Origin of the sequence: Bradyrhizobium sp. CCGE-LA001 (assembly GCF_000296215.2) — a bacterium.
Lineage (GTDB): Bacteria > Pseudomonadota > Alphaproteobacteria > Rhizobiales > Xanthobacteraceae > Bradyrhizobium.
This window is the reverse complement of sequence record NZ_CP013949.1, coordinates 2,783,034-2,839,296: the sequence shown is the minus strand read 5'-3', so window position 1 is coordinate 2,839,296 and position 56,263 is coordinate 2,783,034. Positions and strand designations below refer to the sequence as shown.

General features: G+C 64.6%; 52 protein-coding genes (2 of these 52 only partly in view). 22 read left to right on the top strand and 30 right to left on the bottom strand.

Annotated elements, in window-relative coordinates; genetic code table 11:
- On the top strand, positions 1–1,354 hold the 3' portion of the coding sequence (locus BCCGELA001_RS13265) for a fatty acid--CoA ligase (protein WP_060735491.1). Its footprint begins 224 nt before the window's first position; 1,354 of the gene's 1,578 nt are visible here — the last part of the coding sequence; its start codon lies off the left edge, out of view; it ends in the stop codon at positions 1,352–1,354.
- A 121-nt stretch (positions 1,355–1,475) separates the two neighbouring features.
- Here BCCGELA001_RS13265 and BCCGELA001_RS13260 read toward each other — a convergent pair whose 3' ends face one another.
- Positions 1,476–2,750 (bottom strand): acyl-CoA dehydrogenase family protein, encoded by a 1,275-nt coding sequence (locus BCCGELA001_RS13260; RefSeq protein WP_008550067.1) that lies wholly within the window; start codon positions 2,748–2,750, stop codon positions 1,476–1,478.
- Between the two features lie 210 nt (positions 2,751–2,960).
- On the opposite strand from BCCGELA001_RS13260, the gene BCCGELA001_RS13255 reads away from it, so the two are divergent.
- A complete protein-coding gene (locus tag BCCGELA001_RS13255; RefSeq protein WP_008550069.1) occupies positions 2,961–3,740 on the top strand; it encodes an enoyl-CoA hydratase-related protein in 780 nt (259 codons plus the stop codon).
- Between the two features lie 167 nt (positions 3,741–3,907).
- Here BCCGELA001_RS13255 and BCCGELA001_RS13250 read toward each other — a convergent pair whose 3' ends face one another.
- Genes BCCGELA001_RS13250 through BCCGELA001_RS37025 form a run of 4 tightly spaced genes read right to left on the bottom strand, consistent with a single transcriptional unit; the run spans position 3,908 to position 6,276 of the window.
- Complete coding sequence (locus tag BCCGELA001_RS13250; protein WP_060735490.1) at positions 3,908–4,285, bottom strand: DUF6285 domain-containing protein; 378 nt, start codon at positions 4,283–4,285, stop codon at positions 3,908–3,910.
- A 2-nt stretch (positions 4,286–4,287) separates the two neighbouring features.
- The gene (locus BCCGELA001_RS13245; protein WP_060735489.1) at positions 4,288–5,274 is read right to left on the bottom strand and encodes a phosphotransferase family protein; all 987 of its coding nucleotides are present in this window, start codon (positions 5,272–5,274) and stop codon (positions 4,288–4,290) included.
- On the bottom strand, positions 5,271–6,059 hold the full coding sequence (locus tag BCCGELA001_RS13240; protein ID WP_060735488.1) for an enoyl-CoA hydratase/isomerase: 789 nt from the start codon (positions 6,057–6,059) through the stop codon (positions 5,271–5,273). Before BCCGELA001_RS13240 ends, BCCGELA001_RS13245 begins: the two co-directional genes overlap by 4 nt.
- A 10-nt stretch (positions 6,060–6,069) precedes the next feature.
- Complete coding sequence (locus BCCGELA001_RS37025) at positions 6,070–6,276, bottom strand: hypothetical protein (protein ID WP_144441287.1); 207 nt, start codon at positions 6,274–6,276, stop codon at positions 6,070–6,072.
- Between BCCGELA001_RS37025 and BCCGELA001_RS13235 the strand changes: the two genes are divergently transcribed.
- The 4 genes from BCCGELA001_RS13235 (at position 6,275) to BCCGELA001_RS13220 (ending at position 9,856) form a co-directional block, all read left to right on the top strand.
- Positions 6,275–7,054 (top strand): SDR family NAD(P)-dependent oxidoreductase, encoded by a 780-nt coding sequence (locus BCCGELA001_RS13235; protein WP_008550082.1) that lies wholly within the window; start codon positions 6,275–6,277, stop codon positions 7,052–7,054. The two genes, BCCGELA001_RS37025 and BCCGELA001_RS13235, sit on opposite strands and share 2 nt — an antisense overlap.
- A gap of 111 nt (positions 7,055–7,165) precedes the next feature.
- The gene (locus BCCGELA001_RS13230) at positions 7,166–7,546 is read left to right on the top strand and encodes a VOC family protein (RefSeq protein ID WP_008550084.1); all 381 of its coding nucleotides are present in this window, start codon (positions 7,166–7,168) and stop codon (positions 7,544–7,546) included.
- Positions 7,547–7,843: 297 nt separating this feature from the next.
- Positions 7,844–9,121 carry an acyl-CoA dehydrogenase family protein gene (locus BCCGELA001_RS13225; protein ID WP_008550086.1) on the top strand — a complete coding sequence of 426 codons (1,278 nt, stop codon included), beginning with the start codon at positions 7,844–7,846 and terminating at the stop codon, positions 9,119–9,121.
- A 117-nt stretch (positions 9,122–9,238) separates the two neighbouring features.
- Complete coding sequence (locus BCCGELA001_RS13220) at positions 9,239–9,856, top strand: flavin reductase family protein (RefSeq protein WP_008550087.1); 618 nt, start codon at positions 9,239–9,241, stop codon at positions 9,854–9,856.
- Positions 9,857–9,991: 135 nt separating this feature from the next.
- Here the strand turns inward: BCCGELA001_RS13220 and yghU are convergent, their stop codons facing one another.
- A complete protein-coding gene (gene yghU, locus BCCGELA001_RS13215; RefSeq protein ID WP_060737640.1) occupies positions 9,992–10,867 on the bottom strand; it encodes a glutathione-dependent disulfide-bond oxidoreductase in 876 nt (291 codons plus the stop codon).
- A gap of 170 nt (positions 10,868–11,037) precedes the next feature.
- Entirely contained in the window at positions 11,038–12,693 is a 1,656-nt protein-coding gene (locus BCCGELA001_RS13210) for a flavin-containing monooxygenase (protein WP_060735487.1), read from the bottom strand.
- Positions 12,694–12,941: 248 nt separating this feature from the next.
- Here BCCGELA001_RS13210 and BCCGELA001_RS13205 point away from each other — a divergent pair, with 248 nt between their 5' ends.
- Positions 12,942–14,075, top strand: coding sequence for a nitronate monooxygenase (locus tag BCCGELA001_RS13205; protein ID WP_008550104.1), 1,134 nt, complete (start codon positions 12,942–12,944; stop codon positions 14,073–14,075).
- 165 nt (positions 14,076–14,240) lie between these two features.
- Positions 14,241–15,749, top strand: a complete 1,509-nt coding sequence (locus BCCGELA001_RS13200) for an acetyl-CoA acetyltransferase (RefSeq protein WP_060735486.1) — start codon at positions 14,241–14,243, stop codon at positions 15,747–15,749.
- Positions 15,750–15,853: 104 nt separating this feature from the next.
- Here the strand turns inward: BCCGELA001_RS13200 and BCCGELA001_RS13195 are convergent, their stop codons facing one another.
- From BCCGELA001_RS13195 to ltnD, 7 genes are all read right to left on the bottom strand, one after another.
- Complete coding sequence (locus BCCGELA001_RS13195) at positions 15,854–17,050, bottom strand: efflux RND transporter periplasmic adaptor subunit (RefSeq protein WP_060735485.1); 1,197 nt, start codon at positions 17,048–17,050, stop codon at positions 15,854–15,856.
- Positions 17,037–20,216, bottom strand: coding sequence for an efflux RND transporter permease subunit (locus BCCGELA001_RS13190; protein ID WP_060735484.1), 3,180 nt, complete (start codon positions 20,214–20,216; stop codon positions 17,037–17,039). Before BCCGELA001_RS13190 ends, BCCGELA001_RS13195 begins: the two co-directional genes overlap by 14 nt.
- A gap of 168 nt (positions 20,217–20,384) precedes the next feature.
- On the bottom strand, positions 20,385–22,073 hold the full coding sequence (locus BCCGELA001_RS13185) for a methyl-accepting chemotaxis protein (RefSeq protein WP_083543340.1): 1,689 nt from the start codon (positions 22,071–22,073) through the stop codon (positions 20,385–20,387).
- A 283-nt stretch (positions 22,074–22,356) separates the two neighbouring features.
- A complete protein-coding gene (locus tag BCCGELA001_RS13180) occupies positions 22,357–24,045 on the bottom strand; it encodes a HAMP domain-containing methyl-accepting chemotaxis protein (protein ID WP_060735483.1) in 1,689 nt (562 codons plus the stop codon).
- Positions 24,046–24,214: 169 nt separating this feature from the next.
- Positions 24,215–25,492 carry a 3-oxo-tetronate kinase gene (gene otnK, locus BCCGELA001_RS13175; RefSeq protein ID WP_060735482.1) on the bottom strand — a complete coding sequence of 426 codons (1,278 nt, stop codon included), beginning with the start codon at positions 25,490–25,492 and terminating at the stop codon, positions 24,215–24,217.
- Positions 25,489–26,271: a 2-oxo-tetronate isomerase gene (gene otnI / locus BCCGELA001_RS13170; protein ID WP_008550124.1), complete on the bottom strand. Its 783-nt coding sequence runs from the start codon at positions 26,269–26,271 to the stop codon at positions 25,489–25,491. The genes otnK and otnI overlap by 4 nt, the downstream gene beginning before the upstream one ends.
- A gap of 14 nt (positions 26,272–26,285) precedes the next feature.
- On the bottom strand, positions 26,286–27,203 hold the full coding sequence (ltnD, locus tag BCCGELA001_RS13165) for an L-threonate dehydrogenase (protein WP_060735481.1): 918 nt from the start codon (positions 27,201–27,203) through the stop codon (positions 26,286–26,288).
- Positions 27,204–27,309: 106 nt separating this feature from the next.
- Here ltnD and otnC point away from each other — a divergent pair, with 106 nt between their 5' ends.
- Positions 27,310–27,984 carry a 3-oxo-tetronate 4-phosphate decarboxylase gene (gene otnC / locus BCCGELA001_RS13160; protein ID WP_060735480.1) on the top strand — a complete coding sequence of 225 codons (675 nt, stop codon included), beginning with the start codon at positions 27,310–27,312 and terminating at the stop codon, positions 27,982–27,984.
- 220 nt (positions 27,985–28,204) lie between these two features.
- Here otnC and BCCGELA001_RS13155 read toward each other — a convergent pair whose 3' ends face one another.
- The 6 genes from BCCGELA001_RS13155 to BCCGELA001_RS13130 form a co-directional block, all read right to left on the bottom strand.
- Positions 28,205–28,909 (bottom strand): ABC transporter ATP-binding protein, encoded by a 705-nt coding sequence (locus BCCGELA001_RS13155; RefSeq protein ID WP_060735479.1) that lies wholly within the window; start codon positions 28,907–28,909, stop codon positions 28,205–28,207.
- On the bottom strand, positions 28,893–29,624 hold the full coding sequence (locus tag BCCGELA001_RS13150; RefSeq protein WP_060735478.1) for an ABC transporter ATP-binding protein: 732 nt from the start codon (positions 29,622–29,624) through the stop codon (positions 28,893–28,895). Before BCCGELA001_RS13150 ends, BCCGELA001_RS13155 begins: the two co-directional genes overlap by 17 nt.
- Positions 29,621–30,604: a branched-chain amino acid ABC transporter permease gene (locus BCCGELA001_RS13145; protein WP_008550150.1), complete on the bottom strand. Its 984-nt coding sequence runs from the start codon at positions 30,602–30,604 to the stop codon at positions 29,621–29,623. The genes BCCGELA001_RS13150 and BCCGELA001_RS13145 overlap by 4 nt, the downstream gene beginning before the upstream one ends.
- Entirely contained in the window at positions 30,604–31,437 is an 834-nt protein-coding gene (locus BCCGELA001_RS13140; protein WP_236840892.1) for a branched-chain amino acid ABC transporter permease, read from the bottom strand. The genes BCCGELA001_RS13145 and BCCGELA001_RS13140 overlap by 1 nt, the downstream gene beginning before the upstream one ends.
- Positions 31,438–31,515: 78 nt before the next feature.
- On the bottom strand, positions 31,516–32,760 hold the full coding sequence (locus BCCGELA001_RS13135) for an ABC transporter substrate-binding protein (RefSeq protein ID WP_060735476.1): 1,245 nt from the start codon (positions 32,758–32,760) through the stop codon (positions 31,516–31,518).
- 92 nt (positions 32,761–32,852) lie between these two features.
- Complete coding sequence (locus BCCGELA001_RS13130; RefSeq protein ID WP_060735475.1) at positions 32,853–33,668, bottom strand: putative hydro-lyase; 816 nt, start codon at positions 33,666–33,668, stop codon at positions 32,853–32,855.
- A 120-nt stretch (positions 33,669–33,788) separates the two neighbouring features.
- Between BCCGELA001_RS13130 and BCCGELA001_RS13125 the strand changes: the two genes are divergently transcribed.
- From BCCGELA001_RS13125 to BCCGELA001_RS13110, 4 genes are read left to right on the top strand one after another with little or no spacing between them, the layout of a single operon-like run.
- A complete protein-coding gene (locus BCCGELA001_RS13125) occupies positions 33,789–34,706 on the top strand; it encodes a LysR family transcriptional regulator (protein ID WP_060735474.1) in 918 nt (305 codons plus the stop codon).
- A 30-nt stretch (positions 34,707–34,736) separates the two neighbouring features.
- The gene (locus tag BCCGELA001_RS13120) at positions 34,737–35,987 is read left to right on the top strand and encodes a Zn-dependent hydrolase (protein WP_008550165.1); all 1,251 of its coding nucleotides are present in this window, start codon (positions 34,737–34,739) and stop codon (positions 35,985–35,987) included.
- A gap of 12 nt (positions 35,988–35,999) precedes the next feature.
- Positions 36,000–36,911: an NAD(P)-dependent oxidoreductase gene (locus BCCGELA001_RS13115; RefSeq protein WP_008550166.1), complete on the top strand. Its 912-nt coding sequence runs from the start codon at positions 36,000–36,002 to the stop codon at positions 36,909–36,911.
- An 11-nt stretch (positions 36,912–36,922) separates the two neighbouring features.
- On the top strand, positions 36,923–37,996 hold the full coding sequence (locus BCCGELA001_RS13110) for a malate/lactate/ureidoglycolate dehydrogenase (RefSeq protein ID WP_008550167.1): 1,074 nt from the start codon (positions 36,923–36,925) through the stop codon (positions 37,994–37,996).
- A 190-nt stretch (positions 37,997–38,186) separates the two neighbouring features.
- On the opposite strand, the gene BCCGELA001_RS13105 is transcribed toward BCCGELA001_RS13110, so the two are convergent.
- Positions 38,187–39,260 (bottom strand): tartrate dehydrogenase, encoded by a 1,074-nt coding sequence (locus tag BCCGELA001_RS13105; protein ID WP_060735473.1) that lies wholly within the window; start codon positions 39,258–39,260, stop codon positions 38,187–38,189.
- Between the two features lie 157 nt (positions 39,261–39,417).
- Between BCCGELA001_RS13105 and BCCGELA001_RS13100 the strand changes: the two genes are divergently transcribed.
- The 3 genes from BCCGELA001_RS13100 to BCCGELA001_RS13090 all read left to right on the top strand — a co-directional run bounded on the left by BCCGELA001_RS13100 (position 39,418) and on the right by BCCGELA001_RS13090 (position 42,388).
- Positions 39,418–40,194, top strand: a complete 777-nt coding sequence (locus BCCGELA001_RS13100) for an SDR family oxidoreductase (RefSeq protein ID WP_008550169.1) — start codon at positions 39,418–39,420, stop codon at positions 40,192–40,194.
- Between the two features lie 114 nt (positions 40,195–40,308).
- Complete coding sequence (locus BCCGELA001_RS13095) at positions 40,309–41,727, top strand: amidase (protein WP_060735472.1); 1,419 nt, start codon at positions 40,309–40,311, stop codon at positions 41,725–41,727.
- Between the two features lie 10 nt (positions 41,728–41,737).
- A complete protein-coding gene (locus tag BCCGELA001_RS13090) occupies positions 41,738–42,388 on the top strand; it encodes an aspartate/glutamate racemase family protein (protein WP_008550180.1) in 651 nt (216 codons plus the stop codon).
- Here BCCGELA001_RS13090 and BCCGELA001_RS13085 read toward each other — a convergent pair.
- A complete protein-coding gene (locus BCCGELA001_RS13085; protein WP_008550181.1) occupies positions 42,385–43,032 on the bottom strand; it encodes a TetR/AcrR family transcriptional regulator in 648 nt (215 codons plus the stop codon). The genes BCCGELA001_RS13090 and BCCGELA001_RS13085 overlap by 4 nt on opposite strands.
- A gap of 133 nt (positions 43,033–43,165) precedes the next feature.
- On the opposite strand from BCCGELA001_RS13085, the gene BCCGELA001_RS13080 reads away from it, so the two are divergent.
- The 5 genes from BCCGELA001_RS13080 to BCCGELA001_RS13060 are packed head-to-tail and all read left to right on the top strand — an operon-like array spanning position 43,166 to position 47,918.
- Positions 43,166–43,375, top strand: a complete 210-nt coding sequence (locus BCCGELA001_RS13080; protein WP_008550182.1) for a ferredoxin — start codon at positions 43,166–43,168, stop codon at positions 43,373–43,375.
- Positions 43,376–43,432: 57 nt separating this feature from the next.
- Positions 43,433–44,653: a cytochrome P450 gene (locus BCCGELA001_RS13075; RefSeq protein ID WP_008550183.1), complete on the top strand. Its 1,221-nt coding sequence runs from the start codon at positions 43,433–43,435 to the stop codon at positions 44,651–44,653.
- A 30-nt stretch (positions 44,654–44,683) separates the two neighbouring features.
- A complete protein-coding gene (locus BCCGELA001_RS13070) occupies positions 44,684–46,006 on the top strand; it encodes an MFS transporter (RefSeq protein WP_060737638.1) in 1,323 nt (440 codons plus the stop codon).
- A gap of 3 nt (positions 46,007–46,009) precedes the next feature.
- A complete protein-coding gene (locus BCCGELA001_RS13065) occupies positions 46,010–46,669 on the top strand; it encodes a sulfite oxidase-like oxidoreductase (protein ID WP_008550184.1) in 660 nt (219 codons plus the stop codon).
- Positions 46,670–46,694: 25 nt separating this feature from the next.
- Positions 46,695–47,918, top strand: a complete 1,224-nt coding sequence (locus BCCGELA001_RS13060) for a bifunctional alpha/beta hydrolase/OsmC family protein (RefSeq protein ID WP_060735471.1) — start codon at positions 46,695–46,697, stop codon at positions 47,916–47,918.
- 7 nt (positions 47,919–47,925) lie between these two features.
- On the opposite strand, the gene pdxR is transcribed toward BCCGELA001_RS13060, so the two are convergent.
- Positions 47,926–49,374: a MocR-like pyridoxine biosynthesis transcription factor PdxR gene (gene pdxR, locus BCCGELA001_RS13055; protein WP_060735470.1), complete on the bottom strand. Its 1,449-nt coding sequence runs from the start codon at positions 49,372–49,374 to the stop codon at positions 47,926–47,928.
- 83 nt (positions 49,375–49,457) lie between these two features.
- On the opposite strand from pdxR, the gene BCCGELA001_RS13050 reads away from it, so the two are divergent.
- Positions 49,458–50,372, top strand: a complete 915-nt coding sequence (locus tag BCCGELA001_RS13050) for a DMT family transporter (RefSeq protein WP_060735469.1) — start codon at positions 49,458–49,460, stop codon at positions 50,370–50,372.
- Here BCCGELA001_RS13050 and BCCGELA001_RS13045 read toward each other — a convergent pair.
- From BCCGELA001_RS13045 to paaC, 7 genes are all read right to left on the bottom strand, one after another.
- Entirely contained in the window at positions 50,351–51,409 is a 1,059-nt protein-coding gene (locus BCCGELA001_RS13045) for a YeeE/YedE family protein (RefSeq protein WP_060735468.1), read from the bottom strand. The two genes, BCCGELA001_RS13050 and BCCGELA001_RS13045, sit on opposite strands and share 22 nt — an antisense overlap.
- A gap of 2 nt (positions 51,410–51,411) precedes the next feature.
- Positions 51,412–52,416, bottom strand: a complete 1,005-nt coding sequence (locus BCCGELA001_RS13040; RefSeq protein ID WP_008550200.1) for a quinone oxidoreductase family protein — start codon at positions 52,414–52,416, stop codon at positions 51,412–51,414.
- 173 nt (positions 52,417–52,589) lie between these two features.
- Positions 52,590–53,921, bottom strand: a complete 1,332-nt coding sequence (gene paaK, locus BCCGELA001_RS13035; protein ID WP_008550201.1) for a phenylacetate--CoA ligase PaaK — start codon at positions 53,919–53,921, stop codon at positions 52,590–52,592.
- A 29-nt stretch (positions 53,922–53,950) separates the two neighbouring features.
- The gene (gene paaI, locus BCCGELA001_RS13030) at positions 53,951–54,400 is read right to left on the bottom strand and encodes a hydroxyphenylacetyl-CoA thioesterase PaaI (protein WP_008550202.1); all 450 of its coding nucleotides are present in this window, start codon (positions 54,398–54,400) and stop codon (positions 53,951–53,953) included.
- 55 nt (positions 54,401–54,455) lie between these two features.
- On the bottom strand, positions 54,456–55,538 hold the full coding sequence (paaE, locus tag BCCGELA001_RS13025; protein WP_060735467.1) for a 1,2-phenylacetyl-CoA epoxidase subunit PaaE: 1,083 nt from the start codon (positions 55,536–55,538) through the stop codon (positions 54,456–54,458).
- 130 nt (positions 55,539–55,668) lie between these two features.
- On the bottom strand, positions 55,669–56,172 hold the full coding sequence (gene paaD / locus BCCGELA001_RS13020) for a 1,2-phenylacetyl-CoA epoxidase subunit PaaD (RefSeq protein WP_060735466.1): 504 nt from the start codon (positions 56,170–56,172) through the stop codon (positions 55,669–55,671).
- Positions 56,166–56,263, bottom strand: the end of a protein-coding gene (gene paaC / locus BCCGELA001_RS13015; RefSeq protein WP_060735465.1) for a 1,2-phenylacetyl-CoA epoxidase subunit PaaC. 679 nt of this gene lie beyond the right edge of the window; only the last 98 of its 777 coding nucleotides appear in the window; its start codon lies beyond the right edge, outside the window; its stop codon occupies positions 56,166–56,168. Before paaC ends, paaD begins: the two co-directional genes overlap by 7 nt.

Below are 56,263 nucleotides of genomic sequence, written 5' to 3'. Positions count from 1 at the left end.
GGGCGCGATGAAGGCCGGCGTGGTGATGGCGCCGGTGAACTGGCGGCTCGCAGGGCCGGAGGTCGCCTTCATCGTCGAGGATTGCAAGGCGCCGGTGCTGTTCGTCGGGCCGGAGTTCATTGCTCTCGTCCGCCAGATCAAGGACAAGCTACCCGGCGTACGCACCGTCATCACCACCGAGGGCGGCGCGCCGGAATGGCAGGATTTTGCGGCTTGGCGCGATGCGCAGAGCGGTGATGATCCGAAGGTGCCGATCGACACCAGGGATATCGCGATCCAGCTCTATACGTCAGGCACGACGGGCAAGCCGAAGGGCGCGATGCTGAGCCACGCGAACTTCCTCAATCTGGTGCAGACGGGCAATGCCGAGGACAAGCCGGAGTGGAACAGGTGGTCGACCGACGACGTCTCGCTGGTGGCGATGCCGGTCTTCCATATCGGCGGCTCCGGCTGGGGCGTGATGGGGCTCTATCACGGCGCCCGCGGCGTCATCGCGCGCGAATTCGACCCAACCAAGGTGCTGGACTTCTTCGAGCAGTCGGGCATCACCAAGCTCTTCATGGTGCCGGCCGCGATGCAGTTCGTGGTGCGGCAGCCACGCGCGAGATCGGTGGATTTCTCGAGGCTCAAATACATGCTCTACGGCGCCTCGCCGATACCGGCGGCCCTGCTGAAGGAATGCATCGAGGTCTTCAAATGCGGCTTCGTGCAGATGTACGGCATGACTGAGACGACCGGAACGATCGTCGCGCTGCCGCCGGAGGACCATGTCGAGGGGCTGGAGCGGATGCGGTCGGCCGGCAAGGCGCTGCCGGGCGTCGAGATCGCGATCCTCGACGTCGACGGCAAGCCGCTGCCGCCGCGGCAGGTTGGCGAGATTGCGACGCGGTCGGGCTCCAACATGGCGGGCTACTGGAACCTGCCGGAGGCGACTACCGCGACGCTGCGCAGCGACGGCTGGCTGCGCACCGGTGACGCCGGCTACATGGACGAGGACGGCTATCTCTACATCCATGACCGCATCAAGGACATGATCATCTCCGGGGGCGAGAACATCTATCCGGCCGAGGTCGAGAGCGCGCTGTGCGACCATCCCGATGTCGCGGAAGCCGCCGTGATCGGCGTGCCCGACGACAAATGGGGCGAAGCGGTGAAGGCCGTCGTGGTCATGAAGCCGGGCAAAGAGGCGAGCGCCACCGACATCATCAACTTCACGCGCGAGCGCATCGCCGGCTACAAGACGCCGAAGAGCGTGGAGTTCTTGCCGCAATTGCCGCGGAATCCGAGCGGCAAGATTCTGCGAAGGCAGTTGCGCGAGCCGTATTGGGCGGGGAAGGATCGACGGGTGAATTAGAAGGCGGTGCCGTAGGGTGGGTTAGCCGCAGGCGTAACCCACCACTTCACTTTTCACTCGAATAGAAGTTGGTGAGTTACGCTTCGCTTCGCTAACCCACCCTACGAAGCCGGCGCATGCCTCAATGCTTCCCCGGCCCCATGTACCCGAACAAGAACCCCGCCACCTTGCGCATCTGGATCTCCTCGCTGCCCTCGGTGATGCGGTAGCGGCGGTGATGTCTATAGATGTGCTCGAACGGCTTGTGGCGTGAATAGCCCATGCCGCCGTGGACCTGCATGGCGCGGTCGGCGGATTCGCAGCAGAGCCGGTTTGCCCAGTAGTTGCACATCGAGACGCGGTCGGAGAGCGTGCGTTCGATCTGCTCCTCATTGAGCTGGTCCATCTCCCAGGCGGTCTTGCGGATTAGAAGGCGCAGCATCTCGGCCTGTGTCGCCAGCTCCACCAGCGGGAACTGGATCGCCTGGTTCTCGGCGAGAGCCCTGCCGAACGGCTTTCGTTCGCGCGCGTATTTCACGCTCTCATTGATGCAGTAGACCGCGGCGCCGAGCGAGCTCGCGGCCTGGCGGATGCGGTTCTGGTGCACGAAGCACTGCGCCAGCGACAGACCGCGGCCGACCTCGCCGAACAGCGCATCCTCCGGCACGAACACGTCGGTGAAGCTGACGCGGGGATGATCGGTCGGCATGTTGAAGGTCCACATGTACTCTTCGACCTTGACGCCGTGGCTCTTGGCCGGGACCAGGAAGCAGGTGATCCCGCGGGCATCGCCGTCATTGCCGGCAGTGCGCGCGAACAGCGCGCAATGCGTGGCGACGTGCATGCCGGTCGTCCACATCTTCTCGCCGTTGATGATCCAGCCCTTGACGTTGTCGCGGGTCGCGGGCACAGCGCGCGTTTCCATGTGGGTCGCGTCCGATCCGTGATGCGGCTCGGTCAGGCCGAAGGTGATGCGGTACTTGCCCTTGATCGAGCCGTCGATCATCGCCTTCTGGTCGTCGCGGCCGTAGCGGTCGAGCATGGTGACGACGGGGAAATTGCCGACGATGGAGTGCTCGTTCTGGAGGTCGTTATGCAGGCCGAGACCCTTGGCGGCAAAATGCTCGCGGATCACCGCCATCCACAGGTTGGAGCCGTCCTTGCCGCCATATTGCCTCGGCACCGGGAAGCGAAGGTGACCGGCGGCGTCCGCCAGATCCTTGGCCTTGCGCAGCAAGGCCTCCCATTCGTGCCGCGGCAGGCCGCCATTCTCGAAATCGGTACGCGCCCATTCGCGGCGATGATCGAAGAAACGGATGTTGTCGTCGGCCTGTTCCAGCGGCTTGATCTCGCGTTCGATGAAACGGTCGAGCTCTCCGAGATAGGCGACGAGATCGGCAGGCAGTGAGAAATCCAAGGTTCTCTCCCGGAATGATTTATCGTTTTGCGTTAAGGCGCTAGGCGCGTTTTGCTTCGCTTGATTAAGCGGAGAAGAGGTCGCGCAAGTCAAGCAATGCGAGGCGTGTAAGACGCGCAAAGCGCACCCGCGCAATTCGATGGTGTTGAAGCGCACCCGCGCGCTACTATGCCGCCAATATTCCTTCACGAGAAAATGCGGGAGCGCGCGATGGAGCTGAAATTCTCAAAAGTGGAACGCAAGGGGCCGATCACGATCGTCACGCTGTCGCGGCCCGAGGTCTACAACGCGCTGCACACGGACGCGCATTTCGAGCTCAATAAGGTGTTCGACGATTTCTCCGGAGATCCCGAGCAGTGGATCGCGATCGTCACAGGCAGCGGCGACAAGGCATTCTGCGCCGGTAACGATCTGAAATGGCAGGCGGCGGGCGGCAAGCGCGGCTGGGACAAGGGCGGCTTTGCCGGCCTCACCTCGCGGTTCGACTGCGACAAGCCGATCATCGCCGCCGTGAACGGCGTCGCGATGGGCGGCGGCTTCGAGATCGCGCTGGCCTGCGACCTCATCATCGCCTCGGAGAACGCGACCTTCGCCCTGCCCGAACCGCGCGTCGGCCTCGCCGCGCTGGCCGGCGGCCTGCATCGGCTACCGCGCCAGATCGGGCTGAAGCGCGCGATGGGCATGATCCTGACCGCGCGTCACGTCAGCGCCAAGGAAGGCCAGGAGCTCGGCTTCGTCAATGAGGTGGTGCCACAGGGCGAGGCGCTCAGCGCCGCACTGCGCTGGGCGGAGATGATCACCAAGAACTCGCCGATGTCGATCCGGGCCTCGAAACAGGCGATCCAGAAGGGGCTCGGCGTGTCGCTGGAGCAGGCGATCGAGGAGCAGCGCGACTATCCGGCGGTGAAGGCGATGGTGGCTTCGCAGGATTACATCGAGGGGCCGAAGGCGTTCTCGGAGAAGCGGCCGCCGAAATGGGTGGGGAAGTAAAAGGTCTCTCTGTCGCTGCGCGAGACCTCCCAACATCACCGGTGTCAATGCCCCGGCTTGACCGGGGCATCCAGTACGCCGCGGCGTCTCAATATCTCACTGCCGTCTCTGGGATACTGGATCGCCCGGTCAAGCCGGGCGATGACAGCGGAGAGTATAGCGCGGACCTACCCGCCTCGCCCCAGCTCCCGCTTGTACGAAGCATAATTCGGCTGATCGACGGCCAGCTTGTCCATCGTGGTCGCCCACAGATGCTCGGCGAGGCCGGGCGTTGCGAGATCCACCTCTCCTTTGGCGATGCGATCGGCGAGCACGCGGTTGAGCTCTGTCACCGAGCCGTCCGTGCCGAGCAGCACGCGCAGGCGCTCCACCTCCCTTGCATCGCTCCCCTGCTCCTGCGTCAATTGCCGCGTCACGAGATCGAGGATGTTGATGGCGACGCGCAGCTTGAAGGCCTGGTGGCCGGAGATCAGCGGCGTGATGTCGCTGCGGAGGAAATCGGCGACCGCCTTGGTCAGCTCGATCGGGGTCGGTTCGTCCTGCATGGTCAGCTCCCGCGCGGCGCGAGCAGCCGCAACAGATCGATCTCGGTCTCGGAGGCGCGGCGGCCGATCATGGCGCGCTCCATGGAATGGTCCGGCCCCTCGCGAAACCGCTGCATCATGCCGCCGCACATGATGCCCCAACGCAGCGTGCCCATCACTTCCCAGAATTTCACGCGCGCAGGGTCGACCTTGCGGCCTGCCGCCTCATAGCCCGCGAACAAATCCTCGCGCGTGCCAAAACCGCCGACCGGCTTGTCGATCTCGCCGAAGCGCCAGGAATTGACGCAGACCCAGCCGAGGTCCTCCATGGGATCGCCGAGATGGGCGAGCTCCCAGTCGAGCACGGCGCGGACGCCGTCGGCACCGATGATGAGATTGCCGTTGCGGAAATCACCGTGCACCAGCGTCGTCTCGGCCGAAGGGCCCGGATCTTGATCGCGCAGCCAGCGCAGCGCCAGCTCGAACACGGGCTTGGGCCAGTTCAGGCTGCGATAGTCGCGCTCGAACTCGGCGATCTCCTGCGTCGCGCCCCTCTTGCGCAGCTCGGGCAATTGATCCTGCGGCAACCGGTGCAACCCGGCGAGCACGCCGCCGATCTGGCGCGCGAGCATTGGCCGCGCCTTTGCGTATTCCTCATCGCGCAAGATCTTGCGCGCGATGGTCTCGCCCTCGACCCGCTGCATGATGAAGCCGGTGCCGAGGTCGTCCTCCCGCGTCAGCACATGCATGACGCGCGGCGACGGCAGGCCGGCCTCAAACGCGAGCTGCATCAGCTGCGCTTCGGCGGCAAGACCCGCCGCGCGCGTCGGCGCAGCACCGTAGCCCTTCGGCGAGCGGCGCAGGATCGCGCCGATCGGCCCATCGGGATGCACGATGTCGAAGCGCCAGGTTTCCTGGCTGGCGCCGCCGGACAGTTTTGCGGCACCTGTGACGCCGGTCGCGCCCGGATACCAGCGCGCGACGCTGCGCGAGAGCTCCGCCTCGATCATTTGCCTTTGAACTGCGCGGGCCGCTTCTCCAGGAAGGCGCCGACGCCCTCGCGAAAATCCTGGGTGTCGCCGGCGCGAAGCTGGCACTGGAATTCGAGATTGAGCTGATCCTCGAAGGAGTTTTCCGGACTGTCCCAATAGAGCTTGCGGATCAGCGACAGAGCGACCGTGGGGCCGCTGGCGAGCTCGCGCGCGAGCTTCATCGCCTCCTCCATCAGCACGCCGTCATCATAGACGCGGTTGACGAGGCCCCATTCCAGCGCCTTCTCGGCCGGCAGCCGCTCGCCCATCAGCGACAATTCGATCGAGCGGGCCCGGCCGACGAGGCGCGGCAGGAGCCAGGTAGAGCCGCAATCCGGCACGAGGCCGATGCGGCGGAACGCTTGAAGAAAGTAGGAGGATCGCGCGCATAAGATCATGTCGCCGAGCAGCGCGAAGCTCATGCCGGCACCGGCCGCCGGGCCGTTGACCGCGGTCACGATCGGGCAATGCAGATTGCGGATGCGGCGCAGGAAGGGATGGAAGCCGGTCTCCAACGTTAGGCCGGCCTTGGTCTTCTTCGACTGGTTGTTGCGGCCCTGAAGATTGGCGCCGGTGCAGAACGCCCGCCCCGCGCCGGTCAAGACGACGCAGCGCACCTCGTCCTTCTTCTCCTCGATCGCATCGAGTGCTTCGGCGAGGCCCCCCAGCATGTCCACGGAGACCGCGTTCATCACCTCCTGATGGTCGAGCCTGAGGATCGCGACCGAACCATCGAGATCGAGCGTGACGTGTTTGAACTGCATGGTTTCCTCGTCAGTTGCCGGCCTGCGACAGTTTCGCAGACCGGAATTTGTTTTGCCGGGGCGCATATTTGATTTTTGGCGCGGTCTTGTCCATGGTGATCAGAGCATAGCAAGCAATCTTGCGCGCAGCGGCTGATGCGCCGCATGCCAGGATCACTTGCCAAGAAACTTGCCAAGAACTGACCAAGAAACTTGCCAAGAACGGGAAACGCGCCATGAACCTTTTCGACCTTTCCGGCCGCGCCGCCGTGATCACCGGCGGCAATGGCGGCATCGGGCTCGGCATCGCGCAAGCGCTTGCCGCCCAGGGCTGCAACGTCTCGATCTGGGGCCGCAATGCGGACAAGAACAAGGCTGCTGCCGCAAGCCTGGCCGGCCTTGCCGGCAAGGTCGAGACCCGCATCTGCGACGTCACCGATCCAGCCTCGGTCAATGCCGCCATGAAGGCGACGCTCGATTCCTTCGGCCGGGTCGACGGCTGCTTCGCCAACGCCGGCATCGGCGGCGGTGGAAGGCGGTCCTTCATCGAGCGCACCGAGGAGGAATGGCGCACGATGTTCGCCACCAATCTCGACGGTGTTTTCCACGCGTTCCAGGCGGCCGCGAAGCACATGACCGAGCGCGCCAATGCCGGCGATCCCTTCGGCCGGCTGGTTGCGACCTCGAGCCTCGCCTCGATCTTCGGCACCGCGCGCAACGAGCATTATGCCGCAACCAAGGCCGCCATCAACGCGCTGGTGCGCGCGCTCGGCGTCGAGCTGGCGCGCCACGGCGTCACCGCGAACGCGATCCTGCCCGGCTGGATCAAGAGCGACATGACCGCAGGCATCATGGCCAACGACAAGTTCGTCGCCAACGTGATGCCGCGCATCCCGGTGCGGCGCTTCGGCGAAGCCTCCGATTTCGGCGGCATTGCCGTCTATCTGATGAGCAAGGCGTCGTCGTATCATACGGCCGATACGTTCGTGATCGACGGCGGCTATACGGCATTCTGATCTTTCCAGTAGACCCGGATGGAGCGCAGCGCGATCCGGGACGGCCAAGAGCAAACAGACCTGGATTGCGCGACGCTCCATCCGGGCGACAAACTCTGAGGGAATGGGCAAATGTTCTCACACGTCATGATCGGCACCAACGACCTCGACAAGGCCAAAGGGTTCTACGACAAGCTGCTCGGCACGCTCGAGGTGCGACCGGCGATGGTCGATGGGCATCGCATTTTCTACATGACCAAGACCGGCGTGTTCTCGGTGTCGAAGCCGATCAACGGCGAGCCGGCCACCTGCGCGAATGGTGCCACGATCGGCTTTGCCTGCAACTCGCCGGAGCAGGTCGACGCCTGGCACGCGGCCGGCATCGCGGCCGGCGCAAAACCAATCGAGGATCCGCCCGGCGTCCGCCAGGCCCCCGGCGGCAAGCTGTATCTGGCCTATTTGCGCGATCTCGACGGCAACAAGATTTGCGCTATGCATCGGCTGGCGAGCTGACGTAGACGCACCCACAGCTGTCATTCCCCGCGAAAGCGGGGAATCCAGTACGCCGCGGCTTCTCGATTCGATCCTCGCTGTCTCTGGAATACTGGATCGCCCGGTCTTCGCCGGGCGATGACAGCGGAGAATGAGGCGCGGCTGATGCCTCTCTGCCCCGCTCCATTCAAACAACATTTCAAACGTGCTCGCGAATTCCATCGCATGGCATGCTTGCGCGTGAAAATGCGCGCTCGCACTTTGGCGGCGCTACGACTATTCTTGCGCCCAGCAATCTCAGCGATCCCGGGAGGAACAATGACAAAACACACCTACATTCCCCGCACCACCAACTACACCCTTAATCCCGGCGACGAGCTCAACGACCTCCGCATGTCGGACCAGGTCCGGCCGCTCTACGACCACGTCAAGAAGTTCATCCGCGACACCGTCGAGCCGATGTCGATCGAGTTCGCCAAGGCCGGCGAAGGCAAGGAGGATCGCTGGAGCTTCACGCCGAAGCAACTCGAGGTGCTCGAGGTCGCCAAAAACAAGGCCAAGAAGGAAGGCCTCTGGAACTTCTTCCTGCCCGACGACGAGACCGGACAGGGCCTGAAGAATCTCGACTACGCCTATATCGCCTCCGAGCTCGGCAAGAGCCCGCTGGCCTCGGAGAGCATGAACTGCTCCGCGCCCGACACCGGCAATATGGAGGTGCTGGAGCGCGTCGGCACCAAGGAGCAGAAGGAGAAGTGGCTGAAGCCGCTGCTCAACGGCGAGATCCGCTCGGCCTATGTCATGACCGAGCCGAACGTCGCCTCCTCCGACGCCAAGAACATCTCGACGACCGCAAAGCTGGTCGGCGACGAATGGGTCATCAACGGCGAGAAATATTACATCTCCGGTGTTGGCGATCCCCGCTGCAAGATCCTCATCGTCATGGTGAAGACCAATCCGGATGCGGCGCCGAGCAAGCAGCAGTCGCAGATCCTGGTGCCGCGCGATACTCCGGGCGTCGAGGTGCTCGGTCCGATGTACGTGTTCGGCCAGGACCACGCCCCGCGCGGCCACATGCACATGCGCTTCAACAATGTCCGCGTGCCGAAGGAGAACATGCTGCTCGGCGAAGGCCGCGGCTTCGAGATCTCACAGCTTCGTCTCGGACCGGGGCGCATCCACCACTGCATGCGCACCATCGGCAAGGCCGAGAAGGCGCTCGATCTGATGGTGCAGCGGGGCCTCACCCGCGAGGCCTTCGGCAAGAAGATTGCCCATCTCGGCGGCAACATGCAGATCATCGCGCAGGCGCGCTGCGAGATCGAGGCGATGCGGCTGATGGTGCTGAAGGCCGCCAAAGCCATGGACGTGCTCGGCAACAAGGAGGCCCGCGTCTGGGTCTCCATGGTCAAGGCCATGGTGCCCGAGCGGGCCTGCAAGATCATCGACCAGGCGATCCAGATGCACGGCGCCACCGGCATTTCGCACTGGACCCCGCTCGCCGAGATGTATCAGGACGTCCGTCATCTCCGCTTCGCCGACGGTCCGGACGAGGTGCACTGGATGGTGGTCGGGCGACATGAACTGAGCATGGCGTGATCGACGAGATGTCGTAGGGCGGATTAGCGAAGCGTAATCCGCCCTTTCCTTGCGAGATGGCGGGTTACGCCTTCGGCTAATCCGCCCTACGAAGGCGTTCGACGGAAAGGAAAGTCCATGGACTACGCCGCCAGCGACCTGACGCCACGCGAGCGCTACAAGGTGCTGACCTCCTTCATCCTGCCGCGGCCGATCGCGTGGGTGACTACGTTGGGGCCAACCGGCGTGGTCAATGCCGCACCGTTCAGCTTCTTCAACGCATTCTGCGAGGATCCGCCCCTCTGCATGTTCGCGGCCAACCGCAAGCCTGATGGTGAGGACAAGGACACGTTTCTCAACATCCAGCGAACCGGCGAGTTCGTCGTCAACATCGCCGACGAGCCGCTCGCGAAAGCGATGCACGAGAGCAGCGGCGATTTTCCGCCTGATATCGGCGAGCCCGACTATCTCGGCCTGAAGCTTGCGCCCTCGACCAGGATCGCGGTGCCGCGGCTGGCGGACACGCCCTGGGCGATGGAGTGCAAGCTCTGGAAGCTGATCGACGTCAACGACGATCGTCGCCTGATCATGGGCGAAGGCATCCACTTCCACATCCGCGACGAGCTCTGGGATCCCGAGGCGATGCGGGTGCACATGGACCGCTATCATCCGATCGGCCGCATGTTCGCCGACCGCTACTGCCGCACCGATGACCGCGTGGTGTTTCCGGCGGCAGAGGGTGTGAAGAGGTCGTAGGGTGGGCCAAGGCGCATAGCGCCGTGCCCACGTCTTTTGTACGCATAATGCTGATTGGTGGGCACGCTTCGCTTTGCCCACCTACGAGACTTCAATCGAATTCGACGTCTCTGCACGCAGGGCGAGGAAGAAGAGCTACCTCGCCGCCTCGAGCTTGTCCTGCGTCTTGGTCTCGAAATCGCTGGCGTCGTGGCGCTCGTGGAGCTGGCTCGCGGGATCGCCGGAGACGCGGTTGACCATGCGGCCGCGCTTCACGGCCGGACGCTGAGCAATCTGGTCGGTCCAACGCTGCACGTTCTTGTAGTCCTGCACCGAGAGGAATTCGCCGGCGCCATAGACCAGCCCCTTGGCGAGCGCTCCGTACCATGGCCACACCGCCATGTCGGCAATGGTGTACTCCTTGCCCGCGAGGTATTCGTTGTCGGCGAGCCGCCGGTCCAGCACGTCGAGCTGACGCTTGGTCTCCATCGCGAAGCGATCGATGGCGTATTCTATCTTGGTCGGCGCATAGGCGTAGAAGTGACCGAAGCCGCCACCGAGATAGGGCGCGCTACCCATCTGCCAGAACAGCCAGGACATGGCTTCGGTGCGGGTCTTGATGTCCTTCGGCAGGAAGGCGCCGAACTTCTCGGCGAGGTAGAACAGGATCGAGCCGGACTCGAACACGCGGATCGGCTCGGGCCCGGAGCGGTCCATGAGCGCTGGGATTTTCGAGTTCGGATTGATGTCGACAAAACCGCTGCCGAACTGGTCGCCGTTGCCGATCCTGATCAGCCAGGCGTCGTATTCGGCGCCTTTGTGACCGAGCGCCAGCAGCTCTTCCAGCATCACCGTGACCTTCACTCCGTTGGGCGTTGCCAACGAATAAAGCTGGAGCGGATGTTTACCAACGGGCAGCTCTTTCTCATGAGTGGGCCCGGCGATCGGACGGTTAATGTTGGCGAATTGCCCGCCATTCTCCTTGTTCCAGGTCCAGACTTTGGGCGGCACGTAGGCGGGGGTGTCGGTCATGGGAGCTCCGGCGGAAAGATGCGCCTGCATTAATTAGGCCCCGCACGCCCGATGGCAAGGGCGGCGAAACGCATTGCCCGGCTGGGCAAATCAACGTTTCGGCATGGCACCCCCTTCCCGCCCGTCATTCCGGGCACCCGGAGGGCGGAGCCCCGGAATGACGGCGTCACCTAGGACGCCGCAGCCTGCGGCTGCTGCGCCCGTCCCATCACGAACCCGTCATATCCCTTCGCCGCGACCTCGTCGCAGATGCGGCGGTAGACGCCGACGCCGCCAATATAGGGCATGAAGATGCGCGGCTTGCCGGGGATGTTGGCGCCCATGTACCAGGAATTAGCCTGCGGATAGAGCGTACCGTGGGCGACTTCATTGACATGGGCGACCCATTTCTCCTCGGCCTCCCTCTCCGCCTCCATCGTGACAAGGCCGTGCTTGCGCATGTGAGTCAGGCAACCGGCGATCCAGTCGACGTGCTGCTCGATCGACACGATCATGTTCGACAGCACCGAGGGGCTGCCCGGGCCGGTGATGATGAAGAGGTTCGGAAAGCCCGCGCTCATCAGCCCGAGATAGGTCTTCGGCCCCTCCGCCCATTTCTGGTTCAGCGTCTGCCCGGCCCGGCCGCTGATGTCGATGTTCGCGACCGATCCGGTCATGGCGTCGAAGCCCGTCGCCATCACCAGCGCGTCGACTTCATGGTCCTTGCCTGCGACGCGAACCGCGTTTGCGGTGATCTCCTCGATCGGGTTGGTCTTGATATCGACCAGCGTTACGTTCGGACGATTGAACGTCGCAAAGTAATCCGTGTCGATGCAGATGCGCTTGGTACCGATCGGATGGCTATTCGGCTGGAGCAGCTTTGCGGTCTCCGGATCCTTCACGATCTCGGCGATCTTGCCGCGCACGAAGTCGGCGGCGGTGTCGTTCGCGGAACGCTCGAGGCCGAGATTGTTGTAGACATACATGAAGGTCAGCCCGCCCCGCTCCCAGCGCGCCGCGTATTTGCCGTTTCTGATCTCGTCACTGTCGTCGAGCGCACCGCGATCGGGCTGCTCGGCATAGATGCCGTTGCGCGCGACTTCGCGGGCAAAGCGGCGGATCTCCGGATATTTCTTGCGGAACGCGCTGCGCTCCTCGTCCGTCAGAGCGGCGTTGCGCGCGGGAATCGAGAAATTCGCCGTGCGCTGAAACACGGTGAGATGTTTGGCCTGCTCGGCGATGACAGGCGTCGACTGGATGCCTGACGATCCCGTGCCGATCAGGCCGACCCGCAAGCCCGTGAAATCGACGTCCTCGTGTGGCCAGTTGCCGGTGTGATAGATGGGCCCTTTGAAGTTCTCGAGACCCTTGATGTCGGGCTTGCGCGCGTTCGAGAGGCAACCGGTGGCGAGCACGACGAATTGCGTTTGAACCGTTCTGCCGTCGGAGATCGTTACCGACCAGCGCTTTGCGCGCTCGTCGAATACGGCGCGCTCAACGCGCGTGTCGAACTGGATGTCGCGGCGCAGGTCAAAACGGTCGGCGACGTGGTTGGCGTATTTCAGGATCTCCGCTTGCGGCGCGTAGCGTTCACTCCAGTCCCACTCCTGCTGGAGCTCCTCCGAGAACGAGTAGGAATATTGCATGCTCTCGACGTCGCAGCGCGCGCCGGGATAACGATTCCAGTACCAGGTGCCTCCGACACCGTCGCCCTGCTCATAGACGCGCGCCGAGAAGCCGAGCCCGCGCAGGCGATGCAGCATGTACATGCCGGCAAAACCAGCGCCGACGACGACAACGTCGTAGGCCTCGCTTGCGCGAGCCGGGCTCGATTGCGCTGACGACATCGGTTGGCGCTCCCTCGTTATCCTGTTGTTGTGAGCCAGCATTCGCTCACTGCTGCAAAAGCGCAAGAGGCTAATCGAAGCCTCCTGCCCTGCTTATTTTACGCGACGGAATGGCTGCCGCCGCGCGCGGCGTCTACACGCAAGAAGCTCCGTCGAATCCGGCATGGCATCGTGCGCGACGATCGGCTAGCGTCGTTTTGCTTCGCCCACCAAGGCAACGAGAACGCGAAGGCCGCCGGGAGAGAGCCATGAAATCGCCGATCTGCGACATGCTGGGTATCGAGTTCCCGCTGCTGGCCTTCAGCCATTGCCGCGATGTCGTCGCCGCCGTCAGCCGCGCCGGCGGCTTCGGCGTGCTCGGCGCCACCGTGCACACGCCGGATACGCTCGAACGCGAGCTGAAGTGGATCGACGATCACGTCGACGGCAAGCCTTACGGCATCGACGTGCTGATCCCCGAGAACATCTCGACCGCGGGCGAGAAGGACGTCACCTGGAAGAGCCTGGAAGCGCGGGTGCCGCAGGCGCATCGCAGCTACACGCGTGATCTCCTGAAGAAATACGACATCGAGCTCACGACGACGGAGGTCGCGGCCGACCAGCCGCAGCCGTTCGACGGGAAAACGGCGCTGGAGCTGCTCGAAGTCTCCTTCAATCATCCGATCCGCCTGATCGCCAATGCACTCGGCGTGCCGCCCAAGGCTATGATCGAGATGGGAAAGAAGCACGGCGTGCCGGTCGCAGCCCTGGTCGGTGCCAAGGAGCACGCGCTGCGCCAGGTCGCGGCCGGCGTCGACATCCTCGTGGTGCAGGGCACCGAGGCCGGCGGCCATTGCGGCGAGGTCTCGACCATGGTGCTGGTGCCGGAGGTGATCAAGGCGATCAAGCCCATCCGCGACGTGCCGGTGCTGGCGGCCGGCGGCATCATGACCGGGCGGCAGATGGCGGCCTGCATGGCGATGGGCGCGGCCGGCGCCTGGACCGGTTCGGTGTGGCTGGCCACCGTCGAGGCCGAGACCACGGAGATCTTTCGCGAGAAGATGATCGCGGCGTCCTCGCGCGACGCCGTGCGTTCGAAGGGCCGCACGGGCAAGCCGGCTCGGCAGCTCCGCTCGGTCTGGACCGATGCCTGGGACCGTGCGCCGGACAGCCCGGGCGCATTGCCGATGCCGCTGCAAAGCATCATCAGCCGCGACGCCTTCCATTCGATCGACCGCGCCGCCGCGAGTGGCAACGCCAGGGCGCGCGACCTCGTCAGCTATTTCGTCGGCCAGGGCGTCGGGTTGATCGACAGCGTGAAGTCGGCCGGCGCAGTGGTGCAGGAATTCAAGGAAGAGTTTGCCGAAGCCGTCGAGCACATGAATGCGCTGGTGGCGGAGTGAATGCCCCTAGCCCATTCTTCGAGGCTCGTCCGACGGCGCCATGCGCCGCCGGACTCGCACCTCAGGATGACGTCGTCCCCGTAGCCGTCACCCTGAGGTGGCCGCTTCTTCAGCGGCCCTCGAAGGGCGGCGGCGTGCCCAGGATATGAAACGAAGCAAGAAGAAATGACCAATATCCCCGAAGAACGCACCCCCGTCATCGTCGGCATCGGCGAGATCGTCGACCGCCCCAAGGAGATCACCGAGGGCCTCGAGCCGCTCGACCTGCTCGAACAGGCGCTACGGCGTGCCGAGGCCGATGCCGGCGCAAAGCTGCTCGACGAGGTGGAATCGCTCGACGTCGTCAACTTCCTGAGCTGGCGCTATCGCGATCCGGAGAAGCTGTTGGCGCACCGCCTCGGCGTTTCGCCGGCGCATTGCTATTACGGCCCGGTCGGCGGCGAGAGCCCGATCCGCTTCATCCACGAGGCCGCCAAGCGCATCGCGCGCGGCGAGTGTGTGGTGGCCGCGGTCTGCGGCGCCGAGGCGCAATCGACTGCGACCAAGGCCGAACGCGCCGGCGTCAAGCTGCCATGGACGCCGTTCGCCCACGATGTCGAGGAGCCCAAGCGCGGCGCGGCATTCCAGAAGCCGCTGGCGGTGAAGCTCGGCGTGTTTCGCCCGGTCACCGTCTATCCGTTCTATGAAGCGGCTTCGTCGGCGCAGTGGGGCCAGACGCCGCGCGAGGCGATGGCGGAATCAGGGACGCTGTGGTCGCGCTATTCTGAAGCCGCCGCGCAAAATCCAAACGCCTGGCTGAAGCGGCGCTACACCCCTGAAGAGATCACGACGCCGACCGCGGACAACCGTCTGATCGCTTGGCCCTATAACAAGCTCATGGTCGCCAATCCCAGCGTCAACATGGGCGGCGCGCTGCTGCTCACCAGCCTCGCCAAGGCACGCGAGGCCGGCATTGCCGAGGACAAGCTCGTCTACCCGCTTGGCGGTGCCTCGGCGGAGGAGCCGCGCGATTATCTCCTCCGCGACCAGTTCTATGAGAGCCATCCGCAGAACGCCGTGCTGAACGCGGTGATGGATCTCGCTGGGGACGACGGCAAGAAGTTCGATGCAATCGAGCTCTACAGCTGTTTTCCTTGCGTGCCCAAGATGGCGCGGCGGACATTGGGCTTGGGTGCCGACGTGCAGCCGACCGTGACCGGCGGCCTCACCTTCTTCGGCGCGCCGCTCAACACCTACATGACTCATGCCGCCTGCGCGATGGTCCGGCGTGTGCGGGATGGCGCCAGCCTCGGCCTGCTCTACGGCCAGGGCGGCTTCGTCACCAAGCATCACGCGCTGGTGGTGTCGAAGACCCCGCCGCGCGAAGCGCTGGCGCAGGAAACCAGCGTGCAAGGCGAAGCCGACCGCAACAAACGCGCAGTGCCGGAGTTCGTGACCGAGGTAAACGGCAAGGGCAAGGTCGAGAGCTTTACCGTGCTCTACGGTCGTGGCGGCGAAGTCGAGCACGGCGTGGTGATGCTGCGCACGCAGGATGACCGGCGCACGCTGGCGCGGATTCCGGCGGGCGACAGTGCGACGTTGGCGCATCTGCTCGACATGGATCGAACGCCGGTCGGTTCGCTTGGCGAGATCACGATGGCTGCGGATGGCGTGCCGGAGTGGCGGGTGGCGTAGATCTCGTAGGGTGGGCAAAGGCGCTCCTGCGCCGTGCCCACCTTGCTTTTCCGATAAAGCAAGATGGTGGGCACGCTTCGCTTTGCCCACCCTACGAGACCGTCCTAACTCCGTGGCGCCTGCTTCTCCGATGCCGTTGCCGGCTTGCCTTTGCCGCCAACGACACGCACCGCATCGCCGTCCGACAGGCCATCTGGCGGTGCCGTGATGACGCGGTCTTCCGCTGCGATGCCCGAGGCCAGCTCGATCTCGCGGCCGAGATCGCGGGCGATGGTCACGGTCTTGAACAGCACCTTGTCGTCCGGTCCGACGGTCGCAACGCGCAGGCCGCTGCTGTTGAAGATCAGCGCGCTGGCGGGGATGCTGAGCGGCGCGGAGTCGCGCTGCAGGTTCAGCTTCACGCTGGCGTAGCCGCCGGGCATCAGCTCGCCTGAGGAATTGTCGAGCCCGAGCTGCATGCGCGTGGTGCCGGAGGCGACATCGACCGCCTGCGAAGAGGCCTCCACGGTCGCCTGGAAATTCCGGTTCGGGTATTCGGGCAGCGTGATGGTGGCTTTCGCACCGATCTTGATCGCGGGCACGTAGTTCTGGGGCACGTTGACGTAGACACGCAGCTTGCTGATGTCGGAGATCACGAACATCGCCGGGCCCGAGCCGCCGCCGGCATTGATCAGCGCGCCGACATCGGTGTCGCGCGCGGTGACGACGCCGTCGAACGGCGCGGTGATCTTCTTGTAGCCGGCCAGTGCTTCCAGCCGCTCGACATTGGCCTTGCCCGAATTGACCGCGGCATTCTTGTTGGAGAGATCCGCCGTGCGCTCGTCGATCTCCTGTGCCGAGACGAAGTTCGAGGCGACAAGCGTCTTGCGCCGGTTCAGCGTCGCTTCCGACAGCCGGGCGCTAGCCTGCTGGCTGGCGAGGTCGGCGCGGGCTTGCAAGAGCTGCTGGTCGAGGTCCGGCGCTTCGATCTCGGCAATCACCTGCCCGGCCTTGACGCGGGCGCCGATGTCGGCGTTCCAGCTCTTCAGGTAACCCGACACGCGCGCAAAAATCGGAGCGCGGTAATAGGCTTCCAGCCGGCCGGGCAGATCGAGGGTGGCGTGGAGCGCCTTGGCGTTGGGTTGGGTCACCGCGACGGTGGGAATGGCTTGATCGTCGGTCCATTCCTTCAGCTTGGTGCCCTGCTCCTCGCGGGCGCGGATGCCGGTGCCCACGACGAGGCCTGCCGCAATCAGCGCCACCACGCCGAAGATGCCCAGTTTCCGGTGCGACACCGGGGAGCGGGGTTCAGTGGGCGACATGCGCGGTCTCCAATGGGGCGGCGCCTTCGGCGCCTTGCTTCCTGTGTACCATGCTGAACACCACGGGAACGAACATCAGTGTGGCGAAGGTTGCAAAGATCAGGCCGCCGATCACGGCGCGGCCGAGCGGCGCGTTCTGCTCGCCGCCTTCGCCGAGCCCCAGGGCCATCGGCGCCATGCCGATGATCATGGCAAGCGCGGTCATCAGCACCGGACGGAACCGGACGAAGCCGGCTTCGAGCGCCGCCGCGATGGGATCGCCGAGCTCCTCGTAGCGCTCGCGGGCGAAGGAGATCACGAGCACGCTGTTGGCGGTGGCAACGCCCATGCACATGATAGCGCCGGTCAGGGCCGGCACCGACAGCGTCGTCTCGGTCATGAACAGCATCCAGACGATGCCGGCGAGCGCAGCCGGCAGGGCCGTGATGATCACGAACGGATCGGACCAGGACTGGAAGTTCACGACGATCAGGAAGTAGATCAACACGACGGCACCGAGCAGGCCGAACAGCAGGCCGGTGAAGGCGCTGTTCATGGTCTGCACCTGGCCGAGCAGCACGACGGAGGAGCCCTTCGGCACGTCCTTGGCGGTATCGGCGATGAGCTGGCGGATATCGGCCGCGACCGCACCGAGATCGCGGCCCGTGGTCGTGGCAAAGATCTGCACCATCGACTGGATGTCGTATTGCGAGACCACCGCACTCGAGGTCGAGCGCTTGATGTCGGCGATGCCGCCGAGGATCGGCGATTGCGAATTGCCGGCCGCGGTGATCGGCAGCGTCTGCAGCGCGCTGAGTGAATCGATCTGATACTGCGGCGTCTGCATCACGATCGAGTAGGACACGCCGTTGTCGGGATTGAGGTAGTAGGTCGGCGCCACCTGCGAGGAGCCGGCGAGGTTGACCACGAGGCTGTTGGTCACGTCGCGCTCGGTCAGGCCGACATATTGCGCACGGGTGCGGTCGACGTCGATGTTGAAGGTCGGGTTGTTCGGCGATTGCTGGATACGCGCGTCGGCAACGCCGGGAATCTTGCGGACCTTCGCCAGCAGGTTGTTGGCGTAGGCGAAATTGGCTGGAAGGTTGGCGCCGCGGATTTGGAGGTCGATCGGCGCCGGCGCGCCGAAGTTCAGGATCTGACTGACGATGTCTGCGGGGAGGAACGCGAAGCTGACGCCCGGGAACAGGCGCGGCAGCTGTTCGCGCAGCACCTTCACGTGCTCCTCCGTCGGCTTGTGGCCTTCCTTCAGCTTGATCTGGATGTCGCCGTCCTGCGGGCCGATCACGCCGGTGTTGTTGTAGGTCATGTTGATGCCGGAGATCGGCATGCCGATATTGTCGGTCATGGTCTCGATCTCGCCCGGAATCAGCTTGCGGACGGCCTTCTGGATGTCGGCGAGCTGATTGGCGGTTTCCTCGACGCGGGTGCCGACTTGCGTGCGGACATGCATCAGGATGTTGCCGGCATCGACCGCGGGGAAGAAGTTGCGCCCGAGGAACGGCACCAGCGCGAAGGACGCGCCGACGACGCAGAGGAAGCCGATCACGAACACCGCGCGGTGCGCCAGTGCGAGGCCAAGGAAGTTGTGGTAGCCGCCGCGGATGCGCTCGAACCGCGCCTCGAAGCCGCGCTGGAACCAGACGAAGGGATTGCGCGATTTCGGGGGTCCGCCTTCGTGATGGACATGCGCCTTGAGCAGATAGTTCGCCATGGTCGGCACCAGCGTGCGCGACAGGATGAACGACCAGATCATCGCGAACATCACGGCTTCCGCCATCGGCACGAACAGGAAGCGCGCAACGCCGGTGAGGAAGAACATCGGCACGAAGACGATGCAGATGCAGAGCAGCGACACGAAGGCCGGCGTCACGATCTGGTTGGCGCCGTCGAGGATCGACTGCTCGACCGGCTTGCCCTGCTCCAGATGGTAATTGATGTTCTCGATCGTCACCGTGGCATCGTCGACAAGGATGCCGACCGCGAGCGCGAGGCCGCCGAGCGTCATGATGTTCAGCGTCTCGCCGATTGCCGACAGCATGATGATGGCGCCGAGCACCGATAGCGGGATCGAGACCGCGATGATGATCGTCGATCGCCAGCTGCCGAGGAACAGCAGGATCATGACGCTGGTGAGCAGCGCCGCGATCACGCCTTCGACGGCGACGCCCTGGATCGCGCCACGGACGAACACCGACTGGTCGCCGATAAAGCCGATCTTCAGGGCGTCGGGCATCTGATCCTTGACGTCGATCACCTTCTGCTTGATGCCGGCGATGATGTCGAGCGTCGAGGTCGCGCCGGCCTTCAGCACCATCATCAACACCGAGCGGTTGCCGTCGACGTGGACGATGTTGGTCTGCGGCGGATTGCCATCGCGCACGGTCGCGACGTCGCGCACATAGACCATGGCGCCGTTGACGGTCTTGATCGGCAGATTGCCGAGCTCGTCGATCCGAAGCGGCGAGTTGTTGAGCTGAATGTTGTACTCGAACTGGCCGATCTTCTGGGTGCCGACCGGCGTGATCAGGTTCTGGGCGGCCAGCGCATTGGCGACGTCCTGGCCCGAGAGGCCGCGGGCCTGGAGCGCGGTCGGATCGAGATCGATCTGGACCTGACGCTGCTTGCCGCCGAAGGGATACGGGATCGCCGCGCCGGGCACGGTGACCAGGGGCGTGCGAAGCTGGTTGATGCCGATATCGGCGAGATTTTGTTCGGTGAGCCCCTCGCCTGACAGCGCGACCTGAATGATCGGCACGGTGGAAGCCGAGTAGTTCAGGATCAAGGGCGGCGTCGCGCCCGGCGGCATCTGCTTGAGCAGCGTCTGCGAGATCGCGGTGACCTGGGCGTTGGCGGTGCGGATGTCGACGTTCGGCTGAAAGAAGATCTTGATGATGCCGAAGCCGTTATACGAATTGGCGGTGATGTGCTCGATGTCGTTGACCGTCGTCGTCAGCGCACGCTGGAACGGCGTGGTGATGCGGCCGGACATCTGGTCGGGCGGCAGGCCGGTGTACTGCCAGACCACGCCGATCACGGGAATGCGAATGTCCGGGAAGATGTCGGTCGGCGTCCGCAGCGCCGCCAGCGGTCCGATGATCAGCAACAAAAGCGCGAGCACGACGAAAGTATAGGGCCGGCTCAGGGCAATACGGACCAGAGCAATCATGCGCCAGGCAATTCCAGGTCAAACGAGAATGTGGAATCCGCCCCCACGGCGATCCCCATTTCCCTTTACCCGAGCGCCGTCGGAAACGCTAATCTCCGGCGGCCTTGCCGCATTCACTTCCCTGCTACCGCACTGCGAATTGACATCGCAGCCATGCGGCGGCGTGCCTCAGGCGGCACGGACCGAATTGAGGAACTTGCCGACCTCGCTCTTCAGCCTGTTCGAGTCGTTCGACAGCATCTGCGCCGCCGACAACACCTGCGAGGAGGCCGTGCCGGTCTCAGTCGCACCGCGCTGCACGTCGGTGATGTTGGAAGAAACCTGCTGGGTGCCTTGCGCTGCCTGCTGCACGTTGCGAGCGATCTCCTGGGTCGCTGCGCCCTGCTCCTCCACGGCCGCCGCGATCGCCGAAGAGATCTCCGACAGACGCTCGATGGTCGAGGAGATCTCCTTGATGGCCCCGACCGAGTCGTTGGTCGCGGCCTGGATGCCGGAAATCTGCTGGCCGATCTCGCCCGTCGCCTTCGCGGTTTGCTCGGCCAGCGCCTTCACCTCGGAAGCCACCACGGCGAAGCCGCGGCCGGCTTCGCCGGCGCGCGCCGCCTCGATGGTCGCGTTGAGCGCCAGCAGGTTGGTCTGGCCAGCGATGGTGTTGATGAGCTCGACGACGTCGCCGATGCGGGCAGCTGCCTTGGAGAGCTCGCTGACGCGCTCGGTGGTGGCGCGCGCCTGACCGACGGCATCGCCGGCCATCCGGGCGGACTCTTGCACCTGACGGCTGATCTCTCCCACCGATGAGGCCATCTCCTCGGTCGCCGACGCCACCGACTGCACGTTGGTCGAGGCCTCCTCCGAAGCTCCGGCGACGGTGGTCGCCAGCTTCTGGGAGCGCTCGGCGGTGCCCGTAAGGGTCGTGGCCGATGATTCCAGCTGGGTCGAAGCAGACGACACCGTTCCGATGATCTGGCCGACGGCGTTCTCGAAGTCATCCGCAAGCCTGATCATGTCATGCTTGCGTTGTTCGGCATTCCGTCGCTCGACTTCGACCTGCTCCGCCTTGAGCCGCTCGACCTCGATCGCATTCGTCTTGAACACCTGAACCGCCTGGGCCATCTCGCCAATCTCGTCCTTGCGCTCAGTCGCCGATATCGTTACCGAGGTGTCGCCCTTCGCAAGGACCCCCATCTCGGTGGTGATGCGCTGGATCGGCCGGGTGACCGCAAAGGCAACGCCGAAGGCGCCGGCGAGCGACAACAGCAGGGTGACGACGCCGCCGATCAACATGGACAATGTCGCGTTGCTCGAGGCAGACGCGGCAGCGGCACCCCGCACCGACAAGAGCGACCGCTCTTCTGCATCCATCTCCTGCACAACCGCCCGGAGGCCATCCATCGCCTTCTTGCCGGCGCCAGAAGCCTCGAGCTCACGGGCCTTCGACTGGGTTGCGGGATCCTTCATCAGTGTGATTTCGCGCTGCGCGACATTGGCCATCCAGTCGCCGGCGAACGCTTTCACGCGCTCAAGGCGTTTTTGCTGAGCGGCATTGTCCGAGGTCAGGCTGCCGACCTTCGTTGTCGCGGCCTGAAACTCCTTCTGTCCGCTCTCGTAGGGTCCGAGAAAAGCGGGATCGGCCGACACCAGGTAGCCGCGCACGCCGGTTTCCGCATTGACCATGGCGCCGACGACTTTGGAGAGCTCCTCGAGGACTTCGTAGGTGTGGACCGTCATTCTTGCCGTCGAGTTCATCACGCTCAGCGAATTGTAGATCGCCCCCGTGCTGCCAGCGACAACCAGACAGATTGCCACAAACACAGCAGAAACCTTGACCGAGACGCGAACGTTGTTGATCCAAGACATGACCACCCCAAAGGCAATGACTACAAAAGTTGCCGGTACATCGGTTGCGCACGGACGAGAGTTCACCCAGCCGCGCGCCGACCACGACCCCACTTCGATACTGATCAGACATGATCGAAACTTTAGCACGTGCTCCGCACTGCTACGGAGATGCCGCCAGCAGCGCCCCGTGCTTCTACTGCGACAAGTCGACTCGGCCCACGCGCAGCACACCTAAGCACGACGAGAGCGGCGCAATTGGCGCCGCTCTCTCCTCAAGACGCTCTGTCTGAGTTACGCCGCGCTAGGCTGCGCGTACGTTGGTCAGGAACTTGCTGACCTCGCTCTTCAGCCTGTTCGAGTCGTTCGACAGCATCTGTGCTGCCGACAGCACCTGCGAGGAAGCCGTGCCGGTCTCAGTCGCGCCGCGCTGCACGTCGGTGATGTTGGAGGAGACCTGCTGGGTGCCCTGCGCCGCCTGCTGCACGTTGCGAGCGATCTCCTGGGTCGCCGCGCCCTGCTCTTCCACCGCGGCCGCAATCGCCGAAGAGATTTCCGACAGACGCTCGATGGTCGAGGAGATCTCCTTGATGGCGCCAACCGAGTCGTTGGTCGCGGCCTGGATGCCGGAAATCTGCTGGCCGATCTCGCCGGTCGCCTTCGCCGTCTGCTCGGCGAGCGCCTTCACCTCGGAAGCCACCACGGCGAAGCCGCGGCCGGCCTCACCGGCGCGCGCCGCCTCGATCGTCGCGTTCAGCGCCAACAGGTTGGTCTGGCCAGCGATGGTGTTGATGAGCTCGACGACGTCGCCGATGCGGGCAGCTGCCTTGGAGAGCTCGCTGACGCGCTCGGTGGTAGCGCGCGCCTGGCCGACGGCGTCCCCGGCCATGCGGGCCGATTCCTGCACCTGGCGGCTGATCTCGCCGACCGACGACGCCATCTCCTCGGTCGCCGACGCCACCGACTGCACGTTGGTCGAGGCTTCCTCCGAGGCCCCGGCCACGGTAGTCGCCAGCCGCTGAGAGCGGTCGGCGGTCGACGTCAGCGTCGAGGCGGAAGCCTCCAACTGGGTCGAAGCTGACGACACCGTCTGGACGATCTCGCCGATCATGGTTTCGAATTCGCGGGTGATGTTGTCGACGCGGCGGCCGCGCTCGATCTTGGCTTCGGCGTCGGCCGCAGCGGCTTCGTCGGCAGCCTTCTTGGCGATCAGCGCCTCCTTGAAGATCTGGAGCACGTCGGCCATGGCGCCGATCTCCGTCTTCTCGCCCCGGTGCGGCACTTCGGCGGACAGGTCGCCCTTGCCCAGTGCCTGCATCGGTTCGGTGATTGAGTTGATGCCGTTGGAGACGTCACGGACCAGATAGAAGCTGAGACCGAAACCGGCGATGACCGCGGCGGCGAGTATGATCGAGACTAGCATGAAGGCGAAGTAATAGCTGTCGGCTGCATCCTTGGCAGCCTGGTCACCGCCCTTGGTATTGAGCTCGATGTCCCGGTTCAGGATCTCGTCTGCCTTGAGCCCGATCTTGTTGACTTTGATATTGAGCTCATGGGCGTCGTGCGGGACCTTGCCCGCCTCCTTGCGCGACAGCGCCATCACTTCCTGAGTACCGGACTTGTACTCATCCCAAACCTTAGACCATTCGTTGTATAGTGCGCGTTCCTCCGGCGAGGTGATCATCGGCTCGTACTTCTGGCGGAACTTGGTGTTGGCTTCCACCACGGTCGCCAGTGTCTTCTCGTTCGTGAGCTTCTCTTCCAGAGTCTCGGCGAGCATGTGTTCGCGGATCACGTTGCGATAGGTGATCACCCCGGCACGCAGGTCGCCAAGTACCCGCACGCTCGGCAACCAACTCGTGGTGATGTCGGTGGTGTTGGCGTTCATGGACCGCATCTTCATGACGGCGAGGAGGCCCATGCCGGTCATCGCAACCAGCAGGAACGCCACGACACTGATGATCTTGGCGCGAATGGAAATGGTGGCGAGCATCGTTGGGATCTCTTTGTACTGAAGCCGGCGCGCGTCCGGGAATTACGAATCAACCAAAGGGAGCAGCGCCGACATCCAACACCAGAGCACCTGAGCAGATGTTAACTACGCCTCCGTACGAGTACGGAAGCCAGAAAGAAATGAACGGGCAGCTAAAAACGCCCTGCGCTCAGCGCATGAGCCCAAGCGCGTCGGTGAAAAACTCTGCGCCGCCGAAGTTTCCCGACTTCAGAGCGAGCAGCATCTCGCCCGCCTTTGCACCGACAGCACGCAGCACCGGAACTCCCGCCGCAATTTCCACTCCGACGAGAAACCCAGGAATCTTCAACCGATCGACCACGGCACCGGACGTCTCGCCGCCGGCAACGACCAGGCGCCTGACGCCCGACTGCACCAGCCCTTCGGCGATATCGGCCATGGCCTGCTCTATGGCGTGGCCGGCAGCGTCCCGGCCGTGGCGCGACTGAACGGCGGCGACGGCCTCGGGCGTCGCGCTCGACGCGATCAGAACAGGACCATCCGCCAGCCGCGGCCGGGCCCAGGCGAGCGCGCGCTGCGCTTCGCCACCGCCCGCGACGATTTGCTCGGGATCGAGGTGCAGCACCGGCATGACGCGCTCGGCATTGGCGATCTGCTGAAGCGTTGCCTGCGAGCAACTTCCGGCAAGGCAGGCCGCCGGGCCGCCGACGGCCGCGCCGGTCTCGCTGCTCGCTGAGGCCGCCTTGACCTTGCCCGTCGAGACCAGCGCCCGTGCGAGCCCGAGGCCGATGCCGGAGGCGCCGACCGATAGCCGATGCTCGGCGGCAACGAGCCCGATGGTCTCGAGGTCGCGCTCGAACACGGCGTCGATGATCGCGGCGCCGATGCCCTTGCCCGCGAGTTCGGCCAGCCGCGCCCGGACCGCATCCGTGCCGCGGGTGACAGTGGCGAGATCGACGAGGCCCACTTGCGTCTTGCTCTGGCGCGCCAGCACGCGCGCCAGATTGGAATCCCGCATTGGATTGAGCGGATGATCCTTCAACGGGCTCTCGTTCAACGGCACGGCGCCGACGAAGAGGTTGCCCTGGTAGACGGTGCGGCTGGTCTCCGGGAAGGCCGGCGTCACCAGCACGATGGCCTCGCCGCAATCGGCGCGCAGTGCGTCCATCACCGGGCCGATATTGCCGGCATCCGTGGAATCGAAGGTCGAGCAGATCTTGAACAGCACGTGGCGCGCGCCGCGGCCGCGCAGCCATGTCTCCGCCGCGCGCGAGCGCGACACGGCAAGGCCTGCCTCGATCGAGCGGCTCTTGAGCGACACCACGACGGCGTCGATCTCGGGCAGCGCGAGATCGGCCGCCGGCACGCCGATGGTCTGCACGGTGCGCAAGCCCGCACGCGTCAGCGTGTTGGCGAGGTCGGAGGCGCCGGTGTAGTCGTCGGCGATGCAGCCCAGCGCAAGTGTCACGGCTTCACTCCAGCATAAGGCCTGAACCAGGCGAGCCCATCGGTGGTCTTACCGCGGGGATTGTATTCGCAGCCAACGAAGCCGGCATAGCCGAGCCGGTCGAGCTCTTCGAACAGGAACGGATAGTTCAGCTCCTCGCCGTCGGGCTCGTTGCGGGACGGGATGCTGGCGATCTGGACGTGACCGATGATCGGCATCATCTCGCGCAGCCGCATGGTGACGTCGCCGTGAATGATCCCGCAGTGATAGATGTCGAATTGGAGCTTCAGGTTCGGAAGGCGGAGCTCCTGGATCAAGTCGCGCGCGAAGCCGAAATCGTTGAGGAAATAGCCGGGCACATTGCGCGCATTGATCGGCTCGATCACGACGTCGATACCGTGGGGCGCGAAGAACTCCGCAGCACACGCCACCGATTTGTAGAAGGCCTCGATCGCGACGCGCTCGCCGCGATTGGCGATGCCCGCCATCAGGTGCAGGCGCTTGACGCCGGTCGCCTTGGCATAGGGCAGCGCCGTCTCCAGGCTTGCCTTGAGATCATTGAAGCGCGAGGGAAGCGCCGCAAAACCCTTCTCGCCGGCGTTCCAATCACCCGGCGGCAGGTTGAACAGCGCTTGGGTCAGACCGTTGCGTTTGAGCCGCTCGCCGACCACCTCGGCCGGATGCTCATAGGGAAAGAGAAACTCGACGGCGGTGAAGCCGGCCTGGGCGGCGGCATCGAAGCGGTCGAGGAACGGCACCTCGGTGAACATCATCGAGAGGTTGGCGGCAAAACGGGGCATTGGAGTCCTCTTGCTTACTTGTCGCCGGGAAGCTTCACGCCGGTGACCTGCGCATACATCCGCGCCACTGACGCATCGTCATCGCGGCCCATGCCCGCGGCTGCCGTCATCAGGAACATCTGAAGCGCGGCGGCTGAGACCGGCACCGGGAATCTGGCACTGCGCGCCATGTCCTGGATGATGCCGAGGTCCTTGACGAAAATCTCGACCGCGCTGCGCGGCGTGTAATCGCCGTCGAGCACATGCGGCATCCGATTCTCGAACATCCAGGAATTGCCGGCGGAAGCCGTGATCACCTCATAGACCTTGCGGATGTCGAGGCCCTGCTTGGCCGCGAAAGCCATCGCTTCGCTGGCGGCCGCGATATGCACGCCGGCGAGGAGCTGGTTGATCATCTTGAAAGCCGCCCCCTGCCCCGCGGCATCGCCGAGCTCGTAGAGCTTTGCGGCCATGGCGTCGAGCGCGGGCCGCGCCTTGGCAAAAGCAGCGGCGCTGCCGGAGGCGAGGATGGTTAGCTCGCCTTGCGCGGCACGCTGCGCTCCGCCGGAGATCGGCGCATCCAGATAGTGCCGGCCGGTCGCCTCCAGCTGCTTGGCGAGGCGCCGCGCCACGTCCGGGTCCATAGTCGCCGAGGATATGAAGACGCTGTCCTTCGGCATGGTCTCAGCCGCGCCATCCTTGCCGAACAGGATGGCCTCGGTCTGGGCGGCATTGACCACGACGCTGACGACGATTTCGGCAGCTTTGGCTGCTTCGGCCGGCGTCTTTGCGCCCGCGCCGCCGTCCGTCACGAAACGCGCGACGGCGTCGGCCGAGACGTCGCAGCCAGTAACGGCATGGCCGGCGCGCTTCAGCGAAGTCGCCATGCCGTATCCCATCGAGCCGAGCCCGACGACGGCGATACGCTGATTTTGTGACGTGGAGGCGGACATATGCAACTGACCCTTGCGAGCGTTTCCCGAATAGCCGCCCTTTGCGGCAGCTTGGCAACCGAATAACACGGCTTGGCCGCCCTGCCAAAGCGTGAGACAAGCAGGCATGACGGCCATGAGCAACGAGACAAGGCTGCGTGAGGATATCTGCCGCTTCGGACGGTCCCTGTTCGAGCGTGGGCTGACGCCGGGCTCCTCTGGCAATATCAGCGTGAGGATGGACGATGGCGGCTGGCTGGTGACGCCGACCAACGCCTCGCTCGGCTTCCTCGATCCGGCGAAGCTGTCGCGGCTGGATAGCCAGGGCCGGCTGGTTTCGGGCGATGCCCCGACCAAGGAAGTTCCTCTGCATACCGCGCTTTACGACACGCGCGGCAGTGCGCGCGCGATCGTGCACCTGCACTCTACCCATTCGGTCGCGCTTTCGATGCTGCCCGAGATCGATCCACGCGCCGCGCTGCCGCCGATGACGGCGTATTACCTGATGAAATGCGGCGCCACCGCGCTCGTGCCCTATTACCGCCCCGGCGATCCCGCGGTTGCCGATGCAATCAAGGGGCTCGCAGGGAAATACTCATCCGTGCTGCTCGCCAATCACGGCCCGGTGGTTGCCGGCGACACATTGGAAGCGGCCGTGTTCGCGACGGAGGAGCTGGAGGAGACGGCGAAGCTGTACCTTATGCTGCGGGGAATGAACCCGCGGTATTTGTCACCGGAGCAGGTGACGGATCTGGTGAAGGTGTTTGGGGTGGCGCTGCCGGAGCATGGGCACGGGCATTGAGCCCGGCTCTGTCCTCGTCATTGCGAGGGGCCCTTGCGACGATGCGGCGGACGGCGGCACCACATCCACCGACGTCATCCTGAGGTGCGAGCCTTGCGATGCCATGCATCGCAAGGTGAAGCCTCGAAGGATGGGCTAGGCGCTCGCGGCCCATCCTTCGAGGCGCGCAAGGGCGCGCACCTCAGGATGACGGCTGAGCTTGTGGCTACAGACCATAAAGCTACAGCCCCAGATACGCTTTGCGCACGTCCGGATTGCCCCTGATCTCGGCTGCCGCGCCCTGCATCAGCACACGGCCGGTTTGCAGGATGTAGGCGCGGTCGGCGATCTCCAGGCACTCCGCCATGCGCTGCTCGACGATCAGGACGGTCATGCCGGTGTCGCGGATGAGCTTCACGGCCTGGAAGATTTCATCCACCAGCTTGGGCATGATGCCCTGCGAGGGCTCATCCAGCATCAACAGCCGCGGGCGCGTCATCAGCGCGCGGCCGATCGCGAGCATCTGCTGCTCGCCGCCGGAGAGCGTCTCGGCGCGCTGCTCCAAACGCTCCTGAAGGCGCGGGAACAGCCTGAAGACGAGATCGAGCGGCTCTTCGCGGTTCGCTGCGCCCCGGTAGAGATAACTGCCGAGGCGAAGGTTATCGCGCACCGACAGACGTGGAAACAGCCGGCGGTTCTCCGGCACGTAGGCGATGCCGGTGGCCGTGATGTGATGCTGCGCCATGCCGTCGAGGCGCTTGCCGTCGAACGTCACGGTGCCCGAACGCAGGCGCTCGGCGCCGGCGATGGATTTGAGCAGCGTCGACTTGCCCGCGCCGTTGGCGCCGGCGACGCAGACGATCTCGCCCTTTTGAACCTCGATCGAGACCGCGGAGATCGCGACCAAGCCCTGGTAGGCCGTCGTGACTTCACGCACCGACAGCATGACGATCTCCCAGATATGCCTTGATCACCTTGGGATCGCGGACGACGTCGGCGGGCTTGCCCTCGACCAGCACCTTGCCAAGGTCGAGCACGATGGCCCGATCGACCAAGGGCATGACGATCTCCATGACATGCTCGACCATCAAGACGGTGATGCCGGCATCGCGCACCTTGCGCACCAGCGCCACGCCGGTCTGCGCTTCGGTCGGCGTGAGACCGGTGAGGACTTCGTCGAGCAGCAGCAATTTTGGCTCGGTCGCGAGCGCACGGGCGACTTCGAGGCGGCGCTTTTCGGCCGGCACGAGGTCGCTCGCGAGCACGTCGGCGCGCGCGGCAAGGCCGGTGAACTCCAGCACCTCATGCGCCTTGCGGCGCGCTTCGCGCATTACGGTGTTGCGCAGGAGCGCCCCGACGATGACGTTGTCGATGACACTCATGCTCTCGAAACTCTTGACCACCTGGAAGGTCCGCCCAACCCCACGCTGGCAACGCTCGGCCGCCGGCAAGCTGGTGACATCCTCGCCGTCGAATAGAATCGAGCCTTGCGTCGGCGGCAGCACGCCGGCGATCAGATTGAACAGCGTCGACTTGCCGGCGCCGTTCGGCCCGATCAGGCCGACGATCTCGCCGCGTCCGACCGTGATCGAAACATCGCTGTTGGCGACGAGGCCGCCGAACCGCTGCCAGACGCCGCGGGCTTCAAGGAGCGCGGTCACCGCGTGGCTCCCTTCGCTTTTGAACGCGAGAACAGGCTCACCAGCCCCTGCGGCAAAGCCAGCGAGATCAGCACGATCAGCGTGCCATAGACGATGAGATCGACGCCGCGGCCGGAGCCGCCGATATAGGAGCGCGTGAGTTCAGTGAGCGGGATCAGGATCACGGCGCCGAGCAGCGGCCCCCACAGCGTGCCGATGCCGCCCAGCACCGCTGGCAACGCCATCAATAGCGAGAATTGGAAGCCCATGACGCTTCCGGGATCGATGTAGGAGACGAACTGCGCATAGAAGCTGCCGCCGACCGCGACCAGGAAGGCAGAGACTGCCGCCGCGCCCATCTTCGAGTTGAACACGACGACGCCAAGGCTCTCGGCCGCCTGCGGATTGTCCTTCACCGCCCGCCACCAATAGCCCCATTTGGAATCTTCCAGCCACCAGGTGACGAACCAGGCGACGCAGGCGAGCGCCAGCGCGAAGTAGAAGTATGGCAGTTTCGAGCGCGTGAATTGGAATTTCAGCCAGCTGTCGCCGCGCACGGGAATGTCGATGCCTAGCGCTGCGCCCGCCCAGTCCCAGTTCTGGATCAAGAGCAATCCGATCTCGGCGATCACGATGGTGGCGATCGCGAAGTAGTGGCCGCCGAGGCGGAAGCAGGGATAGCCCAGCGCCATGGCGATTACGGCCGAGATCAGCCCGCCGGCGATCATGCCGAACCATGGCAGCACGCCGAACTTGGTGAACAGCAGCGCAGTGGTGTAGGCCCCGAGCCCGAAATACAGCGCGTGCCCCAGCGAGATCTGCCCGCAATAGCCGGACAGGATGTTCCAGCTCTGCGACAACGCCGCGTACATCAGCGTCAGCACCATGATGTTCTGGACGTAGACGTCCTTGACGAACAACGGCACGATCGCTGCGACGGCCGCGAGGCCCGCAGCAGTGATGAGGTCGCGGCGGCGCCGCTCGACGAAATTCGTATCCATCACATCGACCCGAACAGGCCACGCGGCCGGATGAACACGACGAGCAGATAGACCGCGTAGATGCCAACCGACTTCAACGAAGGCGGCAGGATCAACGCGGTGGTGGCTTCGACCAGGCCGACGATGATGCCGCCGGCAAAGGCGCCGAACACGCTGCCGAAGCCGCCGAGCGCCACCGTGACATAGGCGATCAGCGCAAAGGATGCGCCGACGTCGGGATAAATGTAGAAGAAGGTCGCCATGATGGCGCCGGCTAGCCCGACCAGCGCGCCGCCAATGCCCCAGCCGAGCGCGAACACCCGGTTCTTGTCGATGCCGACGAGGGCCACCGCGCCGGGATCCTCACGGGTCGCCTCCAGCGCGCGGCCGAAATCGGTGCGGTTGATGAAGAGGTAGAGCCCGCCGAACGCGGCGATCGCGACCAGCGCGCCGAACAGCTGCGGCTGCGGAAGGAAGATGCCGGCGACCGAAACCGTCTTGCCGCCGAGCCATGAGTTGGGGACGCTGCGATAGTCGGCCGTGAAAAACAGCTGCGCCAGGCCGCGCATCACGATCGCAAGGCCAAAGGTCGCGAAGATCTGCACCATGCCGACATTGGCCTTGGCGCGCATCGCAAACCGCACGATCACGAGATAGACCGCCGCCCCCACCACAAACAAGGCGGCGGCGGCCAGTGGCGCCGACAGCAACGGATCGATCGCGAAGAACGTGAACAGGAAGAACGTCACGTACATCGCGAGCATCAGGAATTCGCCGTGGGCGAAGTTGACGACGTCCATCAGGCCGAAGATCAACGCCAGGCCAACGGCGATCAGTCCGTAGAGCAGCCCCATCAAGAGGCCGCTCGCAAGACTCTGGATAATAGTTTCGGCTGTCACGTGGCTTCGTCCCCCGCCCGGTCGCCTGATCGCTTATTTCATCGGCCAGATCGCATCGGCCACCGCCGCCTGCGTCGGGAAGATGGTGACGAACTTGCCGCCGACATACTGCAGGAGCACCGGGTCGGCGTCATTGTTCTGGCCCATCTCGTCGAACTTGACGCGCTTCCAGGGCATGATGGTCTGCTCGCCCGGCATCTCGGTCGCGGCCAGCGCGTCGCGGATCTTCTCGCCGTCGGTGGATTTGGCGCGATTGATGGCATCAGCCATGATGATCATGGCCATGAACTGCCGCGACGTGTTGTCGTTGAGGTCCTTGCCCGACTTCGCCTTGAACAGATCGTTGATCTTGCCGACCATCGGGCGCTTGGCGGCGAGATCGAGCGAGAAGCTGCCGCGGGTGATCGCGCCCTCGAGCTTGTCGCCGACCGCGTCGTACAGCGCCTTCTCGGAGAAGCCGGCGGCCTGCGCCACGATGGCGTTCGGCTTGTATCCGAGCTCGGCCATGGTCTTGACCAGCAGGATGCCGTCGGTGGTGTAGCTCGAGGGCATCAGCACGTCGGCATTGGCGGCCTTGAGCTGCTGCACCTCGGCCGAGAGCGACGGCGAGTTGGCGCGGTACTTGATGTCGGCGACGATCTTGTAGCCGCGCTCGTTGGCGAGCCTGGTCTGTGCGTTGGCGGAGTCGGTGCCGAAGATCGTGTCTTCGTGGAACAGCGCCAGCGTATTCGCCTTGGCGCCCTTCTTCTTCATCGCATCGAGGAAGTCGAACATCCCCGCCGAGAACATCTCGTCATGCGGCGAGGCGCGGAAATAGTATTTCAGGCCGCGGCGATGCAGGCTCGGCGAGGAGTTGTCCGCCGAGATGAACGGAGTCTGGTAGCGTTCGCAGATCTGGCTGATCGTGACTGCGACCGCGCTTTGATAGGTACCGAGGATGGCGCAGACCTTTTCCTGCGTGATCAGGCGCTCGGCTTCGGCCCGCCCCTTCTGCGGGTCGCCCTGGGTGTCGGCATAGACGAGACGGATCTTGGCGCCACCAAGACCCGGCAAGCCGACGCCCTTGGCGAGCGGAAGGTCGAGGTCCTGGTCGTTGTTGATGATGTCGACCGCCGTCTCGAACGCGCGCTGCGCATCGACACCCACCTGGGCGCCGGACCCCGACAACGGATAGGTCGCGCCGATCACCACTTCAGAAGTTTGCGCGCGCGCGGCTAGCGGCAGCAGCGCGGCAGCGGCGGTGGCTCCGAGCAGAACGTCGCGGCGAGTGATCGTCATTGGCAAAGTCCCCTATTATTCGAATTTTGCGTGTATCGCATGAAACGATTGTCAGATGGCGTAAAGCTCGAACAAGCAGCAGATGCTGCCTACTATATCACGGCCATGGTCCTGTTCTTCATATCCGTCACCAGCATCAGGCCGGGCGAATGCGTGATGGCGAACGGCAGTTTGGCAGCGTTGATGACCGATTGCGGCGTCACGCCGCAAGCCCAGAACACCGGGATCTCGTCGTCGGCAACCGGCACCGGATCGCCGTAGTCGGGCTTGGCGATGTCCTTGATGCCGATCAGATGCGGATGGCCGAGATGCACGGGAGCACCGTGCACGGCGGGATAACGCGAGGTGATCTGCACCGCACGGATCGCGTCCGCCGGCTTGAACGGACGCATCGACACCACCATGGGGCCGGCGAACGGACCGGCCTCGCCGCAGGCGATGTTGGTGCGGTACATCGGCACGCGCACGTTCTGCTCGATGTGGCGGATCGGCATGCCCTCGTCGAGCAGCGCTTCTTCGAACGAGAACGAGCAGCCCAGCACGAAGGTGACGAGGTCGTCGCGCCAATGCTTGGTGACGTCGGTCGGCTCGTCCACGACCTCGCCGTCGCGCCAGACCCGGTAGCGCGGCACGTCGGTGCGGATGTCGAGATCGGCGCCCAGCGACGGGATGAAAGGGCTGCCGACGTCGGACATGCCGATGATCGGGCACGGCTTCGGATTGAGCTGGCAGAAGCGGTGGAAGGCGCCGGCATATTCGGCCGGCAGGATCGCCAGATTGCCCTGGACGAAGCCTGGAGCCACGCCGGCGGTGGAGGCGACCAATCCCCCGCGGTAGGCGAGCCGAGCCTTGCGGCTCGGAAGGGCGTCGGGCGTTTCAGTTTGCTGCGCTGCCACCAAAACAGTCATGTGATCGACCTGCCTATAAACTCGACAAAGACAAGCCAACACCAAGCGTGCTATAAAGTCTAATCGTCGTTTCTAATCAATCTCGATAAATCCATTTTATCGACTGGGAAAATCCTTCCAATGCTGGACTTCAGGTCGATCGAGACGTTCCTCTGGGTTGTGAAGCTCGGCAGCTTTCGCGGCGCTGCTCAACGCCTCAATACGACCCAACCGGCGATCTCCCAGCGCATCGCCCAGCTCGAACGCGAGATGGGCGTGAAGCTGCTCAACCGCGATCATCGCGTGGCCTCACCGACCCCGAGCGGCCGGCAGATGATGGTCTACGCCGAGAAGCTGATCGGCCTGCGCGCTCAGATGATGGCGGAGATCGGCGATGCTTCCGCGATGCGCGGCGTGATGCGGCTCGGCGTCGCCGAAACCATCGTGCACACCTGGCTGCCGCGGCTGGTGAAGAGCGTCAACGAGATCTATCCGAACCTGTCGCTGGAGATCGAGGTCGACATCACGCCGAACCTCACCGCGCGTCTGCTCGCGCAGGAGATCGAGCTCGCCTTCGTCGTCGGGCCGCTGTCCGCTTCCGGCGTGCACAACCGCGTGCTCGCCGATTATCCGATCGGCTTCCTCGCCAGCCCCTCGCTCGGCCTCGGCAAAGGACCGTTGACGCCGGCGCAGCTCGCGCGATTTCCGATCATCACTTTCCCGCGCAAGACCAAGCCCTATGAGGTCGTGCGCGAGGTGTTCGACCGGCCGGAGCTGCCGCCGATCCGGCTGCATGCCTCCGCCTCGCTCGCGACCGTGATCCACATGGCGATCGAGGGGCTCGGCATCGCCGTGATCCCCGACGCCATCGTCGAGAACGAGCTGGCCGACGGTCGGCTGCAACTGCTCGATACCGATCTTGCGATTGCGCCCCTCACCTTCACCGCGAGCTGGCTCGCCTCGCCCGACGTCGTCGCCGTGGAGCGCGTCGCTGAGCTCGCCCGGCAGATTGCGCAGAGCAGCCTCGCGGTTGACGCGCCCGCGCTGGCGCGCCATTGAAAAGCGCCGGACAAGAGAGAGAACGACCGCATGAGCCGAGCCGCCACCAATCTGCAAATCGATTCCGCCCGCCTCTGGGGCTCGATCCACGAGACCGCAAAGTTCGGTGCGACGGTCAAGGGCGGCGTGCGGCGGCTGACGCTGAGCAACGAAGACAAGCAGGTGCGCGACTGGTTCCGCAAGGCCTGCGAAGACGCGGGCTTGGAGGTCCATGTCGACGCGCTCGGCTCGCAGTTCGGCCTGCGCAAGGGTCGCGATATGTCGAAGCTGCCCGTCGGCATCGGCTCGCATCTCGACACCCAGCCGACCGGCGGCAAGTATGACGGTATTTTGGGGACGCTCGGCGCGCTGGAAGTGATCCGCACGTTGAACGACGCCGGCATCGAGACCGAGGCGCCGATCTGCGTCGTGAACTGGACCAACGAGGAAGGCTCGCGCTTCGCACCTGCGATGATGGCCTCCGCCGCCTATGTCGGCGACTTCACCACCGACGACATTTTGTCGCGCAAGGACGCCGAGGGCATCACCGTCGGCCAGGCGCTCGACGGCATCGGCTATCGCGGCGACAAGCCGGTCGGCTTCCAGAAGCTCGGCTGCTTTGTCGAGCTGCACATCGAGCAGGGTCCGATCCTCGAGGCCGAAGGCAAGACCATCGGCGTGGTCGATTCCGGTCAGGGCGTGCTCTGGTACGACGGCAAGATTTCCGGCTTCGAGAGCCATGCCGGCTCGACGCCGATGCCGCTGCGGCGCGACGCGCTGGCGACGCTGTCGGAAATCGTGCTGGCGATGGAGTCCATCGCAAAGAAGCACGGTCCGAACGCGGTCGGCACCATCGGCGAAGCCGTCATCGCCAATCCCTCGCGCAACGTCATCCCCGGCGAGATCGCCTTCACCATGGATTGCCGCAGTGCCGACGGCGCCATCATGGACGCGCTCGATCGCGACTTGCGCGCCGCCATTGCCGAGATCGCCGGGCGCCGCAAAGTCGACGTCAAGATCGACCTGGTCTGGCGCAAGCCGCCGACGCATTTTGATCCCAAGCTCATCGCTGCCGTCGAGAACGCAGCGAAGACGCTTGGCTATTCCTCGCGCCGCATCACCTCCGGCGCCGGCCACGATGCCTGCAACCTCAACACCGTCATGCCGGCGGCCATGGTGTTCGTTCCCTGCAAGGACGGCATCAGCCATAACGAGCTGGAGGACGCGACGCAGCCGGACTGCGCCGCGGGCACCAACGTTCTCATGCATACCGTGCTGGCGATCGCCGGCGTCGCTTCCTGATTGGAGAGGATCATGCGCGGAGTTTTCGTCGACGCCAACGAAGCCCTTGCCGTGATCATGGAGCGGCTGGAGAAGCCTGGGGATCCCAAGGTCCGGATCCACAGGGACCCCGACATCAAGCCCGAGCAATATCCTGAAATCCTCGACGGCGCCGAGATCGCTATCGTCGATCATACGGCACTGCCGACCGAGGTCGCGAAGAAGTGCACCGGGCTGAAGCACGTCGTGTTCCTCGGCACCGGCGCGCGCAGCTACATGAATCCGGAGGAACTCGCCGAGCTTGGCATCTCCGTGCATCTGATCAAGGGCTATGGCGACACCGCAGTGGCGGAATCCGCGATCGCGTTGATGTGGGCCTCGGCCCGCGTCATCGCGATGATGGATCGGGAGATGCGCGGCGGCAACTGGCTGCGCGAGGACGGCATGCAGCTCACCGGCAAGACGCTCGGCCTGATCGGCTTCGGCGGCATCGCGGCGGAAGTTGCGCGCATCGCGTCCGGCAGCGGCATGAAGGTGATCGCCTGGAATCGCTCGCCGAAGAGCCACGCGGGCGTGGAGTTCACCGACTTCGATACCGTGCTGGCGAAGAGCGACGTCGTGTCGCTGCATCTGCTGCTCAACGACGAGACGCGCGGCATGATCACGCGCGAGAAGATCTTTGCGATGAAGCCCGGCGTCATCCTCATCAACACCGCCCGCGCCGCGATCGTCGACGAGGCCGCCATGATCGACGCGTTGAAGTCGGGCCACATCCGCCATGCCGGCCTCGACGTCTTCAACATCGAGCCGTTGCCCGGCGATCATCCGCTCACGAAATTGCCGAACGTGACGCTGTCGGCACATTCGGCCTTCCGTACGCCGGAGGCGAGCGAGAACCTGATTGGCGCGGCATGGGAGCACTGCCGCCGGATCGTGAAGGGATAAGAACAACAACAATGGCCGATTACCGCATCATCAAGGCAGAGCCGCTCACCAGCGCCATCCATGCCATCGTCAAGGCCGGCGGCTCCACGGACCACGAAGCCGAGCTCGTCGCCACCAACCTCGTCGAGGCCAATCTTAGGGGGCACGACTCGCACGGCGTCGGCATGATTCCGCGCTATGTGCAGAGCGTCACCACGGGCGGTCTCGCCGTGAACCAGCACGTCAAGATCGTCCTCGACACCGGTCCGCTGCTCACCCTCGACGGCCTCACCGGCTACGGCCAAGTGATCGGCCATGAAGCGATGGAGCTGGCCGCCGAGCGTGCCAAGCGCAACGGCGTGTGTCTCGTCGGCCTCTCCAACTCCCATCACATCGGCCGGATCGGCCACTGGGCCGAGCAGTGCATCGACCACGGCCTGGTCTCGATCCACTTCGTCAACGTGATCTCGCGCCCGATCGTGGCGCCCTGGGGTGGCAGCGATGCGCGCCACGGCACCAACCCCTTCTGCGTCGGCATTCCGCGCAGGGGCAAGGATCCCATCGTGCTCGACTTCGCCACCAGCCGGATCGCGCAGGGCAAGACCCGCGTCGCTCACAACAAGGGCGTCGAGCTCGAGCCCGGCACCATCATCGACAATGAAGGCAAGCCCACCGTTAATCCGCGCTATACCGTGATCCCACCTTACGGCGCCATCCTGCCGTTCGGCGAGCACAAGGGTTCGGGACTGGCGCTGGTGTGCGAAATCCTCGGCGGCGCGCTCTCCGGCGGGCAGGTGGTCAAGGGCCCGTCCGACGGCAAATACAACGTCCTCAACGGCATGCTCTCGGTCGTCATCGACCCGGATAAGCTCGGCACCGGCGAGAACCTCGCACGCGAGGTCGAGAGCTTCGTCGCCTGGCACACCGGCTCGTCACCCGGCCCCGGCATCGACAAGGTCAAGATCGCCGGCGAACCCGAGCGCGAGACCAAGAAGAAGCGCCTCGCCGAAGGCATTCCGGTCGACCCGACCACCTGGCAGGACATTCTGGAGTCCGGGAAGAAGTTCGGGCTGGACCAGGCGGCGATCGAGAGGATCGCGAGCTGAGCGGCGCGCGCGCACGTCCCTTCCCTTCTCCCCTTGTGGGAGAAGGTGGCGCGAAGCGCCGGATGAGGGGTTCTCTCCGCGAACAATCGTGTAACTGATAGAGGCCGGTCCGCGGAGACAGACCCCTCACCCGTCTCGCCGCTACGCGGCGAGACACCCTCTCCCACAAGGGGAGAGGGGAAGCCCTGCCCTAATCCACCATATCCGCGACCGCCTTGCCGCACGCAGTGGTGTCGGCGTTGCCGCCGAGATCCTTGGTGCGCAGCGTGCGCTCGGCGAGCGTGCGCTCGATCGCCTCGACGATCGATTTGCCGGCTTCCTTCTCGCCGAGATGTTCGAGCATCATCGCACCCGACCAGATCATGCCGATCGGATTGGCGATGCCCTGCCCTGCGATATCGGGCGCCGAGCCGTGCACGGGCTCGAACACCGAGGGGAAATCCCCCTCCGGATTGATGTTGCCTGACGGAGCGATACCGATGGTGCCGGTGCAGGCCGGGCCGAGGTCGGAGAGAATGTCGCCGAACAGGTTGGAGCCGACCACGACGTCGAACCAATCCGGATGCAGCACGAAGTTCGCGGTCAGGATGTCGATGTGGTACTTGTCCCACTTCACGCCGGGAAACTTCTTGGCCATCGCCTCCACGCGCTCGTCCCAATAGGGCATGGTGATGGAGATGCCGTTCGACTTCGTCGCCGAAGTCAGGTGCTTCTTCGGCCGCGACTGGGCGAGCTCGAAGGCGAATTTCAGGATGCGGTCGACGCCGGTGCGGGTCATCACCGTCTGCTGCGTCACGAACTCGCGGTCGGTATCCGGGAACATGCGCCCGCCGACGGAGGAATATTCACCTTCCGTGTTCTCGCGCACCACCCAAAAGTCGATATCGCCGGGCTTGCGGTTCGCCAGCGGCGACGGCACGCCGGGCATCAGCCGGACCGGGCGCAGGTTCACGTACTGGTCGAACTCGCGGCGAAATTTGATCAGCGAGCCCCACAGCGAGACGTGGTCCGGGATCTTGGCCGGCCAGCCGACGGCGCCGAAATAGATCGCGTCGTGCTTGCCGATCTTTTCCTTCCAATCGTCCGGCATCATCTGGCCGTGCTTCTCGTAATAGTCCCAGGACGAGAAGTCGAAATGGTCGAAATGCACGGCGACCCCGTGCTTCTTCGCCGCCGCCTCCAGAACGCGCAGGCCCTCGGGCATCACTTCCTTGCCGATGCCGTCGCCGGGAATGACTGCGATCCGGTATTGTTTCTTGCTCATCGAGAACGTCCTTGGTTGGTTCGGCAGCCGCCGCCTTTGATCGCACTGCAATGGACCAAACGCGGCGGCAGCGCAACGCTGCACTGCAATGTTGACCATGGCGCGACCGAGCGCCTACTGGTTTGATCCTGTTCCTATCCCGCGAGAGTACCCCCTCATGGATTTGCATCTGCGTGGCAAGCGCGTCCTGATCACGGGCGCCTCCAAGGGCATCGGCGCGGCTGCCGCCGAGGCATTTGCCGAAGAAGGCGCGCACCTCCTGCTGGCTGCCCGCAGCGGCGACCAGCTCAAGGCGCTGGCGGATCGCCTGCGCTCGGTACACCAGATCGATGCCGCAACCAGCATCGTGGACCTGCGCAAGACGGAGGACGTGGCACGGCTCGCGAAGGAAGCCGCCGACATCGACGTCCTCGTCAACAATGCCGGCGACATCCCGGGCGGCTCCATCGACAAGATCGACGAGGCGACCTGGCGGCACGCCTGGGAATTGAAAGTGTTCGGCTATATCAACCTCACGCGGCAGATCTATGCGCAGATGAAGGCCAGGGGCGGCGGCGTGATCGTCAACGACATTGGCGCGGCCGGCGAGAAGTTCGATGCCAATTACATCTGCGGCAGCGCCGGCAATGCCGCGCTGATGGCCTTCACCCGCGCGCTCGGCGGCAAGAGCCTCGCCGACAACATCCGCGTTGTCGGCATCAATCCCGGCCCTGTCGGCACCGACCGTCACGTCACCCTGCTCAAGACGCGTGCCAAGCACCAGTTCGGCGACGAGACTCGCTACAAGGAATTCCAGAAGAGCCTGCCGCTCGGCCGTCCCGCACATGCGCGCGAGATCGGTGACCTCATGGCGTTCCTGGCGTCGGATCGCTCAGGTTATACCTCGGGGGTGATCTACACGGTCGATGGCGGCATCAGCGCCGGCTGGGGTTAGTTTCTTCCGTCGTTGCGAGCGAAGCAAAACGATCCAGGAATGCCCCAGCGGTCACAGACTGGATTGCTTCGCTGCGCTCGCAATGACGACAGGACAAGCACGGGAGTAAAATAATTGTCTCAAGACCTGATCCGCGAAACCGCGTGCACAGTCGTCGACAAATTGCGGTCGGGCGACGTCTCGCCGCTCGAACTGCTGGATGTGGTGGAGAAGCGCATCAAGGAGGTCGACGGCAAAGTCAACGCACTGCCGACGCTGTGTTTCGATCGCGCGCGGGATCATGCCAAGGCCCTGATGCAGAAGCCGGCCGGCGCGCGCGGCCTGCTCGCGGGCCTGCCGGTGCCGATCAAGGACCTGACCGACGTTGCAGGCGTGCTGAACACCCAGGGCTCGCCGATCTTTAGGGATAACATCCCCGCCAAGTCCGACCTCATGGTTGAGAACCTCGAGGCCAACGGCGCGGTCGTCTACGCCAAATCCAACACGCCGGAATTCGGCGCCGGTGCCAACACCTTCAACGAGGTGTTCGGCGCGACGCTCAATCCCTGGGATACTTCGAAATCCGCGGCCGGCTCGTCCGGCGGCGCGGCGGTGGCGCTGGCGACCGGCATGGCCTGGCTCGCGCAGGGCTCCGACATGGGCGGCAGCCTGCGCAGCCCGGCGAGCTTCTGCGGCATCGTCGGCATGCGGCCGAGCATCGGCCGCGTCGCGCATACGCCGAAGGCGGGCATCGACCGCAATCTCGGCGTGCAGGGGCCGATGGCCCGGAACGTCGAGGATCTCGCGCTTCTGCTGGACGCCATGAGCGGCGACTATGCCGCCGATCCGTTGTCGCTGCCGGCGCCTCTGACCTCGTTCCTGTCGGCCGCACAGTCCGGCAAGAGGCCCAAGCGCATCGCCTATTCGCCCGATCTCGGCATCACGCCTGTCGATCCCGAGGTCAAGGCGATCACGCGCAAGGCGGCTGAACGCTTTGCCGAGGCCGGCGCCGTCGTCGAGGAGGCACATCCCGACTGGCGCGAGGCGCATGAATGCTTCCACGTGCTGCGCGCCTTCGACTTCGCGATCAGCAAGGCACAGCTTCTCCGGACCAAGCGCGATCTGCTCAAGCCCGAGGTAATCTGGAACATCGAGGAAGGCCTCAAGCTCACCGTCGAGCAGCTCGAGCGCGCCGAGGCCCAGCGCGTTGCTATGACCGCGCGCGCGGTCGAGTTCTTCAAGAACTATGATTTGCTGCTGACGCCCACCACGATCGTGCCGCCCTTCCCTGTCGAAAATCGCTATGTCGCCGAATGCGCCGGCAAGCGATTCGACAATTACGTCGAATGGCTCGGCATCGTCTACGCAATCACGCTGGCCTGCTGCCCGTCCCTGTCGCTGCCGTGCGGCTTCACGGCGTCCGGCCTGCCGGTCGGCGTGCAGGTGGTGGGCGCGCCGCGCGCCGATGCGCAGGTCATCGCCGGCGCGAAGGTGCTGGAGGACATTCTGGGTTTGCGCAGCACGACGCCGATCGACCCGAAGGTGAAGAACTGACGTATTCCCGATGACGACACCACCTCGCATCGCCCTCATCCACGCCCTCAAACACTCCATCGCCCCGATCGAGGCGGCGTTCGCGAAGGCGTGGCCCGCGGCGCGGTTGATGAACCTGCTCGACGACAGCCTATCGGCGGACCTCGCGCGCGACGGCGCGCTCACCGACGCCATGACCGAGCGTTTCCTGGCGCTCGGCAATTACGCCGCAGGGACCGGAGCGGACGGGATCCTGTTCACCTGTTCGGCCTTCGGCCCCTGCATCGAAGCGGTCGCGCGGGCGCATGCGCCGGTGCCGGTGCTGAAGCCGAACGAAGCCATGATCGAGCGTGCGGTGACCATGGGCAAGCGCATCGGCCTACTCTCGACCTTCCCGCCGACCCTGGCCTCGATGCCGCCGGAGTTTCCCACCACCGTCGAGGTCGTACCGAAGCTCGCCGAGGGCGCGCTGGCGGCACTCGATCGCGGCGACCGCGCAACGCACGACCGGCTGATCGCCGAAGCTTCGCGCGATTTGCGCGATTGCGACGTCATCGCGCTCGCACAGTTCAGCATCGCCGCGGCCGCGCCGCTGGTCGCCAAAGTCACCGGCCATCCGGTCGTGACCACGCCTGATAGCGCCGTCGACAAGCTGATGAAGCTGCTGAACGCGAAGACTTAAGCGCCAGCCTTCTTGCGGCGCCGCGCATCCTTGATCGCAACAGCCAAGGCGGCCTTCGTCTCGTTGACAAAGTCCTCGACGAGCTCCTCGCGCGTCGCATGCGCCGCCTCGCCGGTGAACAGTCCCTGCTCGGCCAGCATCACCACGCCGTGCAGCGCCGCCCAGATCTTGAGCGCCTGCCGCTCGCGCAAATAGCCGACCGCCGGAGCCTCCAGGGCCTCGATCACGAGCGAAAAGGTCTCGCGCGTGGCCTCGTGCAGCTCGCTGCCCTTGGCCGCACATGAGACCGTGCGCGAGGCGAACATCAGCCGGTAGATACCGTTGCGACGCAGGCCGAAATCGAGCGTGGCCAGCGCGAGCCGCGACAGCTTCGATTGCTTCGAGGGCGTTGTCATCGCCTCGCGCAGAATTGCACTGAGCTGCCGGAAGGCTTCCGCCGTCACCGCCGCGAGCAAAGCCTCGCGGTCTGCAAAATGTCGATATGGGGCCGGCTGCGACACGCCGAGCTGCCTGGCCAGCGCCTTGATGCTGATTGCCTCGGCACCGCCCCGTTCCGCTTCGCGCAGCGCGGCCTCGATCAAGGCATCGCGAAGATCGCCGTGGTGGTAGGTCTTCTCGGGCTTGCGAGCGAGTTGTGAGCGCATGTTGAACGAAGCCTATGAGATTGCGCTTGACAGGGGAAGTCCAACACGAATGTAATAGGCTATAACTTAGACAAGACCTAAATGAGGAAACGCGCCGCCTTCGGGGCAGGCGCCTACGACCGAGGAAGCCGCGATGACAGAGCGACTGAAGGTTCACGTCGATCCCGACAAGTGCCAGGGCCACGCCCGCTGCAAGGCGCTCGCGCCGGAGCTGTTCGAGCTCGACGAATACGGCAACGCCCATGAAGCCGGAGACGGCATCGTTCCGCCGGGCCTGGAAGACAAGGCCTGGCTCGCCAAGTCCAATTGTCCGGAAATCGCGATCGATGTGATCGAGGAGTAGCGCGCTTTCCGCGCGTTGCGCGTGCTTTCAGCGAACACGAGCCCTGGAGCTTCCGAGATGTCCGACGTCAGCCAGCCCGCCGCTCATCCGCCCGTGACCGACTGGGTTCACGATTTCGACCACACCGATCCGCAATGGACGGACGATCCCTTCCCCATCTGGGACGAGCTGCGCACCACGAGCCCGGTCGTGCACACCAATCGCTTCCTCGGCTGCTATCTGCCGACGACCTATGAGGCCGTGCGCGAGATCGCCAACGACACCGAGCATTTCTCCTCCCGTCGCATCATCGTCCGCGACGTGCGTCCCGAGATCAACAGAAACGCGGCTCCGCCGATCACTTCTGATCCGCCCGAACACAAGCCGGCTAAACAGCTTCTGCTGCCGCCGTTCACGCCCGACGCAATGAAAAAGCTCGAGCCGCGCGTCCGCGCCATCTGCAACGAGCTGATCGACGAATTCATTGCCGAGAAGAGCGTGGACGCGGCCGCGCGCTACACAAAGCACATTCCGGTGCGCGCGATTGCGCACATGCTCGGCATTCCCGAAGGCGACAGCGATCTCTTCGTCAACTGGATCCACATGATCCTGGAGCTGGGTATCAAGGACGAGACCAAGCTGCTCCAGGCCGTCCAGGAGATGAGCGCCTATTTCAGCGCCCATATCGAGGCGCGCAAGACGAAGCCGACCGATGACCTGATCTCGTATCTGATGAACGCGAGGGACAAGCAAGGCAATCCGCTGGAGGATTCCCACGTGCTGGGCTCGCTGCGCCTGCTCCTGATCGCCGGCATCGACACCACCTGGAGTGCGATCGGCTCCTCGCTCTGGCACCTTGCGAAAACGCCTGCCGATCGCGAGCGGCTGATCGCCGAGCCCGGCCTGATCCCGATCGCGGTGGAAGAGCTGCTGCGTGCCTATTCGCCGGTGACCATGGCGCGCGAAGTGGTCAAGGAGACCACCATTTCGGGTTGCCCGGTCAAGCCGGGCAACATGGTACTCTTGTCGTTCCCGGCCGCGAACCGCGACCCCAAGATGTTTCCGGACGCTGACAAAGTCGTGATCGACCGTCGCGAGAACCGCCACGCCGCGTTTGGCCTCGGCATTCACCGCTGCGTCGGTTCCAACCTTGCGCGCATGGAAATGCAGGTTGCGCTGGAGGAATGGCTCAAGCGCATTCCGGACTTCCGGCTCGATCCAGCAGGCACGGTGACGTGGTCACAAGGCACGGTGCGAGGCCCCCGCCAGTTGCCATTCTTGCTCGGAAAGGCGATGTAGGCCTCTTCCAAATTGTACGGAGAGGCCGGCGTGACAGAGCAAGCAACCAACCCGGCCTCCGACCACATCGACATCGCCGACGCCGAGCGGCGAATCAAGGCGATCTTCATCGGCTCCATAGGCAATCTCGTCGAGTGGTACGATTTCTACGCCTATACGGCGTTTGCGCTCTACTTCGCTCCTGCGTTCTTTCCCGGCGAGGACCCCGTCGTCCAACAGCTGAACGTCGCCGTCGTATTCGCGGCGACCTTCCTGATGCGGCCGCTGGGCGGCTGGTTCTTCGGCTACATCGCCGACCATTACGGCCGTCGCATCTCGCTCACGCTGTCCGTCGTCTTCATGTGCTTCGGCTCGCTGATCATCGCGCTGACGCCGACCTACGCGACGATCGGTTTCGCCGCACCGATGATTCTGGCGCTCGCCCGCGTGATCGAGGGCCTGAGCCTCGGCGGCGAATATGGCGCCAGCGCCACCTATCTCAGCGAAGTCGCCGACCCCAAGCACCGCGGCTTCTATTCCAGCTTCCAATACGTCACGCTGATCGGCGGCCAGCTCACCGCGATCATCGTGTTGCTGCTCCTGCAAAAGGTCTTCCTCACCCCGGAGCAGCTGAAGGACTGGGGATGGCGCATCCCCTTCGCGATCGGCGCGGCGCTTGCGATCTTTGCCGCGGTGATGCGACGCGGCCTGCACGAGACGGAGGCGTTCGAGGAAGCCAAGAAGGTGGTGAAGCCGACCGGCTCGCTCACCAACCTGTTGCGCTATCCGCGCGAACTCTTGCTCGTCGTCGGCCTGACCGCCGGTGGCACTGCGGCGTTCTACACCTTCACCACCTACATGCAGACCTTCGTCAAGCTCTCGGTTGGGTTGACCGAGGACCAGACCACGTTCGTGATCTTCGGCACGCTGATCTTCGCGACCATCCTGCAGCCGATCTACGGCGCGATCTCCGACAGGATCGGACGCAAGCCGCTGCTGATCTTCTTCGGTGTCGCCGGCACGCTCGCCACCGTGCCGCTGCTGATGGCGTTGAAGGAGACCAAGTCGCCCTTCATCGCATTCATCCTGATCTGCGCCGCCTGGCTGTTCGTCGCCGGCTACACCTCGATCAACGCGGTGGTGAAGGCCGAGTTGTTCCCGACCAATGTCCGCGCGCTCGGCGTCGGCCTGCCCTACGCCATCACGGTCTCGATCTTCGGCGGCACGGCACCTGCGATCGCGCTCTATTTCAAGAGCATCGGGCACGAGGAATGGTTCTATTTCTATCTTGCAGGCATCATCTGCCTGTCGCTGATCATCTATGCTACAATGCGCGATACCAAGCATGCCTCCGCAATGCATCGGCACGAGTAGGCCATGAACGACGAGACGCCATCCGACAGCAAGCTGACGCGCACCAAGGAGAAGTGGGCGCGCGAGGGCCGCTTTCTCACGGGGAAGATCACGCGGCCGGAGGACCAAAGGCTGCCGCCCGGCCAGCACCTCACCAAGGATTGGCCGGTGCTCGATCTCGGGGTCGTGCCGCCGGTGTCGCGCGAACGCTGGCGGCTCGACGTCTATGGCGCGGTCGAGACTCCCGTGTTCTGGACCTTTGCCGAATTCGCCGCGCAGAAGCAGGCCCGCTTCACCTCCGACATTCACTGCGTGACGACCTGGTCCCGCTACGACAACGAGTGGGAAGGCCTCGCGACGCGCGAGCTGCTCGCACTCTGCCAGCCGCGCGAGGACGCACACTTCGTCGTGCTGCATTCCTATGACGGCTACACCACCAATCTTGCGCTGGAGGATTTTGCCGCCGAGGACGCCCTGCTCGCCCATAGCTGGTCGGGTCAGCCTCTGACGGAGGAGCATGGCGGCCCGGTGCGGCTGGTCGTGCCGCATCTGTACTTCTGGAAGAGTGCCAAATGGCTCCAGGCGATCGAATTTCTGACCAAGGATGCGCCGGGCTTCTGGGAAGTCCGCGGCTATCATAACCGCGGCGATCCCTGGGCCGAGCAACGCTATTCAGGCGATTAGGATCAAGCAAGGACGGGGGAAGCCCATGCCGACGGAACGCTTTCAATTCACCGGCGAAGGCGGGCATCAGCTTTCGGCCGCGCTGGAGTTGCCGGACGGCGAGCCCGCTGCGTTCGCCCTGTTCGCGCATTGCTTCACCTGCGGCAAGGACACGCTGGCAGCCAAGCGCATCGCGGTCGCGCTTGCCGCCAAGGGCATCGCGGTCCTGCGGTTCGACTTCACCGGGCTCGGCTCCAGCGAGGGCGATTTCGCCAATTCGACGTTCTCCTCCAACGTTGCCGACCTCGTGCGCGCGGCCGATCATCTGCGCAACGTCCGCAAGGCGCCGTTGATCCTGATCGGCCATAGCCTCGGCGGTGCGGCGATTCTTGCTGCAGCGGGACAAATTCCTGAAGCCAAGGCGGTCGTCACCATTGCAGCGCCCTCAGATCCCGCCCACGTCACGGGTCTCTTCCGTGAGCATCTCGACAACATCCGTGCTCAGGGCGAGGTCGAAGTCTCGCTCGCGGGACGTCCGTTCCGGATCAAGCGCGAATTCCTCGACGATATCGCCGAGCACCAGCTGATGAAGGACATCACCGGCCTGCACAAGGCGCTGCTGGTGATGCATTCACCGGTTGACGACACCGTCGGCATCGACAATGCAACCAAGATCTTCGTGTCGGCGAAGCACTCCAAGAGCTTCGTCTCGCTCGACCACGCCGACCACCTGCTGTCGAAACCGGACGATGCTCTCTACACCGCCGATGTGATCGCGGCCTGGGCGGGCCGCTACATCGACACGGCAAAGCCCGCCAAGGCGATGGATCTTCCCGAGGCGCCGCGACAGGTCGTGGTGCAGGAGACCCGCAAGAGCAAGTTCAACCAGATCGTCTCGGTCGGGCCGCACCATCTGGTGGCGGACGAGCCTGTGGCTGCCGGCGGCGAGGATGCCGGCCCCGGGCCCTACGATTTCCTGCTCGCAGGCCTCGGCGCCTGCACCTCCATGACCATGCGCCTCTATGCCGACCGCAAATCGCTGCCGCTCGACCGCGTCACGGTCACGCTGAAACATTCCAAGATTTACGCCAAGGATTGCGCCGAGTGCGAGACGCGGGAGGGCATGCTCGACCAGATCGAGCGTGACATCACGATGGATGGCGCACTCGATGCTGAGCAGCGCAAGAAACTGATGGAGATCGCCGACAAGTGTCCGGTGCACCGGACACTGACGTCCGAGATTCGTATCGTGACGAAGGCCATCGAGTAGCGCCGCACTAGAAACAGGATGCCATTGTCCGTACCGCCGCGCTGATCTCGCTCTCATGCCAGGCCGCAAAGCCGAGCAGCAGACCGTGATCCCTGGGACGGCCGAGCGCAAGGCTGGACAGAGCTCGCGTTTCGACCCCGGCGGCGACCAGTCGCTTGACCACGGCCTGATCGGCCCGACCGCGCTTGAGGCGGGCGACGAGCTGGATACCGCCGGGCGGCACCTCGACCGAGAGCATGCCACCGAGATGCCGCTGCAGCTCCTCGACGAGATGATCGCGGCGCGCGTGATAGAGCCGGCGCATCCGGCGCAAATGCGCAAGGAAGTGCCCATCGGCGATGAATTCGGCCAGCGCTTCCTGGATGTGGCTGGCGGCGATAAGCCCCATATGCTGCTGCGCAATTTCCAAGGTGCTGACCAGCGCCGCCGGCGCGACCAGATAGCCGAGGCGGATGTCCGACCTCATCGCCTTCGAGAAGGTGCCGACATAGAACACGCGGCCATGGGCATCCAGCCCCTGCAAGGCTGGCACCGGCCGGCTGTCATAGTGGAATTCACCGTCGTAATCGTCCTCGACGATCCAGGTCCTGCCGGGTCGGCTTGCGGCGAGAAACTCGGTGCGGCGAGCCAGCGACATCAACCGGCCGGTCGGGTGCTGATGCGACGGCGTCATGAAGATCAGCTTCGGAGCGCCAAGCCCCGGTGTCCGCTGCATGCCCTGTTCGTCCAGCCTGACGCCGGTCAGGCGCGCGCCGGGTGCGTGAAAGGCAGCCGCCGCGCCGGGATAGCCGGGGTCCTCAACCCATACATTGTCCCCCGGCGAAATGAGTGTGGCCGCAACCAGCGTCAGCGCGGCCTGCGCGCTCGGCAGGATCATGATCTGGTCCGCCGTGGCGCGGACGTCCCTGCTCGTCGCCAGGTAGTGCGCCAGCGCTTCGCGTAGGCGCAGCCGGTTGACCGGTCCGAGCTCGCGTCTGCCTGCATGGACGGCGCTGCGGCGTAGGCACCGCGCCCAGACCTCGTTCGGAAACTCCCTGAAATCGCCCAGCCCTGGGCGCAGCGGTTTGAGCTGGCCCCGGTAAGACATCGGCCAGTCCGCCCGCTGGAGCTTGGTGGCCCAGGGCGAGAGCCGCGGCTTGCGGGCGCGCTCGCCCGCTGCGGCGGCGCCCGCTTGTTCGATGCGTTCGCGCCCGTCGATCGTGACCACGGGACGGCGACCGTGCGACGCTGCGAGATATCCCTCGGCCGCCAGCTGCTCGAACGCGTATGTGACGGTGTTGCGCGAGACGCCGAGATCGCTCGCAAGCCGTCGGCTCGACGGCAGCGCGCGGCCTTTGCCGAGGCGCCCGGTGGCGATCAAGCTTCGGAGCTGGCTCGTCAATTGCGCCACCAGCCCCTCGCCATCGGTCCGCTTCAGCTCGATCAGCCCGGAAACCGTCGTGTCGGACACTGGCACCCTAATGTTCTCCAATCTGGCACTTCTTCGGATGCCAGTTGGAATGCTATCCGGCGACCCGGATTGCTTCAAGGACCTGCGACATGAGCACCCTGTCACCCCGGACCGCCATCGGCCTGTTCCTCATCGTGGTGCTGGCCTGGGGCGTGAACTGGTCGGTGACCAAGCAGCTCGTGCAGTTCGTTCCGCCGCTGTGGAGCGCGGCGATCCGGAGCTGGATCGCGCTGGCTGGCTTGTTCGTGCTCCTCGGCCTCAGCAACAATCTGGTGATCCCGGAGCGGCGCGACATTCCCGTGATCCTGAGCGTGGCGCTGCTGCACATGACGCTGTTCTCGATCCTGGTTGCGGGTGGCCTTCGTTTCCTGCCTGCAAGCAAGGGCGTCGTGCTCGGCTACACCACGCCCCTCTGGGTCGCACTGGCCGCGCCCCTGCTCGGAAAGGACACGCTGACCGCACCAAAGCTCGCCGGCGCTCTGCTCGGCCTGATCGGCCTTGCCGTCATCCTCAATCCGTCCTCGATCGACTGGACCAACACCAACGTCCTGCTCGGCGCCGGCATGGTCATCCTGGCCGCGATCTGCTGGGCTGCGAACATCATCTATATGCGCGCGCATCGCTGGATCGGATCCCCGCTCCAGCTCTTGTTCTGGCAGGTGCTCGTGGCAACGGTCGTGCTGTCGGTCGGCGCGACAGCCGTGGACGGCCTCCCGCACGTGGCGTGGTCGTGGCGGCTCGTGTTGCTGTTTCTCTATTCGGGACTGATCGGAACGGTGCTGGCCTATTGGGCGATGTCGATGGTGAACAAGAGCATCTCGGCCCTGACGACGTCGCTCGGCACCACCGGAACGCCGCTCGTCGGCATCGCCAGCGCTGCGATCCTTCTGAGCGAACCCATCGACATGAGTCTTGCGGTCGCGGCCGCGCTGATTGTCACCGGCATCGGTCTTGCGACGCTCGGCGACCGGTTGCTGCGCGGTCAGGCAACCGCGAGTGGCTGAACCCGCAAGCTCCCGCGCAGGCCTGCCGTGGTGCCGAGCAGGATGCCGGCGACGGCAACGAACGAGCCCAGCGCCAGCGTCGATAGGCCGGTGAGCCCCTGCCCGATCGAGCAGCCGAACGCCATCACGCCGCCGATACCCATCAGCGCGGCGCCGCCGGCCGAACGCAGCATGTGTCGCGGCGAGGAATAGCCTTCGAGCTGAAAACGGCGCGTGGCCAGCGCGGTGATCAGGCTGCCAGCGAAGACACCGGCGACCGTCGCGACGCCGAAGTTGGGCGTCAGGCCGGTCGAGAGCATAGCGTATTGCAGGCTATCGGCGATCGGCGCGACGAAGGTGAGCGAAGTCACCGGCACTGGATTGAACTCGTCGGCGCCGAGGAAACCGGTGACGGACCAACCGCCGGCGACGAGCAGGCCGACGATGACGCCCGCCGCGACCTGACCCGGCGAGCGCCGAAACGCCGGATGCGCGAATGCAAACAGGATCAGCGCGACGACGATCGCAGAGGCCGCGAGCGCCCGCGAGGTCGCTTCAGCCGCACCGAACGTTGCCAACAGCGACGGCAGCGAATTCGCGTTGACGGTGATCTGCGAGGCCTGAACCAGCGCAATGCGCGCCGGCGCGATCAGGCCCTTCAGCGTCATCTGCGCTGCGATGGCGAGCACGATCACGACGACGAAAGACCTGAGATTGCCGCGCCCGAGCAGCACCAGTGCGCGCGAGCCGCAGCCGTTCGACAGCACCATGCCGTAGCCGAACAACAGGCCGCCGAGGAACAGCACGGGCACCGAGAAGGATTGTTGGAGATAGATCGATTTGCCGAGATCGACCGTGCCGCTGCCCGCGAGGAATTGGCTCGCGGCGATCGCAACGGCCATCGCCAGCGCATAGGTGCGCACCAGCCGCCCATCCCCCTCAGCAAGCCAGCCGCGTACGCTGCTCATCAGGCAGAAACCGCTGAGCAAGCCGACCGCGCCATAGATCAATCCAATGACGAGGCCGGCGAGGATGACGAGTTGAGCGGACGACTCCATTTCTAAGGCTTCAGGACCACGCGGTCGCGCGAGGAGCCCGCGACGGCGACGTAAGCCTCCTTGGCGCGGTCCAGCGGATAAACAGCGTCTGCCTTGATTGGGAACGGTTTCAGATGCCCGCTCGCAAAGCCCGGGCTGAGGCCCCGAAGCACAGCGCCGGTTGCGGCCGAGGACAGACCCAGCGTGTCGATGCCGACATAAGTGTGCTGGCCGCGATAAAACTCGAGAATGTTGAACTGCACGATGCGGTCGATCGCGGCGATCAGGATCTGCCGGCCGCGCAAGGCGAGCGACTTGTGAGCCGCCTGGAAATAGGGATCGCCGACCGTATTGAAGACGATGTCAGCACCTTTGCCGCCAGTCAGTTCGCGTACGCGCGTGGCGACATCGCTCGCAGAGGCGTCGATCACCTCGATGGGTGTATTAGCGTGGCCTTCATAGGCCTCCGCCTTGCGCACCACGCCAATGACGTCTGCGCCTTGCCAAGTCGCGATCTGCACGGCGGCCTGGCCGACCTTACCGTTGACGCCGAACACCAGCACGGTCTCGCCACGCTTCGGAACGCCGGCCCGGCGAAAGCCTTCCATGGCCGTGACGAAGGGAACGCCGATGCCCGCGGCTTCCTCCCAGGACACTGCCTTCGGCTTCTCCACCACGGCATCGGCTTCGACCACGAGATGGGATGCGTGGGTGCCGTCGCGGCGGATGCCGAGATCCCCGGACGAGCCGAACACCTCTTGGCCAATCATGCCGGCCGGCCCGTCGATCACCACGCCGGAATAATCACGGCCGGGTGTGCGCGGGAACACGGCGTAGGGCATCAGCCCGGTCGCAGCCTTGACGTCGGACGGATTGACTGCCGCAGCCTTCACCTCGATCAGGAGGTCGTCCGCACCGCGCGTGAGCGCGTGATGCTCGATCGCCGGCGCGAGCGCAGCGGCGTTTTCGGCCTTGGCATTGAGGCGCACGCAGCGCGCTTCGACTGTTTTGGCATCGGCTGGCGACATCGGAAGACCCGTGATTTCTCGCCGGCCTTGTCGCCTCTGAGGGAAGCCGAGTCAACCGCCTCCCCTCATAGAGCCCGCAGAGCAAGCGTCTCGGTGGATGCAGAGCCGCTGGTGCAGCCAGGCCTTCATGGTTCGAGACGGCGCTACGCGCGTCCTCACCATGAGGGGCAGATCTAGTCCTTGGGCCGCTTGTCGTAGAGGCGTTTGGCCTTGCCGAGCGAGCGTTCCAGCGTGGCCGGCGCGACTACCTCCACCCTCGAACTGATGCCGATCGTGTTCTTGATGTGGGTCGAGACGCGCTCGGCATGATCGACGAGCCCCCGACCGTCCCAGCTTTCCGACCTCGCCTCGGCGATGATGGTCAATTCGTCCATCCGCCCTTCGCGGGTCAGCTCCAGGACGAAATGGCCGCCGCACCAATCGGTCGCGAGCAGCACTTCCTCGATCTGGGTCGGGAACAGATTGACGCCGCGCAGGATGATCATGTCATCCGAGCGGCCCGTCACCTTCTCCATGCGCCGCATGCCCGGACGTGCCGTACCCGGGAGAAGCCGCGTCAGGTCGCGGGTGCGATAGCGGATCACCGGGAAAGCTTCCTTGGTGAGCGAGGTAAAGACCAGCTCGCCCTTCTCCCCGTCGGGCAGCACCGCGCCCGTCTCGGGGTCGATCACTTCCGGGTAGAAATGGTCCTCCCAGATGTGCAGCCCGTCCTTGGTCTCGATGCATTCCTGCGCGACACCGGGGCCGATGACTTCCGAGAGGCCATAGATGTCGGTCGCATCCATGTCGAAGGCGTCCTCGATCTCGGCCCGCATTGCGTTGGTCCAGGGCTCCGCGCCAAAAATGCCGATCTTGAGCGAGCACTGTCGCGGATCGAGCTTCTGCCGCTTGAACTCGTCGAGGATCGCGAGCATGTAGCTCGGCGTCACCGTGATGATGTCAGGGCGGAAATCGTTGATGAGTTGCACCTGCCGCTCGGTCATGCCGCCGGAGATCGGCACCACGGTGCAACCGAGCTTTTCCGCGCCGTAGTGCACGCCAAGGCCGCCGGTGAAAAGTCCATACCCGTATGCATTGTGGATGATCATGCCGGTGCGGCCACCAGCGGCGCGGATCGAGCGCGCCATCACGGCGGACCAGGTGTCGATGTCGGCCTGCGTATAGCCGACGACGATCGGCTTGCCTGTCGTGCCCGAGGAGGCGTGCACGCGCACCAGCTTTTCGCGCGGCACCGCGAACATGTTGAAGGGATAGTTGTCGCGGAGATCCGTCTTCACCGTGAACGGAAATTTGGCGAGATCGGAGAGCTCGCGGAAGTCGGACGGGTGCACGCCGGCCTTATCGAATGCCTTGCGGTAATGCGTGACATTGTCATAGGCGTGCTTCAGCGACCAGGCCACTCGCTGCTTCTGCAGTGCCATGATCTCGTCGCGCGAGGCGCGCTCCTGCGCGTCCATCTCGGCGCTATAGGTGCTGCCACCTTCCTTGCGTCTCGTCAGAGCCATCCTCGTTTCCCCACATTGGTTCGTTCTTCTTATTTGTCTTGCTGCGGCAGCCACGTGCCCGGAATGACACGCGAATGCCCGCGGAATTCCGCGATGACGGTATCGTCTACGGTTACGCGCACGTCGTAGATGCCGGAGCGGCCGCCGCGGGTGACTTCGCGCGCTTTTGCGACGAGGCGATCCCCAAGCTTGCCGGGCTTGATGAAGGTGATCTGGCCCTGCGCCGCGACGACGCGCTCGTTGTGCGAGTTGCAGGCGAATGCAAACGCGGAATCGGCGAGCGTGAAGATGAAGCCGCCATGGGCGATGCGCTGGCCGTTGACCATGTCCGGCCGCACCATCATCGCCAGCGTCGCGAAGCCCGGACCGATCTCGATGATCTCCATGCCGAGACCCTTGGAGGCGTCGTCCTCCGCCCACATCGCGTCGGCGCAGGCGCGGGCAATATCCTCAGGCGACAGGGCAGCTTTGACGTTCACGCGCTTCTCCCGGTCAAATGTCTACCCACGATGCTCTGCTGCCTGGCCGAAACTGTCAAACATGATCGTAATCGACCACGACCCGCTCCGACGATGGCTTGGCCTGGCAGGTCAGGACGAATCCGGCCTTCAGCTCCCAGGGTTCCAGCGAATAGTTGATGTCCATCGGCGCCTCGCCTTGGACCAGCTTGGCGCGGCAGGTCGAGCACATGCCGCCCTTGCAGGCAAAGGGCAGATCGACGCCAGCCCGTAGCGCGGCATCGAGGATCGCCTCGTCCTCGGCAACGGGCACGTCGCGACGCTTGCCGTCGATGATGAGCGATGCGATCGCCTTCGGCGGCGCGTCGGGCGCAACAGCCTTCCTCGGCCGCGGCTTGCCGCCGAACTCGGAGACGAAGCGCTCGACATGGATACGCTCTTCCGCGATGCCGAGACTGCGGCAGGTCGCTTCGATGTCCTCGCTCATGCCTGATGGCCCGCAGATGAAGACGTGATCAACGCTTGCCGCCGGCACCAGCGAGCGCAAAAGCACCCTCACCTTGTCGCCGTCGAGCCGGCCATGCAGGATCGGGATGTCCTGCTCCTCACCAGAGATGACGTGGAAGATCGAGAGGCGATCGATGAAGCGGTCCTTCAGTTCCTCCAACGCCTCGAGGAACATGATGTTGTCGCTGGTGCGGTTGCCGTAGAACAGGAAGAAGCCACTGTCCGGCTCGCGCGCGAGGATCCCCTTGACGATCGACAGGATCGGCGTGATGCCGGATCCCGCGGCAAAGCCGACATGGATGCGCCCGCTATCGGCCGGCGGGATCACGCCGAAGCGGCCGGTCGGCGTCATCACATCGAGCTCGTCGCCGCATTTCAGCTCGTCGGCCGCCCAGCTCGAAAACGCGCCGCCGTCGACCTTCTTGACGGCGATACGGATTTCGCCGTCGTCCGGTCCGGAGCAGATCGAATAGGAGCGGCGAACCTCCTCACCATCGAGCGAGGCGCGGAGGGTGAGGTACTGGCCCGGCGTGAAGGCGTAGTCGCCAGCGAGCTCGCCGGGGATGGCAAAGGTCATCGAGACAGCGTCGGAGGCCTCGCGGCGGAGATCGCTGACGGCAAGTCGATGAAAGCGCGGTGCGGCGGCGGACATTACGGGCACCCCGGATTCGAACCGTCATTGCGAGGAGCCGTTGCGACGAAGCAATCCAGACTGTCACCGCAGAAACAGACTGGATTGCTTCGCCGCGCTCGCAATGACGATGAGGTTGGCATCACGGGCCTCAATGACACTTGAAATAATCGAAGGGTTCGCGGCAGGACTTGCAGCGCCACAGCGCCTTGCAGGAGGTCGAGCCGAATTCGGACAGCAGCTCGGTCTTGTCGGAGCTGCATTGCGGGCACGCGACGGCCTGCTCGCCGAACAGGGCGCGGCGAGAGCTTGCAGCGTGCGGCGGCGCGATGCCGTAGGCCCGCAGCTTGCGGCGCCCCTCCTCGCTCATCCAGTCCGTGGTCCAGGCCGGCGACAACACCGTGCGCACCTTCGAACGACGGAAGCCCGCGCGTTCCAGCGCGATCTCGATTTCGAGCGCGATCATGTTCATGGCGGGGCAGCCCGAATAGGTCGGCGTGATCGCGACCTCGACATCATCGCCGTCGACTATAACGTCGCGGAGCACGCCGAGATCGGCGATGGTCAACACCGGGATTTCCGGATCGACCACGCTCGCCGCAACGTTCCAGGCGCGTTGGCGCAGATCGCAATCGTGCTCCAGCACCGTCACCATGTCAGCCCCGGGAAGGTACGCTGCATCGACTGCAAGTCGGACAGGAGGTGACCGAGATGTTCGCTGTGCCGGCCGGAGCGACCGCCCTGCT

Excerpts from the sequence above, each read along its gene's own strand:
- BCCGELA001_RS13185 (WP_083543340.1), bottom strand. The coding sequence starts at position 22,073 with ATGTCTTGGATCAACAACGTTCGCGTCTCGGTCAAGGTTTCTGCTGTG.
- BCCGELA001_RS13145 (WP_008550150.1), bottom strand. The coding sequence starts at position 30,604 with ATGGATACGAATTTCGTCGAGCGGCGCCGCCGCGACCTCATCACTGCT.
- BCCGELA001_RS13220 (WP_008550087.1), top strand. The coding sequence starts at position 9,239 with ATGGACTACGCCGCCAGCGACCTGACGCCACGCGAGCGCTACAAGGTG.
- BCCGELA001_RS13200 (WP_060735486.1), top strand. The coding sequence starts at position 14,241 with ATGACCAATATCCCCGAAGAACGCACCCCCGTCATCGTCGGCATCGGC.
- BCCGELA001_RS13100 (WP_008550169.1), top strand. The coding sequence starts at position 39,418 with ATGGATTTGCATCTGCGTGGCAAGCGCGTCCTGATCACGGGCGCCTCC.
- BCCGELA001_RS13180 (WP_060735483.1), bottom strand. The coding sequence starts at position 24,045 with ATGCTCGCCACCATTTCCATTCGCGCCAAGATCATCAGTGTCGTGGCG.
- otnI (WP_008550124.1), bottom strand. The coding sequence starts at position 26,271 with ATGCCCCGTTTTGCCGCCAACCTCTCGATGATGTTCACCGAGGTGCCG.
- BCCGELA001_RS13065 (WP_008550184.1), top strand. The coding sequence starts at position 46,010 with ATGAACGACGAGACGCCATCCGACAGCAAGCTGACGCGCACCAAGGAG.
- BCCGELA001_RS13230 (WP_008550084.1), top strand. The coding sequence starts at position 7,166 with ATGTTCTCACACGTCATGATCGGCACCAACGACCTCGACAAGGCCAAA.
- BCCGELA001_RS13125 (WP_060735474.1), top strand. The coding sequence starts at position 33,789 with ATGCTGGACTTCAGGTCGATCGAGACGTTCCTCTGGGTTGTGAAGCTC.
- BCCGELA001_RS13235 (WP_008550082.1), top strand. The coding sequence starts at position 6,275 with ATGAACCTTTTCGACCTTTCCGGCCGCGCCGCCGTGATCACCGGCGGC.
- BCCGELA001_RS13105 (WP_060735473.1), bottom strand. The coding sequence starts at position 39,260 with ATGAGCAAGAAACAATACCGGATCGCAGTCATTCCCGGCGACGGCATC.
- BCCGELA001_RS13045 (WP_060735468.1), bottom strand. The coding sequence starts at position 51,409 with ATGGAGTCGTCCGCTCAACTCGTCATCCTCGCCGGCCTCGTCATTGGA.
- BCCGELA001_RS13090 (WP_008550180.1), top strand. The coding sequence starts at position 41,738 with ATGACGACACCACCTCGCATCGCCCTCATCCACGCCCTCAAACACTCC.
- BCCGELA001_RS13050 (WP_060735469.1), top strand. The coding sequence starts at position 49,458 with ATGAGCACCCTGTCACCCCGGACCGCCATCGGCCTGTTCCTCATCGTG.
- BCCGELA001_RS13245 (WP_060735489.1), bottom strand. The coding sequence starts at position 5,274 with ATGATCGAGGCGGAGCTCTCGCGCAGCGTCGCGCGCTGGTATCCGGGC.
- BCCGELA001_RS13040 (WP_008550200.1), bottom strand. The coding sequence starts at position 52,416 with ATGTCGCCAGCCGATGCCAAAACAGTCGAAGCGCGCTGCGTGCGCCTC.
- BCCGELA001_RS13130 (WP_060735475.1), bottom strand. The coding sequence starts at position 33,668 with ATGACTGTTTTGGTGGCAGCGCAGCAAACTGAAACGCCCGACGCCCTT.
- BCCGELA001_RS13195 (WP_060735485.1), bottom strand. The coding sequence starts at position 17,050 with ATGTCGCCCACTGAACCCCGCTCCCCGGTGTCGCACCGGAAACTGGGC.
- ltnD (WP_060735481.1), bottom strand. The coding sequence starts at position 27,203 with ATGTCCGCCTCCACGTCACAAAATCAGCGTATCGCCGTCGTCGGGCTC.
- paaK (WP_008550201.1), bottom strand. The coding sequence starts at position 53,921 with ATGGCTCTGACGAGACGCAAGGAAGGTGGCAGCACCTATAGCGCCGAG.
- BCCGELA001_RS13075 (WP_008550183.1), top strand. The coding sequence starts at position 43,433 with ATGTCCGACGTCAGCCAGCCCGCCGCTCATCCGCCCGTGACCGACTGG.
- BCCGELA001_RS13225 (WP_008550086.1), top strand. The coding sequence starts at position 7,844 with ATGACAAAACACACCTACATTCCCCGCACCACCAACTACACCCTTAAT.
- BCCGELA001_RS13080 (WP_008550182.1), top strand. The coding sequence starts at position 43,166 with ATGACAGAGCGACTGAAGGTTCACGTCGATCCCGACAAGTGCCAGGGC.
- BCCGELA001_RS13135 (WP_060735476.1), bottom strand. The coding sequence starts at position 32,760 with ATGACGATCACTCGCCGCGACGTTCTGCTCGGAGCCACCGCCGCTGCC.
- paaD (WP_060735466.1), bottom strand. The coding sequence starts at position 56,172 with ATGGTGACGGTGCTGGAGCACGATTGCGATCTGCGCCAACGCGCCTGG.
- BCCGELA001_RS13210 (WP_060735487.1), bottom strand. The coding sequence starts at position 12,693 with ATGTCGTCAGCGCAATCGAGCCCGGCTCGCGCAAGCGAGGCCTACGAC.
- BCCGELA001_RS13140 (WP_236840892.1), bottom strand. The coding sequence starts at position 31,437 with ATGGGGCTGCTCTACGGACTGATCGCCGTTGGCCTGGCGTTGATCTTC.
- BCCGELA001_RS13085 (WP_008550181.1), bottom strand. The coding sequence starts at position 43,032 with ATGCGCTCACAACTCGCTCGCAAGCCCGAGAAGACCTACCACCACGGC.
- BCCGELA001_RS37025 (WP_144441287.1), bottom strand. The coding sequence starts at position 6,276 with ATGGCGCGTTTCCCGTTCTTGGCAAGTTTCTTGGTCAGTTCTTGGCAA.
- BCCGELA001_RS13240 (WP_060735488.1), bottom strand. The coding sequence starts at position 6,059 with ATGCAGTTCAAACACGTCACGCTCGATCTCGATGGTTCGGTCGCGATC.
- BCCGELA001_RS13190 (WP_060735484.1), bottom strand. The coding sequence starts at position 20,216 with ATGATTGCTCTGGTCCGTATTGCCCTGAGCCGGCCCTATACTTTCGTC.
- BCCGELA001_RS13155 (WP_060735479.1), bottom strand. The coding sequence starts at position 28,909 with ATGCTGTCGGTGCGTGAAGTCACGACGGCCTACCAGGGCTTGGTCGCG.
- BCCGELA001_RS13255 (WP_008550069.1), top strand. The coding sequence starts at position 2,961 with ATGGAGCTGAAATTCTCAAAAGTGGAACGCAAGGGGCCGATCACGATC.
- BCCGELA001_RS13060 (WP_060735471.1), top strand. The coding sequence starts at position 46,695 with ATGCCGACGGAACGCTTTCAATTCACCGGCGAAGGCGGGCATCAGCTT.
- BCCGELA001_RS13250 (WP_060735490.1), bottom strand. The coding sequence starts at position 4,285 with ATGCAGGACGAACCGACCCCGATCGAGCTGACCAAGGCGGTCGCCGAT.
- BCCGELA001_RS13115 (WP_008550166.1), top strand. The coding sequence starts at position 36,000 with ATGCGCGGAGTTTTCGTCGACGCCAACGAAGCCCTTGCCGTGATCATG.
- BCCGELA001_RS13205 (WP_008550104.1), top strand. The coding sequence starts at position 12,942 with ATGAAATCGCCGATCTGCGACATGCTGGGTATCGAGTTCCCGCTGCTG.
- BCCGELA001_RS13120 (WP_008550165.1), top strand. The coding sequence starts at position 34,737 with ATGAGCCGAGCCGCCACCAATCTGCAAATCGATTCCGCCCGCCTCTGG.
- yghU (WP_060737640.1), bottom strand. The coding sequence starts at position 10,867 with ATGACCGACACCCCCGCCTACGTGCCGCCCAAAGTCTGGACCTGGAAC.
- paaE (WP_060735467.1), bottom strand. The coding sequence starts at position 55,538 with ATGTCCGCCGCCGCACCGCGCTTTCATCGACTTGCCGTCAGCGATCTC.
- BCCGELA001_RS13110 (WP_008550167.1), top strand. The coding sequence starts at position 36,923 with ATGGCCGATTACCGCATCATCAAGGCAGAGCCGCTCACCAGCGCCATC.
- otnC (WP_060735480.1), top strand. The coding sequence starts at position 27,310 with ATGACGGCCATGAGCAACGAGACAAGGCTGCGTGAGGATATCTGCCGC.